The following is a 56265-nucleotide window of genomic DNA, read 5'->3' as shown; positions in this document are numbered from 1 at the left end:
CTTCCGACGCAGATTCCGCCGCCGAGCAGGGTAAAGATTCCCAGGCCGATCAGCAGTCCGGCACCCCACCGGGACGTGCGGGACCGGACAGCCAGCACAATGGCCACCACCAGGTAAAGGCCGATGGGAATGAAAGCGGACGGGCCTGTCAGGAACGGCATAGAAGCGGGACCACTGAAAGCAATCGGTATCCCGACGTAGATGGCATACAGGGCAATAGTCCCGAGCAGGATTCCGTACCCCATGGGGCCGAGTGCTGGTTCAGGCTGCTCTTCTTCTTGGTTCGGTCTGTTGCCCTCGTTCATGCCGCCCGTCCTTCCACCTTCGGGCGGAGAGGTTCCCCGAAGACCCGCAGCATCCGCCAGAACAGCAGGGGGAGAATCGCCAAAAGGAACCACTGGGGACGGCTCATCCCCAGCCACAGCACCTCGTTCCCGCGGACGAATTCGACGCCGAAGCGGAACAGGGCGTAGGACGTGACGTAGCAGATGAAGAGGTCGCCGGGGTGGGGGAGGCGGTCCCGGTACCGCCACATCACCGCGAATGCCACCGCGTGGAAAACAATCTCGTAGGCAAAGGAAGGGTGGAGCCCTACCCCCGGGACTCCACCCAACATCGCAGCCTCCTCCGGCGTGAGCGATATCCCCCAGGCGCCCCCAGTTGGGGTGCCAGGCAGTTCAGTAAGGAGACAGCCGATGCGCCCGATAACGAGCGCCAGGGCGACCGCAGGTGCAAGCAGGTCCCCGGTGGATTTGCGGTAACCGGTCAGGCGTTTACCCAGATGGACGCCCAGCCATGCCCCAACCAGGCCGGCGAGGATGCTGCGGTCACCGTTGCCCCACCACTCCGCGAGGGAGACCTGCCGCGAAAAATCCCATGTGAGGACCCTTGACCCGATGGCTCCGAAGGCAATCGCAAAACCTGCAATGGGCCACAACCGTGGATCCGACAGGCCGCGCCGGCGCTTTTCATAGGCGTAGAACAGGAGGGCTGCAAAGATCCCCAGCCCCAATAAGCCGGCGTGCACCAGCCCGTCTCCCGCGAAGGGAAGCCCGATCATGAGCAGAGTGTAGCAGCGGGGATTGCAGCCGTCCGGACTTATTCCAGACGTTTGCTGGATTACTGCGGCCGTTCGCCGCAGCGGCGAACGCAACCGACCGTCTTCGCAGCACGGACGCCGTCACAGCCCTGTTCAGCTACTGGACGGGCGGCTGGTGTTCAGTGCGCTGCTCACTGTAGATCAGATGCGTCGGCGTCTGCGGGCTCGAGTAGGGCGCAACCGAGGAAGGCTCGGCACTTACCGACGGCGCTATAGGCGCCGCGGGTGCATGGAGGGGCAAGGCGTCAATTTTGACCAAAGCCCGGTACAGGCCGACAACGGTCATGATAGATCCGGCCAAGGCAACCAAAAAACAAATGAACGCCAATATGCCAGTCGCAACAGAAGAGTCGCTACTGTAGTACGACGAGGCCGTAGACGCAGATACGATCGCAAAGATAGTACCCAGACCATAGCCGATTAGTGAAAGGACAAAGCCGGTCGCGAAAATACCGGCTGATTGCTTGAATTCCAAAGAAGCCTCAATGGTAGGACGGATAACTTCCAAAGAATACATGGAAGAGTCCAAGCGTGGGTTCCTAATTTTTCTGTTTCTGGCGGAAACACATTGGTCTTACCTTTAGTGCTGGCCCGGATGAGGAGGCGATGTGTGAAGCCTCTGCCGTGCTGGCCTCGATCTCTCCGTTGCTTGTCGGTCTAGTTTTGGCACCGGTCACACTGAAACTACGGGATGGGGACGGACGGCCACGCACCGGTTGGGCGGGCTCGCCAGGTCATAAAAGGGCGGTAAGGCAACCTGAATCAAGACTTGATCAAGATTGTCTGAGTAATTGCCAAGTTTTGGTTGAAGGTGCTATCGCGAGCTTTGTTGCCGATCGCCCAATGACTAGATTTATCCGGGGGGACAAAGCAGTTATCTGTTTTACGCAGGCTCTATCTGAGTATCAACGCAGGCAGACCAGCCACCCGGAGAAATTGGCCGACCAGGTAGATAGGATCTGCAGTGACAGATAACGCAACATTGCAAGACGCGCAGCGTCATGGAAAAGCCCAAGCGGCAGCCGAGAAGGCTTACCGAAAGGCATCCCGCCCTTGGTTCAAAAAGAAGCGTTTCCTTCTCCCCCTGATCATTGTCGCGATAATGATCATTGCGGGGATTTCGAGCGCAGGCAAGGGAAGTTCTACAGCTACTGTGGCTCCTTCTACGGAGGCGCCGGCAGCGACGCCGGTCGCTGCGGCCCCGGCAGAAGCGGCGCCCCCAGCCGCCCCCGCAGAAGCGGCGGCCCCTGCAGTCCCCACCGAGTACAAATCTGCGCTGAAGAAGGCGGAGTCTTACTCCAAGACGATGCACATGAGCAAGGCCGGCATTTACCAGCAGCTCACATCGGAATATGGCGAGAAGTTCTCGCCTGAAGCAGCTCAGTATGCGGTCGATAACCTCGTGGCAGACTACAACGCCAATGCCCTGGCGAAGGCCAAGAGCTACCAGGAGACTATGTCAATGTCCCCGGAAGGTATCCGACAGCAGCTGACGTCGGAATTCGGCGAGAAGTTCACTCCGGAGGAAGCGGAGTACGCGGTTCAGAATCTGGGTTAACGCTCCAAACGGAAGGGGCTCCCTTTTGGGAGCCCCTTTGCTGTCTGCCCATCGCGGTGGAAGAGGTCTTTCCATCCAGTCGTCAACATCCTCAAACGAGATTTAGCGGTGGCAACCATTCGGCGCGAAGTGCATCCTCCAGGCTGTGAGCTTCTCCGGCGCTAGCGCAGACAATCCATCCCACCTCACATCCGGCTAGCCAATCGTTGACCGCCACGGCTTGCGCCTGAGTCATGACGCTTGGGCGCTGACGCACAACAGATCGGGGGATACGCAGCTGGGCAGCAGCGATGTTTGCCCTGAAAGTACTGCGGCTAAAGTCGGTGCCCTGATCGAAGTGGGACTTTAGCCTGCCTCGTAGTCCATAGCTGCCTGACGCTTTGCCGACATAGACAGGCTGCCCCTCCCGAAACCAGACATACACGCCGGGCTCAGCGGGCACCTCGCGGGGTGGGATCGGCAACTTCCGTGTACCTACCTTTAGTAGGGTATTTTGCCAAATGCTTCCCGGTGCCTTCCTGCCTGGCATGCTGGCTCCTACGATATTTGGGTTCGTCCCGAATGACGCCCTAAATCTAGTGGGGAGACATGGTTTGGGCTACTGCCATGACTGGTGATCAACCGGCAACCGCAGCTTTCGCAGCCTGGGACGCTTTCATCCACTCGGTCAGCCACGGCGCACGGACAGTGGAGGTGATGCGGCAGTCCGCCACGAAGGTCCCCTGGGCACTAGCGTCGGTCCAGCACTGTAGTGCGGAGAGGTCATCCAGGGAACGGATAACAGCAGACTCCGCGTCCGGCCGGACGCCCCTCTCTTGTAAACGACGCGCAGCGTGTCCCGCTCAGCGGGACGGTCCTGACCCACTATCCGGACTCTGCGGAACGCTTTCTCGTAGATGACTCGACTGTCAACGCATCGGTTCAGCCGACCGTTCGTGAGTACTGCTTGTCCCGCCATGCCAACCAACCCCTGCTCGGGTACTCTTGGGACTCCATCCACCTCTTGAGGAGACGCTGACGCCTTAGTGCTCAAGCCGTCGCCCCCTGTTGGCCCGCTGATCCCTGTCAGGAGGGCCACCCCTTGAGCGAAAAGCCCTGGCAGGGGTGGCCGGCAGGGCTTCGCCGGACGGCAGGTGCAGTGGCCCGGTGTTGGTTCCCACCACAATTCCCTCATAGATCGCCACGTCCCAGCTTCGTACCTTGCCACATGTTCGTACCGGACGTCGTTCATGGCTTTCCAGTAGGCGAAGAGGTAGGCGGTGATGGCATCGCGCCCGCGGAGTTCCCCCACGTCTCTGTTATCTCTCAAGACATCGGTGACAGGAGCGCGTTGCCTGTAATGCCTTGAGACATCGCAGGCTACAATTGTCAGGACTTTCTAACCAGAATCGAAGACACAACTTGCACTGAAATCTCGTCTAGGAGAATTGCCCTGTATGAATAAGCTCCCACTAGTTCTGGCGACAATTCTAGTCGTTTCCGGATGTGCCTCTTCATCATCTTCACCATCTTCAGTATCTTCGCCGTCTTCCGTGCCGTCACCTCCTTCAGCATCATCACCTGATCAAACTCCGGTAGAAGGTGATCAAATTTTGGGTGAACCGCAAGCCAAAATTGAAGACAGCACTTGCAACATCGATGAGAACTTCGGCAAATGCTTATATGGGCAAACTGCGATATATGAAGATTCTCGACGTAGTGGGGATAAGATTTTGCTTGAGATCACGGTGCAAGAACCTCAAGAATTCGAGCCTGGGAAAGACGCAGACTTCGCTAGCACGACCCTTGGAGGTACACAGGAGAAAGGTGTTGACAACCTTTACTTCGATGTCACCATCAAGAATTTGTCCGAACGGGTCGTCTTGGGGCGTAGTGACGTCGAGTTAGTCGCCAACAGCGCTATGGATGGCGACTCTGATGTCCGTTCCGTTCAGGATGACATAGTGGAAGCTTACTGGGATGCAAAACTTGAACCAGGACAAAGCTCAACTATGAGAAGTGGCTGGAATTTCAACGACGCTTCTGAACCTACCTTCAAAGTCCGCATTGATGGACTCGGTGGAAATAGCGTCACTTTTTCACACAAGTAACTACCAGAGGCTTCATCGAAGAAAAGTTACAATCCATCCACACGATGCATCAAGCTGCATCTGCTCTGGATGATTCAGTCCTATCTGGTTCAGTGGTCGCGGGCCGTCAGGGAGTGTTTTCGGGGTTCGTTGGGTTTCCAGTCGTGCCCATGACGCTTCGGCGCACGATCAGGCGATAGTCCAAACTTCAGAACACGTATCTGTGTGATGAACGCCGAGGCCGTCAGACGACCCAAGACGAGGGTCAGTGATGAGCTGGTAGCCGCGCGGCATACCGCACTTCTCCGGCTACGAGATGGATCCGCACGTTCCGACGTCAGTGACGGCGTCCGCTCCGGTGCCGAGACATCCGCCGGATCTTAGGCAGCGTTCGTCGACGGCGCCCGCCCGCCGGACCAAGGTGAATAACGCCCCAAGGGTGACGTCGGCGTATACCTTCTAGATGGATTTACTTACCCCGCTACCGCCGCCTTCGCCGCCTGGGATGCCTTCATCCACTCGGTCAGCCGCGGCGCGCGCACGGTAGACGTGATGCGGCAGTCGGCCACGAAGGTTCCCTTCGCGCCGGCATCGATCCACTCCTGCATTGCGGAAAGGTCATCGAGGGACCGGATAACAGCGGACTCAGCACCCAAAGCACGCGCCACACCGCTGAAGTGCACTTCCGGAATCAGCATCGGCTTCTCGGTCAGGCCCTGCGAGCCGTACTGGTGGATCTCGGCCCCGTAGGCGGCGTCGTTGTAGATCACCACGATCGCGCTGCTGGCGGCGCCGGTCAGCGTTTCGAGGTCGGGCAGGCCCATCAGGAAACCGCCGTCGCCAGAGGCCAGCACCAGGTGCGGTCGTAATGCCGCAAGTTCCGATCTCTGAACAGAAGCGTAAGAGGTGTGTCCAAGACAGCGGAGGCACATCCCGGAGCTGTTGGTTGAGTACTTCAGCAGATGCGCCTAGGAGCTTTGGTCTGACGTACCATTGGGGCCAACCGTAGCGGCTGGGGCGTCGACCTACAGGGAGAATAGGCCATGCCAGCCAGAACGTTGAAGATAGAGCGTATAGCCAAGCCGAAGCCGGCTCATGAGGATGTCCAGTCCTTCATTAGCGGGATGAGCCCCGACAACACGTTCTTCCGAACCCGCCGACAGTTCGACAGCGTTCAGTTCGTGACTACGCTCATCCCAGACCCAAGAGACCCCAGCAAGCAGGCCCTGCTGTTTGAGGCATATGTGCTGTTTTACGAAGGTTAGACCACATCGTTCACAAGCAGTTTAAAGCGCTGGCATGGCCAGGTTCGGAACCATATCCCATGAAGTTTCCGGGCGGCCCTTACGCTGGGGGTGTCCTGGCTGGTGCTGGGCATCGTGGTCCTGGCCCTGATCACCCGCGGCTTCAAGGCGGCCCCGTCAAAGATGACGGCCACGGAGAAGGCGACGGTCGAGGCGGCCGCCTGAGTTTTGGTTAGTCTTGTGCCGCCCGTTGGGCCGAGGGAAGGAACACTTGTGAAGATAGCGCTGGGGCAGCTGGAGTCGGGCATCGACATCCCGGCCAACCTCGCCGCGATCGACCGCTTCGCCGCCGAAGCAGCCCGCGACGGCGCCGCGCTGGTCGCCTTCCCAGAGTACGCCACCTACGAGAAGAAGAAGGTGGACGCCACCTTCCCGGCGGTGGCCGAGCCGCTGGACGGGCCATCTGCCGGGAGCTCGCCGCCATCGCCCGCCGCCACCGCATCGCGCTGGTGGCGGGCGTGGAAACATCGGACGAGCCGGGCCGGGAGTCCCGGAGCCGGCCAGGTCACTGGCCGACGCCGGCGCGCAGATCCTGCTGGTCTGCTCGTCCTGGGTGCCGGGGGAGCACAAGACGGAGCAGTGGTTGGCTTTGAACGCGGCACGGGCGATCGAGAACAGCGTTTACGTGGCGGGGGTGTGCCAGGCGCCGCCGGTGTCAGTGGGCCGGAGCGTGCTGGTGGACCGGATGGGGATGATTGAGGCCGACCTTGGGCTGGCTGCTGGGGTGCAGGTGGTGGAGGTTTCGCTGGAGACCGTGGAGCGGGTGCGGGAGTCATTCCCGATGTTCCGACAGCGGCGGTTGTAGAGAGCAACAGCAATAGAATGATGCGCTGCAAAGAGCCTGATCCACGAATGAACGCTTGAGAGCTCTTCCTTTGCTTTGCAAAGTTTAATGCTAAGCGCTGGGGTCCAGCGGAAAAGGAACCGCCGCCCTAGCTGGGGCGGCGGTTTCTCTATCATCAGGCAGGGGGTGCAAATCCTATTTCGGTTCTTCTGGACCAGGTAGCACGCCGGGCCAGCTTGCGCCTCCGGTGTTTGGCATGTACTGCCTTCGCATAGCGGTATCGCCGTCTCCGCCGTCTTCGTAGTACGAAAGAAGGTCCGGGACATTGGGGTTGTACGGGGTGTAGACCCCGGGGATCAGAGCGACGACCTGATCGTTTACCAATTTGCCCTCGAACCAGTTTGCAACACGGTAGTCAATGCTGGAGCCGTGGACGATGAGCGGATAGCCTGGGAACTGCTTGGGAAGGGTTGCGGCCAGACCTGTGACCTTTGGCTTTGCGGCCTCTCTAGCTGCCGCTTCAGCTGCAGCCTTCGCTGCAGCTGCCTTCGCTTCACTGGCAGCTCTGTACTCGGCCGGGGTCATGCTGACCGTTACCGTGACGTCGGTGGCCGTCGTGAGTTCCCCGGCGGCCGGAACTGTAGAGATGGCCTTGACGGTGCCGTCCACCCCGGCGGTCCACTTCGCGCCGTCCTTGCCGATAATGGATACCGAGAAGCCTTTGTCAATGAGGGCTTTCTGGGCTTCGGGGAAGGTCTTCCCGGCCACATCTGGAACGGCTTGGGCAGTGCGGGTTGCAGTCGCTGTTGCTGAAGCGGATGCACTGGACGGGGCAGTTTCCGTAGACCCTTCGCTGCAAGCTGTGAGGCTAGTGATAAGCGTTGCTGCCACGAGGGCAGAGATGAAGTGCTTCATGTCCCCAAATTCATTGGTAGTTGGTGTGGCCATAACGTTCCCGGTTGTCCCCGGAAAGTTCATAACGAAACTATAAGTTGTTTGTGCCAAACTCACGTGTCCGTGAGATGCCACAAAATGCCGCGGTTGACGGTGTTCGGCCGGCTCTGCTTCCGTGCTGTCGTCATTACGTCGCAACTTCAGCAAGTTGATTTCTTGAACCGGAGCGTTAGTAGCTTATCGAAAAGTGCGCCTCAGGTGATCTGCTGAAGTTTGCGTAGTGTTGCCGTGCTCCTCAAGTTCGCGTCAAGAAAAGCTCAACACAGGCCGTGACTTCCGGTTAGTTATGACCCACCAGCGACGATAGGACTATGAAACTCAATGCTGGGCTCTTCGCAGTACCGTTACTACTTGTGTTTGCCTCTGGCTGCGCCTCATCGGAAGCGGCTACCCAAGCCGGATCGTCACCTTCCCCTGACGACAAGCCGGTTGTCGACCAGACTGGAACCTTCAACAAGATCACGGCTGCAGTAAACGATCTCTACGACGGAAAGTGTTCAGCGAGCACTGACAAGAAAATTGCGAAGGACATCTCAGTCCGATTTACTGACTGCAAAGGCATCACGAACTACGCCATCTACGTAGCTGACAACGAGGAAGGATTTGAAGAGGCCGTTGCCGAATACATGGGAACGGCATCCGCGGTTGGGAACAACTGGCTCATAACGTTCACTCCCACGGAATTGGCAAAGTCCAGTTACATTATCAGTGGCGGAAAATACCAGTCCGATATCAATGAGGCTGACCACTGGGCAGAGAAGCTAGATGGTTGGTCAGTGATAAATCCCGACAGGAAAGCTATGTTTAGCGCCCGGTTGTAGAGGTGGCACTGCTGGAAGCCACGCCAATGAGGAAAGTTGCACTTATACGGCGGCCTTCGCGTGCTTTACTTGCAAACTCCACCCGACGTACTGCCGGACTCCACCGCTGCGTTACCTGGAGTGCAGGAATAAGGACCTAAGCGTCGACCCATGAAACGGACGCCCTGGCACGATACAGCGCCGGGGCTTCCGTGGCCAGGGCACCTGTGGCACAACATTCCCCCCAGCGCGGATCCTTGCCGCGTCGTCGTGGTAGGAGCGGATGATGGGAATTTTCGCCAGCGTAACATCCGGTCGCTAGCCAGCGATGGCCGCCTGCGCAGCCTGGGACGCCTTCATCCACTCGGTCAGCCACGGCGCGCGGACGGTGGACGTGATCCGGCAGTCGGCCACGAAAGTGCCCTTGGCGCCGGCGTCGATCCAGTCCTGCAATGTGGAGAGGTCGTCCAGGGATCGGATGATCGCCGACTCGGCACCGAGCGCACGGGCGACGCCACTGAAGTTCACCTCGGGGATCAGCATCGGCTTTTCGGTTAGGCCCTGAGAACCGTACTGGTGAATCTCGGCCCCGTACGCGGCGTCGTTGTAGATGACAACGATCGCACTGCGGGCAGCCGCAATCAGTGATTCGAGGTCGGACAGGCCCATAAGGAATCCGCCGTCGCCGGAGGCCAGCACCAGGGTGCGGTTGTCCTCCACCGCACGGGCCGCCCCGACGGCGCTGGCCAGGCCCAGACCGATGGACTGGAAGGCGGTCCCCACCATCACCAGGTCCTGTGGTCGCGGGATGTTCCAGTACATGGGCGCCCAGCCGATGAAGTGCCCGCCGTCCTGCACCACGGTGCGGCGCTCCGGCAGCACGGCATCCAGCGCGACTGCCAGTGCGCGCGGGTCCAGCCGACCATCAAGAGTCTCTGAAGAACCGGCAGCCTGGCCCGGTCCTTCCGCCAGCCGCCGGGAAGCTTCCGCACGCCAGCCCGCCGCAGGAGCCTCACCGTCCAGCAAGGACAGGAGCCGCGAAGCAGCGGCCTTCGCGTCCGCCTGTACAAACAGATCCACGCGCGGATGAGTCGGCTGCAGGGCGGTGTCGATCTGGATCAGGATGCTGTCCGGGCCGAGCAGGTGCCCGAACCGCATGGTGAACGGGCTCAGGCTCGCCCCGGCCACCAGGACCACGTCGGCCTCGCCCATGAGCCCGGCGGCGGTGTCGGTGCCGAAACCGCCGGCCACGCCCAGGTACCCCTCGCCATTGAGGAGGTTGAGCGCGAGGGCGGTTCCGGCGGTCAGTGCGCCGAGCCGGTCGGCGAGTTCGCGCAGCTCCGGCCCGGCTCCGGCGAGGTGCGCACCCCGGCCGGCCAGGATCAGCGGCCGCTTTGCCACGGCGAGCAGGCGGGCGACCTGCCCAAGGTCGCCGTCGACGTCGTCCGTCACCTGAGGTGCTGTGGGCTCAGGAAGGTCCTCGTCCGCAGCCTCGAGCGCGGCGAGGTCGTAGGGGATGGCAAGCACGACGGCGGTGCGCCGGGTGAGTGCGTACTCCACCGCCTGCCGGGTGACGGCGCCCGCGGCGTCCCGGGTGACGGTGTAGGTGGCCGCGCCGAGGCCTGCGGCGATGGCCGCTTGGTCCACGTCCCACGGCCGGGCACCGCTGGTGGGCGCGTCGCCGGTGACGAGCACCACCGGGATCTGCGCCTGGACCGCCTCGGCGAGGGCGGTGAGCGCGTTGGTGTAGCCCGGGCCGTAGGTGGTGGTGCCCGCGGCGAGCCGTCCCGACGCCCGGTAGTAGGCGTCGGCCGCGGCGATCGCGGCGCCCTCATGCCGGACGGCGGTGAAGCGCAGGCCCTGCTTCTCCGCGGCGTCCAGGAAGTGGACGTTGCCGTTGCCCATCACGCCGAAGACGTCGCTGACGTAGCTGCTGAGAACCTCCGCCACACGGCCGGAGACGGTAAGTGAAGCCATGCAGGAATCGTGTGGCGCAGCTCTCACACAAGCAAGAGCGAGAATTGCAGCTGGGATTTTTGGCAGCAGAAGCAAGAAGGAGTGACAAAATGCCCACCTGTGCCGTGTGTCGTGTGCAATTGAAATACATGGCCTCGTGACTGCAGCACCAGCTTCACCTCCTGTCACGAGTACGACAGCGTTCCTGGTGCCCAGTGCATACGAAGAGCAAATCGAACGCTGGCACCTGTTAGGGCACAGGCTCCTCCTGGGAGGTTTCTTCGTTGTTTTGCGGGACCATCATGCCTTTGACGATTGTGCTTACGATTTCTTGGCGTTGCTCTGGTGGCAATGTCTGCAGCAACCGCTCCGCTCCGAGCAGCCTTGCGAACTCTACCGGTTGCAGAAAGAACTTGCTGAGCTGATTCGAGGCCTGAGCTTGCGTCTTCATAAACGTGGCACCAACGTAGGCGCTCATCGCTGCACCAGCCACTCCTACGATGCTGGCAGCAATGGCAGCAGTTCCTTCCTGCCAAGACGCCACAACACCGAGAATAACGACAGCAACAAACCCGCCGATTGCAGCCCACATCCCCACACGGAAGCTCTGTTCCGCTTGAGTCGTGGCTATGTCGTGGTAGTAGTTGATCCGCGTCTGGTTAGCGGCCCATAGGCTGGGAAGGTCAAGCTTTCCATCTGTAGCACTATCGGCGACTTCCTTTTCTTCTGTTTCAAGTTCATTAGCAGCTTCAACTACATAGCGATCTCTGAACGTCCTCTTCTTGGCCGTTTGGTACCCGTACACCAACATGGCGACGATCAGGACAGCATAAACCGCTCCAATAAGTGGAAGATAAGCAGCGCTATCAAGGAAAAGTCGTGTCAGGGGTGTATAGGTGTAACAGGCCACGTAGGCGATAAGAATGATAGGCCCAGCGATAAACAATGCCAGTCCGCGCGCCCTTGCGTATTGCTTGTATTCCTTCGATGCCAGCCAGCTGAGGCGGAAGTGAGCTCCTCCTATGCTCGGCAAGGGATTTTTCGAGATTGCGAACTCAATCTTCGGATTGGAAGGAGACCCAACTTGTCCCCCGTTGTCTGTCTCTTTCATTCCACTACCTGCCTAAGTTGTTTAGTCCACTATTGCAAAAGTTGTGCGGATTATTTGTCCGGGCGCGGGTTGCTTCGACGAAGTCACCATGATGCGAAGACTTTGGCGACTCGAATGACCCTATTAGGTAAGTTGGTCGCTTCAGTCACAGCTCAAGGCCCGCAAAGGACAGCGGGGGGATAAAACGCCCACCGGTGGCGTGCGCCACCCGCAGTTAATCGGCCGAAGCGCGGCCTTCCTGCTCGGACAGCCGGCTGATGAGGCCGTCGTACCGGGGCGGCATGAGTTCCATGACCGAGATGGCGGTGCTGGTCCGCTGGATCCCGTCGATCTCCAGGATCTGGTTGGTGATGCGGTAGAGGTCGGCGGTGCCGCGGGCCACCACCTTGGCCATGAGGTCCGCGTCGCCGGTGGTGGCGTGCACCTCGATGACCTCCGGGATCGCGGCGAGCCCGCTTTCCACCGAGCTGAACCGCGTCTGACTGATTTCCAGGGAGAGGAAGGCCATCAGTTCGTAGCCCAGTGCGGCGGGGTCCAGCCGCCGGCTGAAGGAGCGGAGGGCGCCGCTGCGCTCCAGCCGCGCCAGCCGGGCGTGGACGGTGTTGCGGGCGACGCCGAGTGTCCGGGAGAGTGCCAGGGCGCTGGCTTCGGGGTCCTTGTCGAGGGCAAGGATGATCCTGCCGTCGAGCGAATCGAGGGTGCGAGAGTTCGCGATGGTCATATTTTCACCACAGGTAGTAGAAGTTGAGCAGAAGTCCCAAGCACCAGAGCATATCTTGCAGTGTGGCTCCGGTCACTTTGCCCAAGCGGGCATAGGCGCCCTCGACAGCGATGAAAGCGAGATTGACCAGTTCACCTCACCATGATGCTTCGCGGTCTTTGGCAGCCCCGACAGAGGGCTCGCGAGGGGGAGGGGTTTTAGATCACCTGGTTGTCGAAGGATGCGAATATTTTTTCGAAATCCGATGGTTTTGAGCTCGCGGCTAATTGGGCTCACAAATATGGTGGGTACATGGACGCAATACTGGAGCGACGAGCCGTCGGAGACATCGCAGGATCTTTCTTCGTTCCCGCGTACCAGCGCGGCTATCGGTGGGGGCCCGAGGAGGTCGGACGCCTCCTCGACGACATTTGGGCGAGTAATGGCGACCCCTACTATTTGCAACCGCTCGTCGTTAAACAGATGGCGGATGGCAGGTGGGAGTTAATCGACGGTCAACAGAGACTGACTACGTTGTTTCTCATCTTCCAATACATGTGGAGCGAAGGCCTACAGAACGCCGGCGCAGGATTCACAATCGAATACGAGACGCGGCCCGGAAGCGCGGGCTTCCTGAGTAATCCGACCGAAGACCGTCGACGTGAGAACATTGACTTCCATCACATCTTCGCTGCGTACGCGCATATCAGTAAATGGTTCGCCCACTACGAGCATCGCAAGCAATGGGCCGCAAACCGCTTTTACGATCGACTTTTCGAGTCCGTCCAATTGATCTGGTACGAAGCCGCGAACGACCTTGACTCGATAGCGCTCTTCACGCGTCTGAACGTTGGACGTATCCCACTCTCGGATGCAGAACTCGTTAAAGCGCAGTTACTCGCCAAGCTTAAGAACAATGCGGGTTCATCTGACCGCAGCGAGCAGACTGCCGCTCAGTGGGACCAATTCGAGCGCGAACTCCGGGTACCCGAGGTGTGGGCGTTTGTGACAACGCGCAGCGAAGATGAACCGACGCGAATTAGCTTGATCTTGGACACCCTCGCGGATCAGCACGGAGGAACGCCCCCCGACGGGAATCGACCACGGTATTACACGTTCGAGACGCTCCGGCCAGTAATAGAGGCAGACCCACAGGCATTTTGGGACGATGTGGTTAAGCTGCATTCTCTCGTCGTTGGGTGGTACGAGGATCGCGACATTTTCCACAAAGTGGGGTACCTAGTGGCGACCCGTAAACACACGTTTGGGGGACTTCTCGAGGCGGTGAACGGGCTGACTAGGTCCGCGCTCCAGACCGTGCTCGATGAACTCATTGCCAAGCACCTAAATCTCACTGCTGGCCAAGTCGCTGATCTCGATTACCAGAAGTCGGGATCGAGATGCTCGGACGTTCTGCTCCTGATGAATGTGGAGACAGTCCGCCTCCGATCCGACTCAACAGAGCATTACTCGTTTCATGCGCACGCTCGTGGCGTATGGTCGCTCGAACATATTCACGCGCAAAACGCCCTTGACCTAAAGCGCGATGAGAAGGTGTGGACTGAATGGCTCCGGCTTCATCGCGGCGCCATCAGTGACATCCCGAGTATCGACGAGGATCAACGCAGGGACCTCTTGTCGGAAATCGATCGCGTCCTCGCGGCGATAGCTGACCCCCGGATCGTCGGGTTGGGCACCCAGTTTGATCAGACCAAAGCCCTCGTCGAAGCCGTGTTAACCGAAGGAAGAACTGATGGTGACGAGGGTGTGCATATGATCTCCAACCTTGCGTTGCTCGCGAGCGGTGATAACAGCGCCCTTTCGAACTCGGCATTCGAAGTGAAGCGGAGGGAGATTATCGGTCGTGACAAAACGGGTTCTTACATCCCTCCTTGCACACGTAACGTCTTCCTGAAGTACTACACGGATGCTGACGACCAGCAGATCCATTTCTGGGGAGTCCAGGATCGAGAGGCGTATCTGGACGCGATTCTTGCTGCAATTTGGCCGTACCTGACACCCGATCCCGAGTTGAGCCAAGAGGAGCTGGTCGCGTGAAAGGACTCAAGACGACATTCGCCGAAATGTTCGGCGACACGACGGGCGAGATGCCAGCTGTACGGCGGATTGAAATTCCCCTCATCCAGCGTGATTATGCGCAGGGGAGACGAGGGGCACTCGTCCAGGCGATTCGACATGACTTCCTCGATGCGCTCATCGAGGCGGTTGGCGGCGGGGAACCATTGGATCTTGATTTCGTTTACGGGGAGATACAAAATTCCGTGCTCAAACCGTTGGACGGACAGCAACGCCTTACGACGCTCTTCCTCCTGCACTGGTATCTCGCTGCGCGAACTGATCGGCTGGCTGACGCAGAAGGAATGCTGCGCCTGACTTACGCCACTCGCCCGACAGCCGAACTCTTCTGTCGGCAGCTCGTGAATCCCAATCATTCGCTAACCGACGACTTCGTTCTGCCATCGCAATGGATCACAAATCAGTCGTGGTACCTATATGCCTGGCGTCACGATCCTACGGTTCAAGCAATGCTCGTCATGTTGGACGCCATCCACGCGCGCCTTGGCCAAGCGCACATTGATCTCGAGGAGGCGTGGACGCGCCTGATCGCGGGGGAGCAGCCTGCGGTCTCGTTTTATTTCCTCCCCATCGATGACATGCCCTCAGGGGATGAGCTGTACATCAAGATGAACTCCCGCGGAAAGCCGCTAACTGCCTTTGAAAACTTCAAAGCAAGATTCGAGAAGCTACTCGCTGATGGGACCGACACGGAGAGGTTTGACCGCATCATTCACAAGATCGATGGTGCATGGACCGACGTCCTGTGGCAGTTCGATGGCGGTGATGACCTCGTTGACGACGAGTTTCTTCGCTACTTCGAGTTCGTGGTCGAAGTGTGTGAGTGGCGAGACGGTGAGACGCTGCAAGGGGCAACCCTCCTTGAGCGCACGGAGCGGGCTTTCGGGCTCGACAATTCACAACGCGAAGCCAACCTGGACTTCATGGAACACTCGTTCGATACGTGGGTAGGTGTTGACGACGTCCGTGAGGTATTCGCGAGCGTGTTTACCGACTCGGATGGTGCTCAGGAGGCGGCCGACCAGGGAAAGGTCCCACTCTTCGACGCCGCCGACATCAACCTTTTCGCGTCTTGTTTGCGCAGTTACGGCATCAAACGTGGGCGCAACCGTCAATTTTCCTTGGCAGAGACGCTGTTTCTGCTTGCCGTGCTCGTCCACCGGCAGTACCGGACCGATGATTTCGCGGCGCGCGTTCGTGTCTTGCGGAACCTTATCGACCTAGCGGATGACGAGGTCCGTGAAGCTCGCATGACCGACCTCGTTTCGGGCGTCGAACTGTTGATCAGAGGTGCATCGCTGGAGGAGCTTCGTGGTTTCAATCCCGATAGAATCCGTGACGAGCAGGCGAAGCAAGAGTTCCGGGGAACTGAACTCGAAAGGGTAATTCACCGCCTTGAAGATCATCCGCTTCTCCGCGGCCGAATCTTCGCATTTGACCTCGAGCCAGCGACACTTCCCGCGCGCGCCGATGCGTTCAAACGCGTCACCGAGCCAGAAGCCTGGGGGCAGTTCGCTGCCGCATTACTCGCAAAAGGTGATTACGGCTTTGATCTCGGCAACGGGCGTGTCAGACAATTCGGAACACGCGCGCCTAAGCAAGCGTCGCGCTGGAGGGAAGTTTTATCCCACTCTGGCCGTGGAAGAAACGCGGAACTGCGGTCGGCGCTTGCAGCCCTACTGGATGAAGTAGCTGCGTCTGACGAATCCACGCTGACCAGCCTAGAGCGCGCAGCCGATGACTTCGTCGCATCCTGTCGCGAATTAGGCACGCTCGACTGGCGATACTACCTGGTGGCTTACTCCGCGATGCGTGAAGGGGAAACGGGCATCTACTACGGAGAGCACCGCCCCAGTCTGGGGATTTGGGGTTACTCGATGTGCATGCTTCGCACCGCTTCATTGACGGGAAGCGCCTACTATCGGGACCCCTACTTACTCGCAATTTATCGCGCCAGCGCGGTTGAGCATCGAATTAAAGACCCTTGGTTTCGAGGTTACGAGACGGCTCCGCGATGGCTTCAGCTCTCGCGGAGCGGCGCCGGCATTCGGTGTGTCGAAAAAGGTTTCGAGTTGGCAGCGCCCCAGAATGCCGACCTTGCGGGCCGTTTTCACTCCGTTTGTCTGGCACACGGCGCAATAAACGAGGGGTTCCTACCAATCCGCCAAGTAGAGGTCGATGGAGAACTGATCGACACGGAGGATCGGGTCGTCGCTGGCGCGGCACTCGTGCGGGCGCTGGTCGAAGCGGGAATTTAGTTTCAACGGCGGGCCGTGCCCTTCAATTTATGATGCGTTGACATCTCATGGGCAAGCAAAAGGTTCAGGCCTACTGAGGCCTCGACCTTCAGACCTGCCACACTCGGGACTTTTCCGCGCTGCGCTGCCGACGCCAGTGCCTCGTCTGGATGGTAACAGGGTTGCCGTCAGGCTGGTCTCTAAGCGGTTACTTAACACAGCCGCGTGCGCTCTTCGGGAAGCCCGCCGTGCCTGACGTGGCCCGCTCCATAAAACCCACCTTCACTAGCCTATGAAGGGCCCCTCCTGGGTGCGAGAGTTCGCGATGGTCATATTTTCACCAGAGGTACTAGAAGTTGAGCAGAAGTCCCAAGCATGGAAGCGTACCTTGCAATGTGGCCCGGGTCACTTCCATGATCGGAACTCATGAGCCCTGATCAACTCCTGGCCCCGCCGGCAACAGCGCTGCCCACCCTCCGCAGCGCCGTCACCGGACTTCCCGCTTACGTCCCGGGCCGGCGCAGCGCCGGCGCGGACATCGCCGCCCTCGCCAGCAACGAAAGCCACTACGACCCCGCAGCCACCGCTGCGGTGGCCGAAGCGGCCGGCAGGATGAACCGCTACCCGGACATGGCCGCCGTCGAACTCCGCGAACGGCTCGCCCGCCACCTGGGTGTGACCGCCGCGGAGGTGGCGGTGGGGCCCGGCAGCGTGGGCGTCCTGCAGCAGATCATCACCGGGCTGTGCGACGCCGGGGACGAGGTGGTCTTCGCATGGCGCTCCTTCGAGGCCTACCCCATCCTGGTGGAGCTGGCAGGCGCCCGGCCGGTCCGCGTCCCGCTGGACGACGCCGAGGGCCACGACCTCGACGCCATGGCCGCCGCCGTCAACGACCGCACCAAGGTCATCCTGCTCTGCACGCCCAACAATCCCACCGGCGTGCCGATCAGCCACCACCGCCTCGAGGCCTTCCTGCAGTCCGTCCGCTCCGACGTCCTGGTGGTGATCGACGAGGCCTACGTGGAGTACGCCGACGCCGGCAGCGGCCCCGATTCCCTGGCGCTCTACCGCCGGTACCCGAACGTCTGCATCCTGCGCACCTTCTCCAAGGCCTACGGGCTCGCCGGCCTGCGCGTCGGGTATGCCATTACGACGGCGGCAATCGCCGAAGGTCTGCGCCGCACCGCCCTGCCGTTTGCCGTGAGCGCGCTGGCGCAGAAGGCGGCCATCGCGTCGCTGGACGCGGGGGAGGAGATGGCGGCGCGGGTTGCCACGGTGAAGCAGGAGCGCGCCCGGATGGCCGCGGAGCTGGAGACTCAGGGCTGGAAACTGCAGCCGAGCCAGGGCAACTTCCTGTGGATCCGAGCTGATGATCATCTCCTGGCGACCCTGCTGGACGCGTTCGACGCCGCGGGCATCCTGGTCCGCGCGTATCCGGGCGACGGCGTGCGGATCACCGTGGCCGACCCCGGCTCCAACAACCGCGTGCTCCGGCTCCTCGCAGCCCACGCGGCCTGACCACTTTCCGACCCTTTTCCCAGCTCCGTTCCACCTACAACCAGAGGACTCCCCATGGAACACCAGACAACGACGTCTGACCGCGCCCTCGGCGCGGCCCTGAAACCACGGCAGCTCACCATGATGGGGCTGGGCAGCGCCATCGGCGCGGGCCTGTTCATCGGCTCCGGCGCCGGCATCCAGGCTGCCGGCCCCGCGGTGCTGATCTCCTACCTCGTAGCCGGCACCCTCATCATCCTGGTGATGTGGGCCCTCGGCGAGATGGCCGCCGCCAACCCGGACAGCGGCGCCTTCTCCGTCTACACCGCCAAGGCCTACGGGCCGGTGGCCGGCGCCACTGTGGGCTGGCTCTGGTGGATCCAGCTGGTGGTTGTCATCGCCGCCGAGGCGCTCGGTGCGGCAGGGCTGTTGGCCACCATCTTCCCGGCCCTGCCGGTGTGGTTGATGGCCTTGGTGTTCATCGTGGTGCTGACCGCCGTGAACCTGACGAGCGTGAAGAACTTCGGTGAGTTCGAGTTCTGGTTCGCGCTGCTCAAGGTGGCGGCGATCGTCGGGTTCCTGCTGGTGGGCTTCGCGCTGCTCTTCGGCTTGGTACCGGGGGTGCAGTCGCCGGGCCTGGCAAACTTTATGAGGGCGGGCTTCGCACCGAGCGGCTTCGGCGGGATTGCGACCGCGCTGTTCGTGGTGGCGTTCGCGTTCGGCGGCACCGAGATCGTCTCCGTGGCGGCAGCCGAGACGGCTGAACCTGCCCGCAGCGTGAAGAAGGCGGTCCGGACGGTGCTGTGGCGGATCCTGGTCTTCTACATCGGCGCCATTTTTGTGATCGCGGCGGTGGTTCCGGTGGGTTCTGAGGGGCTGAAGAGCCCGTTCGCCGCGGTCCTGGATGCCGCAGGAATGCCCGGCGCAGCTACGGCAATCACGCTGGTGGCCGTCGCCGCCCTGCTCTCCGCGCTCAACGCCAACCTCTACGGTGCCTCCCGGATGGCATTCTCCTTGGCCGAGCGGGGCGAGGCGCCGCGGCTGCTTGCTTCGGTGTCCACGGCCCGGGTCCCGGTGGTCGCGGTCCTGGCCAGCGTTGCCTTCGGTGTTGTCACAGTTGTCCTGGAGCTGATGTTCCCCGAGATGGTCCTTGGCGTCCTGCTGAACATCGTGGGGTCCACATGCCTGCTGGTGTGGACGTCAGCGCTCCTGGCTCAACTCGCGCTGCGCCTTCGCGCCGACCGCGAGGGGACGGAACTGCTCCTGCGGATGCCCGGTTTCCCGTGGCTCACAGTGGTTGGCCTGCTGATCCTCACGGCGATCTTCACGGTGGGCTTCATCGGCGAGGATTCCCGCCCGCAGCTCCTGAGCACTTTCGGACTCGTGGCGCTCCTGGCGGTGGTCAACTGGCTGAACCGCCGGAAGCGGGACGCTGCGCAGAGTGCGAAGTCTTCGGACGGTGAGAAGCAGCCGGTCCTGGTCGACTAACCTGGCACTGACACGCCCTCCGCAAGCATACGGAGGGCGTGAGGGTCAACCTTGTTTGGGAAGGGCGATGGATGCTGCGGGCCCACTCGGACTTGTACTCTGACTGATGCATCAGCCGTCATGGGTGACGAACCGTTGCTGCTAGTTGCTGTGGTCAGTGAGACATGGCGCTTGTCGGCGAGCATCAATCTGCCGGGCACAGCACTGGCTCGCACGCGTGGCGCAGCGCCGCCACGTTGCTGTCAAGCCGCAAAAGCAGGACGAGCTTGCAGCCTTCAACGACTCCGAGGGAAAGTGCCTGCGTCCGCAAGCTCGAAAGTTGTGAGTTGCTCGTCATTCGTCGGACCGACACCTCGTCGTCTCCCCCCTCTAGTGCGAAGTAGCGAGTGGAGGGGGCGGTACGGAGGCCGAGATACCAGGTTAGCCAGCGATTTACGGCGATTCCGCTACCGCGTAGCACGTCATGAGTTACTGGGATCTCGATGCCAACCACGTTTCCGCTGGCTTGGATGTACTCGGGACGTTGAGGTTCGGTGTCTTCGATCGGTTCAGCGCCACGCTCCGCCAGATCGTACAATCCGGAAGCATCTCGTCCGATCAGGTTGCTCGAAAGACACTGCGTGACGCGCCACGGGCTGACAGGATAGCGCTTTTGGACCTCGGTACGGAGTTCGGTGTAGTCGAGCGGGCCCAGATCTCTAAGAACCTCGACCACGACTTCGACCGCGTTGGAGTACCGCCGATCCGCTCCCTGGACCCTCCAGTCGGTCAGCGCCCACGTTCCCTCGGGTCTAACCTGCGCGAACGCCTCATCGCGGCGCATTGTCTCCCTTGTCGCGTGCTCCGACGCCCCTGCGACGTTTGCAATTTCCAGCACCGTACGCGGTTCACCCTGTTGACGCAGCCAAAGGTATGAGCGATCCCGAGGGATCCGAGCGGCACGAACCCAACCTAATTCAGTGAGCTCCGCACGATAGTCCTTTTGCAGGATCGGGCGCCACGGGACGGAAGACGGTATATCCAAGGTCTGCGCCACCTGGCCAAGCTCTTCATCGGAAAGCGGAAGGTGCTCAAGGAGTGCCTTGAGCTGTGCGTGGAGCGCTCTAGGTTTGGTACTCCAATATCCGATTAGCGGCCCTGAACGGAGAACCGGTGGCTGAACGCCGAGATGCTTGAGCAGGACCGTCGCGGCGGCCGAGGCATGAGTGCCCAACAGGGCGGCGATTACGTCGTCAGGAACTGCGGATTGATCGCCGAGATACTCGAGGATTTGATTAGGGAGATTCGGCTCGTTGATCTCCTGCGCGCTGACAAGCAGTTTGGCGCCTCGAGATTCGAGTTGCCGGACGCGCTCACGTGTCAAACCAACTTCGGCGCCGATTGCCTCGAGCGTCTCTCGACGTGACCTCCGAGTAAGAATCTCGCGACTCCTCTCGGACAAGCACCCCCATGCAGTGTCCAGCCAGTTCCCCTCAGTTTCTTGGGTATTGGCATCCAGATTGACAAGCTCGGGATCGCTCTCAGGGGTTTCGTACATGGCGGGTCAGATGGCGACGTGGATGAGTCGCAGGCCGCACCGCTCGGCGAGCCGAAGGTGGGCGTTGCGCTCGTTTGCAGGCGTTGGCTTGGTGAAAGTCTCAACCACACAGACGACCCAGGGACGAGCGTCCCCTTCGGTATCAGCCACGAGCGCTGCCCAAATGAGGTGCTTCAGATCTTTGGCGGCAGCCCAGGTCACAATGGTCTCTTCTTCCCCTTTGCGCGCGAGGATACGAAGCGGCTTGGTGCGGATGGTAGAGCGGTCACATTCCCAATCGGTGCCCAGCGCCTTGCGCACCAGCTTTGAGGGAACGTCTTCGGCCGCGCCGACCAAGTCGGCATACTTGCCGACGCCGCTGAGGGAACGACTCCACTCCTTCATCGGTCCGTCTTTAATCCACACACGAGCTTCGGAGTCCGACAAGTACTCGCGAAGGCGTCCGCCAACCTCGGCGTCGGCAACCCACTTCCCGTACTGAGAGGAGTGTTGCTGTGGCGTCAGCGTTGCCCAGTCAAGATCCTTCGCGTCGGTGTACAGCTTGCTCACGACCTTCCATTCAATCTCCTTCGGAATGCGCATCAGTCGAGCCCCACGGCGTTCGGGAACTGGAGGCGCACCTCGTCAGCGGCTGTTTCCAGGTCTGCCGCGTCCTTGATCCAGTAGTCGAGTAGGGAACCTGCGGTCTCGTCGTTGAAGCTGATGCGGGAGTCGGACCCGAGGGGTAGGTCCAGTTCTTCAATGTCCCCGCCACGAATCGCTGCCAGTGAGCGCTTGAGATCGAGGCCCGCCGCCACGCGCCGGACATCAGTGACGAAGTCCAGCACTTTGAGGTGTTCCTTGCCTTCACGGAGGCGCAGGCCCCGCCCCAACTGCTGTACGAAGATCCGCCGGCTGTGCGTCACGCGCAGGAAGGCGATGAGATTCACGTCAGGGACGTCGACACCTTCATTGAACACATCGACGCACGTGATAATCGGGACACGACCCAGTCGGAAGGAGTTGAGTAACACTTGGCGTTGTTGAGGCGGCAATCCGCTGTGTAGAAACGCGGCCCGGCGCCAGCTCTGGTCGGCACCAGCCAGGAGTGTGGCCATACGCTCGGCGTGTTCGATCGTCTGGCAGAACACGATGGCGCGTGGGTCAGCGATCTCACGCCACGCTTCGCGGAACTGATCTACGATCTCATCGTCCCGTTGTGGCAGAAACAGGGCTCGGTTGAGTTCCTTGATCGAGTAGCCGTGCTCGCTGATGTGTCGCACGAAATCCCAGTCCAAGTTGTCGACGTACATGCGGTAATCGACCTTGGCGAGGTATCCGGCCGCCATGCCCTCGGCGATCCCCATGCTGAAGGACGGCTGACCAAACCGCGCGGTGATGTCGAATTTGTCTCCACGCCAGGGCGTCGCCGTAACACCGAACTGCTTGGCGTCGGCGCAGGTGTCTAGCAACTTCGCGAACATTCCTGTCTCACCGACATGGTGCGTCTCATCGATCATGATCAGGCTGGGCCGCCAATCCGTTCGCAGCAGCCCTAGTGCCGAGTCGACCGTGGCAACGGTGACGCCTTCATACGAAGTCGGCTTAAGGTCACCCGTGAGCACCTGGGTCGGCACTGACTTGTCGAGGTGCCGCCAGAGCGCCCTCTCCAGCTGTTCTACGAGTTCCTTCATATGGGCGACAACGAGGACCCGTGCTCCCGGATTCTTATCAAGGTGACTCCGGATGACTTCGCCTCCGACGACGGTCTTGCCGAGCCCTGTCGCGAGCACCAGAAGTGAACGGGCATTGGCGTCGAGATCGGCCTCGATACGATCGGCTGCGGTCTCCTGGTAGGACCGAAGAGTGTAGGTCGTCGGCACCCGATCGGGCATCTGGGCGAAGATCGCCTCAAGCGTCGACCCCGCCCAGGTGTCGATTCGGATGCCAATCCCGCCGAGTGCCTTCCGGCGGGCCTCCGCCGTAGCGTTGAGCCGGCTGTTGGTTACAACCACAGCATGGTCGGCAGCGTACCGCGAGCGAGCGCGTTCGGCGTCGTCGACGCCAGCACGGTCGATTGCCCCGCGGCTCGAGTACTTGCACTGCAACACCCACTGTTGGCGGTTACGAACCGCGAGGATGTCAGCTCCCTCGTCGTTGGCTCCGTCGATGAGACGGACATCGCTGAAGCCGAGGTGCCAAAGCGCCCTTTCCGTGGCGTGGGTCAGGCCCCGCGGCCCCCCTGCAAGGAGTGCCTCAGGCGACAGGAACCCGCTCATGACTGATCCGATGCCAGCTCGCGCTGCAACAGTTCCACGCTCAATCTCGTACGCCGAAGCTGCGCCACGTTCGGCGATTGGAAGGTCAGGAGTGTTGCGATGTCGTTAAAATATCCGACAACTCGCGCGAGACTCAGGCGACGCGAAGAGGCTGACGTAAGAGATGTGTATGCGCCGGAGAAGACCTTGCCTTCCATGAACGCCTCGGGCCAGCTCTCCAGCAGTTTCACTAGGTAGAGCGGTGGCGTGTAGAGGATGAACTGGCCGCTGCCGCCAAGGGTTGCCGTGAGCTTATCGGCGCCATCGGCAATGAGCGCATTCTCTGTCGCCGTCTGCTCGTCAGGGTCAAGGAAGCCCAGCGCCCGCTGTGGATCCGAAGCCACGTTGTCTGCCATACGCTGACTGATCTCTGCAAGCAGCTCACTGGCCTGCGCGCGGATGACCTGGGGATCGACTGCCGTGTCTGGCATGCAGGCGGCACGAAGGCGCGATGCGATCTGCGAATGGCTGAGGTGGCTGTCTGCCTTAACTTTCAACGCAGCCGTGACCTCGGCGAGCAGCAGCTCCGCCGGTTCAATTCCGAGCTTCGTGAAGGCATCGTGGGTCACGTCGATAAGCGCGGTGGCGGTCCCGCCGGGGCCTTGAGCGAGCCATACGGGTGTCGGATGGCCGTCAGCGTCCCTGATGGCTTCGCTCACGGCTCGCGACTCAACCTTCACCTGGCCAAGTTCAGGGAGACCGAAGTCGCGCGTCAGCTCCGGGACGAGGATGCCAGCTGAGGTGTAGCGCGTGAGCCGTTCTTGGACGGTTTCAACTTTTGGAGGTGCTGGAGTGGGATCAGGGCTTGGCGCTGATGTCACAGTGTCTTCGTCTGGTCCCGGCACGACGCCAAGCGCGGCAAGAACCGCAGCTTCATCGGCATCGTCTTTAACACCACCGGTCGCCTTGGCGACTTTGGCCTCGGTGAGTCGCTGCTCGTGAGCTTGAACTTGATCCCACCACTTCTGATCCGTCTGGTAATCAGGGTCACCGGCCCAAAACTTTTGTGCCCACTGCCGGGTCTCTTCGTGAAGGGGGCGCGACCCGTCACCAGGTATGAGGCATCGAATACCCGCAGCATTCCGGCGGTAGCCCTTGTGTAGGCGAGCGAGCGGTGATGTGTTCGGGGCGTATCCGGCATTCTTGGCTTTCTCCGGCTGCAGTGGAGCCTCCCCGCGCAGATAGTCCACAGCGGCGCGCCATGCTCGGTCGCTGTACTCAAACGCCGTTTTGTCATAGTGAACCGGGACGTAGTCAAGGTGGATCTCGCCGATTAGTCGGCCACCTTGGTTCGCAAGTTCAATGGGGTACTCGACTTCGACAGCCCCTGTGGGGTCGTTCGGGTTTCGCCAATTGAACAGGCTCTTGTCGTATTGGAGGATCTTTCGACCGTTGCGGAGGAAATCGATACCGAAGTCGCGGCGGGCGAGATGCCGTTGCACGCCAAGCCAGCCGTGGAGTCGACGCTCGCGTTCGCGCAGCTGATCACTGCCACACTGGTCGCAAGTTTCCTTGCCCAGGTTCTGCCAGTTGCCGCAGAGCTCGCACGCGTCGGCGGGCTGGAATGTTTGATCGATCGAGATGTAAGCCGGAATCTTCTCTGAACTGGCGCCAGCGCCGTAAATAACGAACCGGTCTTCGCCCCACCTGCATGCTCGACGCGGCTTCACTTTATTGCCCTGCACCCAGAGTTCGAACGGACGATTGTCGAGCATCCAGCCGTAGACTCTACCGAGCGTCGTACGCAGGTTCTCCGCGTTCCGCTGCAGCCATTCCGCGCGATCACGATTCAAGTTGCTGACGATGATCTTCGTTCCGTGATCGCTTGGATCGTCCTTGGGCTCGGTGATGTCCGGAGCCTCGAAATCGGCGCCGAGCTCGTCGAGATCGATTTCAACCCCGATCCACTCCGGGTCGCCTTGTCGCGTCGTCAAAACGCGCGTTCGGCGGCCCAAGCGGGCCGTACTGACGTTGAAGCCCATCCCAAACAGGCCCAGCTTGTCGAAGCGGTCGTTGCTCGACCAACCAGCTTTAACTGCCTTCTCAAGGGTTTCGCGCGTCATGCCGCGCCCGGTGTCTCGCACGACCACTTCGGCGCCCGCAAGACCGGCTCCTGGTCCGGGAAGCGTCACACTCACCTTGAAGCCTCCCGGCCAACTCTGGCCGGAATCGAGGATTTCTGTGAAGTCATCGAACGCGTTGTCAGCAAGCTCAGCGATGCACTGCCACTCGTCGAACTCGATCTGGCCGAGCATGCGCAAGATCCGAGGGGAGGGAGTTATGTCCATCTAGCTGTCCATCACTTTCACGTTCGTTGTCGGGTCAGAATAGTCCGAGGGGTGAGGGAGAGGATCCTGTGATGAGCGGTGAAGTGCTTGAAGGACCCGGCGCCCCGTGCCCTCAGGATCAGCAAGGATATCGCTGGCCCAAAGTCGCACTACGAGCCATCCACTCTCGGTCAGCGCGCGGTCCACTTCGCGGTCTCTCCGGACGTTGTTTTCGATCTTGCGCACCCACCAGTCAGTGCGATTCGGAAACATGTCCGCCAAGCTGTTCCGGCCGCGGCGCTCCCACTCTGCAGGATTGCCATGCCACATATCACCATCGACAAACACAGCAACTTTGCGTGTCCGAACAACGATGTCGGGGCAACCGATTACGTCTTGCGCGTGGACACGAAATCGACCGCCTTGGGCGTGCACCGCCCGGCGCAGCAGCAGTTCGGGCTTGGTGTTCTTGGAGTGGACGGCACCCATGATTCGACTAGTCACAGCAGCATCCCGCCTTGTCCGCGCTGCCGATCCGGCGGCTTCGGCTCGTCTTGGCGTCATCGCCTTGCCAGCGCTTCCGCGATCGCCCCGCCTAGCACAGAGCCCAGCTGCACCGGTACGGCGTTCCCGAGCTGGCGCATCTGTTCACCCCTAGGACCCTCCAGCCTCCAATTATCAGGGAAGGTCATAATTCGAGCTACCTCACGCACCGTTAGGTAGCGGATGCTGCCATCATCCCTGCGAAGAACGGATTCGCCGCCAGGAACACCGTGGACGCCTGCCTTAACGGTTTTGGCTGGCTTATCCAACTGGTTTGGTGTGTGTCCCGGGTATTCGCGAGCACCTGGCCAGCCGACGTGATGAATATACCCAGGGGTTTCCTGACGCTCGACCGGCTCCGGCAGATCGCTGATCGCGTCGCGTAGTGTGCGCCATGGCTTCAATCCGTCCTCCGGAGGGATGACGCCAGGATGTTCCTTGACCGGAGCGTTCGGATGCCTCTCAGCGTACTCACCGTTTAGCTGGGACCGCAGAAGCGCTCCGGCACTATGCGTTGGATCCGGAAACTTCCAGGAGACGTTCAAATCTTTCCGGAAGCCCACCAGAAACACGCGAAGTCTATTCTGCGGTACGCCATAGTCCGCCGCGTTGACGAGTTGAAAGGCAACGTCATATCGCTCGCTGTCATGGCCATCCGACCTCAATGCCTTGACTAATCGGCGGTCGTGGTCGACCCAGGCCTCTCCTTCGATCCGCTGCTCGAACGGCGCCGCCAGTTCGCGGCGAATATAGTCCCAATAGGGCTCGAATGAAGGCCGCAGCAAACCGCGGACGTTCTCTGCGACGATTACTAGTGGCCGCGTTTCACGAACACAACGGTTGAACTCCGGCCACAGATTCCGCTCATCAAGGTGACCCTTGTGGGCTCCGCCGAGACTGAATGGCTGGCAGGGCACACCACCAGCGACGACGTCGACATCACCAGCAAAAGGAGTGAAGTCGACGTTCTCGATCTTCCCTTCGACCAAAGGCCAAGCGTCCGCCAGCGTGGCCGGTGGAGCCTCATCTGCGACAAAATCGACTGCCCGGTTTGCTCGGAGGGTCGCGCACGCCCTCTTGTTCGACTCATTGACAAGGAGGTGGCGGAAGCCTGCGGTGTGCAACGCCATGGCCAGACCACCGCCACCTGAAAACAGCTCGATAGACGTACCGACGCCTCCGGGAGTAGATACTGGGGTGAAGGCAGACATGATCCGACTTTACTTCAGGAGGCGCGAAAAACCTGAGCGGCTCGCTCTGCACCGGCACTGATGATCCTTGCAGGTCCTCATAGTCGCAAATGCTGTGATAGTGGCCGCTGGGCTGAAAACGTATCGCCTCCCGTCTGATGGACTCGACGCCCTTATGCTGAAGGAGTGTCGCCGTGCTGCTCCGTTACATCGTGGAGTATCGTCCCATCCTCACGGCAGATCCGACTTCCAAGCTGTAATGTGATCCGCAGGTCCCGCGGCCGGTACCTTCCGCAACGGCGCGCCTGAACTCTCAGCAGTTCGCCGGCACGTTCACCTTAGGCTGCGGTTGGCATGAATGCCTCAAAGCTTGGAGTGCGTCCTCCGAGGGTTTCAAGTCTGGGGTTCAGTTGCGCTGTGAACCTCCCTTATGAAGCTATTGCTAATTTCCAAGAAGATGCGCGGCTTATCCTTGAGCCAAAATTGATTAATGCCACCTTGAACGAAGGCCGGCTGTCGGCTTGAGATGAAAAATTGGCGATGTGCAGTCCACGTCGCTCGTGCGGCTTGCACTGCCCGTTCAACCTGGGGGGTTGACCCCCATTGGTCTTCATCTCGAGCAGAGGCACTTGCGTTCGGGCAGCTTGCGATTTCCCCCTGAAGCTGATCGGTGGGGCTTAGGCAGACAGGCCGTCAACTCGCATTCATCAAAGGAATGATGAAATTTAAAGTTCTCGCAGCTATGGTAGGTGTCGTCATGGCCACTCCGGGTTGCCTAGCCGGTAGACATAAGGGGTCTTCCATAGTTCAGCGCCTGTCTATAGTCCCATTGCGAATATTTTACAATCAAGGACAGCCCGGAATGTAATGCACAAGTACTATCTGGTTTCGAATCCAACGTGAGTTGGACCTGGCGTGGGCTTGTAGCTCCATAGATCCTTGGCCGGGCCAGCCTCAGCGTAGCCCCGTCTAAAGATTTGGGAATAGTGCAAGAAATAGAACTGGTTAAAGTAAAAAGCAGGGTCTCTAAAGGGGCAGCGACGATCGCGAGAAGGACCTGGCTCGACTTGGAACGCGACAGCGTTGTTCGAGCAATAGACATGTGGCACAGCTTGGGCGGCGCAACATTCATTGAGCGCACTAAGTTCAAGGAGTCCAACCGCTACGTTGTGTTTGATAAAGGTCAACGCATTGATAGCAAGCCGCTCTTGGCTATGGCCTACCAACTGCAGTTTGCCTGTTCCAAGGAGGCCGTGCCTCGTTTGTCGGGCGGAGACGAAACACGCGCAATACTGCAGCGGCTCGGTTATACGCTGGTGGACCTCAGGAGTGAGACTTCGCCCCCGTTTAATGAGGTAATGCAAGTGGATTCTTCGACCAATTTCTGGTGGGCTAATCAATCGCAGAATTTCGATCCGGTCTTCGAGGATCGGACTCTCTGGGCTCCGTTGGTTGGAAAAAACGGACAACGGGTTGATCACTGGCTTAGCCTGGAAAAAGCCAACGTGGACGACATCGTATTTCACTACAACAGCCCCGAACTTCGTGCTGTTAGCCGTGTGGCCACGGTGCCGCAGCTGGCCTATCCTCCGCGCGGATATCTCGAGAGCTCGACGAAGACCGTTGGAAACCTGGTCTTGGTTGACCCCGTACGGGAAGTTCAGGTGGGACGAAGCGAAGTCCTTGAAGAGCTCGAAAGCGGCTTTGGCCCTGTAACTGCGGATGGCACGCTTCGCCGCGGGTATTTTTTCCCTGTAAGCAAAGCCGCTGGTTTAGCAGTGCTGCGCCTCGCAGGTTTGAAGCCCGTTGAGAAGGTGCAGGATACGAGCGCTGAAGCGAGTCCTCAGCTCATCCAACGAAGTAGCAGTCGTCTGGCTCTCACTGCTGTGCGGGCGGAACAGGGCTTCTTACGGCGCCAGCAGATTCGACGATGGGGCAGTGTCTGCTGCCTTTGCGGCTCTTCGTTGCCGGAGGAATTGCTAGTGGCGGCCCACATCAAGCCGCGGTGGGCATGCACGGAAGAAGAACGCATGGACACTTTCAATATCGCCATGCTTGCATGCCTGTTCGGCTGCGACGCGTTATATGAGTTGGGTTACGTGCTCGTCGGCAGAGATGGAACTGTCGAACGGGGGATCCGCCACTCGAGCAACCTGGAGGAGAGGCTGGAGGGGCTCCTCAATCGGCGTTGCTTATCTTTTACAGATGACTCCAGAAATTATTTTGAATGGCACCGGAGTTACCATATGAGTCGTACGCAACCCGTCTAAATTTCCTATTGCAGAAGATTTGAAAGAGCTCGGAAGTTTATTGGGGGGAATTTCTTTATGACTAGGAAATTGTCGGAACTTCGCGCAACAGCGCCTGAAGTGGTAGCGAGTTACACGTGTCCGACTTCACTTTTCAGTTTCACAACATACGATGTGCAGTCAGATATAAGTAGTCCTCTGACGCCAGCCGACGTATTGATGGCCAATCTGTTGAGTTTGAAACTGGGATGGCAGGAAGTCGTGCCGCTCTTCGCGGAAGGAGAAGGTCCAGCCCAGAAACTACGCCAACAGCTGGATGCGGCTCTTTCCCACTTAGCCGAAGCTCCGTCATTTGAAGAATTCGACTCCATCGATGATCTGGAGAAGTGCGTAGTTAGCTTGGCTGCCGCAAATGCAGCAACGGAACATGTGCCGGGTTGGACTCCCACCACCGTCTCAAAGGTTTTGCATCGCCGTCGTCCCCACGTTGTACCGCTCAATGACTCATACGTCCGTGGCTTCTATTGTGTGAAGGACACCGAATCTCGACTACTCCGTGCGGCGCTTTGGAAGGATATACGCGAAAATAGGTGTTGGATGTCCGAGCTGGCTTCTGAAGTCGAGACAAGTGATGGCCGCGCTCTCTCGCTGCTACGCCTGGCCGACATCTTGATATGGATGGAAATGAGGAAAAAGAATCTCAACTAGAAAGGCCACGGCCTTTACCTCACCCCACGGAAGCCACCGCAACCTGTACCCCCACCTCTTGGAACTTTTGCACCTGCCCAGGTCGACGCGGCCGTCCATCGCCAGGGTCTAGGGCAACGACGAACGGACTTCCGTAGAACACCCGTACCCTGTCAATTTCCTGTCCTGGGCCGGCTGTCCGCGATAAGCTGCTGGCGTTCCGATCCTGCCATGGCGGCAAGCGAGGACCAGGCACCTTGCCTAACCCAATGGCGCCGCTGTCGAAGTCACTGAAGTGGAAGTCTCTTCGGGGATGGGTTCGAATCGCTGAGGATTGGCTAGAAATTCTTCTAGTAGCTCGACCCGGAAACGGAGCGCGCTCTCGTCGTTGGGGCTTTGCGCAAGCCGGTCGAATTCAAGCAATTTCCTTTGGTGGGCTGTTAGAGATTCTTCGTCCTTTGGCCTGTTCACACGACGAATGGCCTCAAATGCCTCAAGAACTGACCTAAGTGGAAGGGTGCGTCCGTCCCTCACGAGGTTTTGGTAGAGCAGGAAGTACACGGACACCATTCCAACGCTGGAGAGCAGCCGATCTTTTGAAAGGAAAGTAGTCGTGAGCGCGTCCAACGTACCACGAGCTGACACTAGGGCCTTTTCGGCCCTAGCTTGCCCGTCATTCGACTCACGGATTTCGTTCCAGAAGTCATCTAGCTGGCGTTTTTTTGACCCCGCAGGCTTTCCGCTTTCGGCCCAGAGAAAAAACTTTGTAGCTAAGTCCAAATGACGATAACGCGCGTTGGTAAACGGCAGGCGGTCGGAGAAAAAATCCGTGGCAATGATTGCTCTAGACGCTTCACGTAGTGGCCCGCCCCAGCCGTTTCGCTTTTCAGCAGCATTCAACGGCGCTGCTTCGTTAAGCCGGCTAAACATCTCTTCGATCAGTTCTATGTCTGAAGTCCTGATTAACATAACATCAAGGCTGGTGGCTGAAAAAAGCGCAGCCATTTCGGGGTGATCGCGCTTAAGCTCTACAAAGTTCTTTCCTGCCGCAGACCGTGAACCATCGACCACCAGCTGAAAATCTTCCGATAAAGCAAATTTACCGTCCATGAAATCCCAGATAGCTTCGAGACGTTGACGTCCATCAACTATAGAATACTTATATCGCTGTCCGTTTTCCTCCACCCAGTCCTGATGCTCGTGGAAATAGATCTTAGGTATATCGAACTTGTTGATAATGCTATCAACTAGAAGCTGCTGATTCTGTCTAGACCAGATACCCCCTTGTCTTTGGTAGGGAGGTTCAAGCCGAATAGAAGCACGAAGTCCGTGCAAATAAGCAACAGAGGATGTCCTCAAATTGCTGACATCAAGTTCGCTCATCGGAAATGCCTTTCCCCAACGTAGGCAGCTAAGTGGTCGAGATCGGGATAAACGGTGCTTGCCCTAATGTTCAAGTCCGCAAGCTCCTCCCGAATCATTGGCTTAGCATATGAAGGAATTATCATCTTCTGAAAGGCTGGAGCCTCATTTTCCCTAGTTCGCAGAACATGGTTCTTATGGGTAATAGTGAACGTCCCAGATTGTGAGATGATCCGATCAAACGAGCGGCTGGCAATGGCTGCTACAGGTTCCATGCGTCCGCTTAAACTTCCAGGGAGGTACGCCTCTAACTGTTCATCATGATCAAACATGATCACCCCGGGATTTTGAACACCGAGGCTATGCTGATTCAGTTGCGTCGGATTTAGCTCATAGAGTGCACCCGCCGTCGGTTTCGGCATATCTGCGTTATCGGATTCGACGGCAAAGAACAAACCAATGAGAGGATTTTCGGACCAATCCAGCAGACGAGTTGGAAGACCGTAATGCTGCGCTAAAAAGATCCATTCCCACTGAGACGTAGGTCTGTCGCGAAGGCGAGGTCCAGCATCCTGACGGAAGTGCTTCAACATCTCGACCTCGTTTTCGAGATGACCATCATTGCGGGCAATTTTGGGCTGCAAATCCCACTCAAAGTTTGCATGTCCCCGGTACCAGAGGGATTGGTTGGAGGCTCGGTTGGCTCTCATACGCAACATGAGGTCAGCGACTGATTCGAGCCTGACTCCTTCTACGTCCAGGGACCCGGGTGTCACCGGGCTTGGAGGCGGAGCTTCGGACACTTAGATTCCGTTCCTGTCTTGCTGGGTGACGACAACATTCTGATGTTACTCGATGAGCAGCTTTCAGCGACGGTACTAGCCGTATGGCCAGGTGCCCGAGTCCTCAAACGCCAGGTATAGGAGAGAGCAGCTGGAGACTGACGTGTAGAAAGCTTAGTGGGGCCTCATAACTGCCAACACTTCACCCTATGCGTTCAGCTTGTCAAAGCTAGAACGTGGCTGTAGAAGGAAGGCAGATCAAGGCTGTCAGTACGCGGTCCATTTCTAACGAAAAATTCGAACTGTTGATTCTTTTCCTTGCGAACAAAACTGCGTGCTCCCCTTGGCATCACTTCGACGTGAAAGACTGGGAAAGAATCTATCTGCACCATGGTTGTTCGCAGATAAGATTGAATTTGTGTACCTTCGTGAAAACGTCCACTGATCAAAGAACCGAAGTGGAGTTGCCACTTGTCCAAGTTCCAGTTCCTCAGTTGGAGGTCCAGTTGCACGCCATTGCACGCACGCCCGGCATCGTTCACTCCCACCAGGAGATCGCCACCATCGCCGTTTAGAAACGCGCAGATTGTCTTAAGAAGCTCGCCCGGCAGGGCGAGTAGCTCGACACATCGGCCTTCTCTTTCCCATTCACGCATAGAACAGAGCATTGAGCTCTTAAACTCTACAGAAGGACCTTCTCCACGTTCTAGTAGCTGGCGGACGTGGCTGGCAGGATCCGTTGTCAGATTCGCGGGTCGAAGCACCCTCAAAGTTGAGAACTCGCCTTCTAAGTGATTCGGTGCCAGTTCTAGCCTCAGTTGCTCCACAAATTGGGCTACGCTAAGGGCTGCAACTAGTTTACTCTCTTCGTCGAATTGCAAGAGTCGCGAAAGCTCCTGTATGGAAGTCTCCACGCCAGAAGAATAGGCCTTAGCAATAATGGAAGCTAGGGCCGGCGAGAAGTCTATAGCCAGCGAATCAGAGGGAGACACTGCATCTCGAAACTAAGTCTGTTGCGATCAAAGTGGCCCGATCCTCCCAAAATGCCTTCGGATTTGGCTCTTCGTCGGTAAGAATCCGAAACCCATTCTCAGAAACAAAGTGACTGTCAAGTCGCTTTTTCGCCACCGCGTATTCAACTTCGACGTTCGCCAACGCCTGACCGGGAACCATGGCGCGCCAGGAGTTGTTGCTCTCGCGAGTCAAGGGTGTCATGTTGGCAACAGAACGTACGTAATCGAATTCAGCGCGATTGGGATCTAGGACCTCTCCAAGAGCTCCGTGTTGGTTGTTGGCACACCATGCTCGAGGATAGATGTGATGTAGCTCCACGGGTTTAGCGCTGGGATAGGAGATCTGGGTGCCAGGTTCCAAGAGGTCTGTTGTAGGCATAGTCCTGACTGGAAGACTGAGTGCCCTCCCCAATGCGCCTGCGGGCTTGGCTTGGAGCGCCCGCTGGTAGATATCTTCAAAAGTCGGCGCCGGCCCGACACTTCTTGAAAGTTGATCGTTCGCTTCAGATGCCCAGGCGTTCGCCGTTGGCGCCTTAGCACGTCGAAATAGTATTTCTTTTAGAGTTTTAAGGTCTGCTGCGCTCTGGCTAAGGAATCCTTGATCATATCGGCCGTTGAGTGAATTTCGCCAAAAAAATGCACGGTAGAGAGCGTTGAGCTCATCTTCAGACCACTGTTGACTATAGCGGCTGTCGTGATCCATGTACCATCTTAGTGCACAATACATTGCCATCGTAACTGGGTACGGGCACTCGGATAGTGGAAAGTAGGCACCGCTTACACACTTCTGAAAATCACCAATGTAGCTTGCTAGAGTCGAGCTTTCAGCGACTATGTTTTTCCAAAACTCGGTAGGGGTGGCTAATAAATCACTGGCTTTCAACGCAGCGATTCGCATTTGAGTCTTCGCACCTCCCACTTGCCTTGGGGCAGGTTTTCCTGCGTCATCCATGACGAGATAACATGCAGTGGCTGTTTGCGCTATAATTTCTGGTCTATTCGTTCTCGAAGCCCAGCCGAAGGCTCCCTCGAGCTGCCCCAGGTCATCTATCCAATCACGCAAAAGGATAGGGTCCTCTTCTTTGCTGGTATCGCTATTCAGCCAGCTGTGAAGAAGATCGACGGTGGAGACTTTAGTGCCAGTGGTGTTCAAAGTTTCGAATATCTCGCAAATTTCGCCGAGATTATAATCTGGTGGAACGATATATACGGCTAGAACCGTTTCGTTGATGCCTTCAAAGGCCTGCTTGAGTATTGAGTTTCGTTGCTCAAGTTCGTCATCATTTGGCAGTAACCCATCTGCGTAATTCGATGGATTTTTTATCTCTTGAAGATAACTCATCCATTGCCCCATGAGCCCATCGTGCTGATCACTAGCCAACGGGAAGAGGCCAGCGCCCACACAAACACTCAGCTGGTCGTATTTGTTTGCCTTAACTTGCGGTTCCCGGATGTAACGTACTCTTTCTGACACATCGGACTGCGTCACATCCAAGAAGTAGCGTCCTGAGAATTTGCGCCGGGAATCGCTGGCTCGGAGACCTCCAAAAGCCATGGCAAGCGCTGTAGAGCGCTGTCTACCGTCGAGCACCGCATAATACTTGTTTGGTCTAGCTTTTTCGTCGTTTGCGAGACTAACCATTTTGGAGGAACCGTTTTGACTGTCGCTCAAGGAAGCGGGTACGAGCGTGAGACCGCCATCCTGAGGCTGCTCCCAAAGCGTGGCCATGCCAATAGGGCGAGCTTCAATGACTGAGAGTACCAAGCTCGTGACATCTGCCTCTGACCACACAAAATCGCGTTGGAAGGACGGGATCAGCCAGGTATTGGAGCGAAGACGGTCCAGGAGGTCCGCAATACCAATAGATTCGACTACAAGTTTCCCCATCATGTCCTCCACGTGATTCCGATTACACGTGGAACAATACTCAGTTTCGTGAGGCAAGTGTCATCTAGACACGACTTTAGGGTTGAGTAATATCATGAGCCCACGACCGCCCTGCCTGGGAAGCATCACGATCTATCCCGCTCTTTTTTGGAAGGTTGAACACGTCAAGATTACGCACTACAGGCGGAGTGTCTTGACTCACAGTTACGAATACGTCTTCCCGATGGCCTGCTGAAAAACTACCGTCCAGCGACCCTGAGCGCTACATGTGGACTAGTAGGCCAACCCGTCACGCAGTTGTACTGCCGCCGCCTGGCCATACCCTCTTACTGTCCAGGCGATCTACTAAGTCGTGTAGCTGAGTTTGATACGTGCCTAGGAAGTTCTCCAAGCGGCCAATACCGGTAAGGACAGGGTTTCCCTCAGAGTCCTTGGCGAACGGCACACGGACGAGTACGCCATCGTGTGCGATTAGTAGTGCGCCGCCGAGGTAACGGTTGGAGAACTCAACAACAACATATGTAAGTCCCCACTTTTTCATAAGTCTCTGGTCTATGTCCCAAACGGAGCCGGTGACGCGTGCCATTGCCCATTCGTCGTCGCGGGGATAAGCCTCACGAAACAATGCGGTTACATCACGTTGCTTGCCGTCCCAGCTTAGAAACCCGAGCAGCTCCCGGTGATGGGGCATGGGGGCGTCGACGACTGCTTCCAGCCGGGGGAAGATTCGCGCAATCAGGTCAGGTCTTTGTCTTGCGTGGACTAGGCATGAAATGAAATCGGCGGGGTTATAGAGATGGAAGACGATGTCGAATTCAGATGCGTCGACCGCTCGTTCAGCAAGCCACTCCGGAAGAATCTCCTGCCAACCGGGAGCGCCGATCAATCCCTTGCTAGTCTGGGAAAGGAATTTCGTCCAGTGCGGCTTATTCAGGGGACGAGATCGGAGTTGCAACCGAACTTGCCCGTCACCTGCATCGCCTGAAATCATACGCAACAATTGTTCGTCGCTATAAAGGTCTTCCTGTGCCGTAAAAGCACCTTCACGCAGGAGGATCGACGCCCTCCAGCCATATTGTTCAGTTAGGGCCACAAATTTTTCAGGGTGCGAGCCGCTCCAGCCCTCATATTGTGCTAGCGACAACTCACACAGCGCGGCATACTCAACGTGGCAACCCTCGGGTGCTTCTACGCTGTCTTCAGGGATTTCCCAGTGGTCGAGGTGATGTGTTCGTGGGTCATTCCGAGACATGCGGCCGAGAGCGATGTACAAGATGATCGCGGCTCTTGACGAGTCACGCAGTACTACGCCGAGCACGTCGTCGCAGCCGACTTGTCTGAGGCGTGATACGACATCCATCCAGATATCTTCGAGCCCGCGAGGGTCAGATATGGAGATGAGACCCTGCACCGGTGTCAGACCGCGCTCCGTGACAGGTACAAGCGGCTCAATAATTTTGATGTCTTCTGGCGTAAGCCTGTCTGACTTTAATCCAAGTTGAATTCCTGTTAGCTGGTAATCACATCGGGCATGCCAATGTGAAAACGGCACTAGGAGTTCATTCCAGTCTGTTGATATGATCATGGCTCTGATCTCCCGCAGGGGAACACCTCTGGACCGGCTTAGAAGCTCTACGTACTTCGATATTTCGTGAAGCGCCTGTCGTGATGCCTGTCGGCTTCTCTTGAGCTCTATCACTACGAAGGTTCCGGCACTATCGCGCGCTAAGAGGTCGATATATCCATAGGAGCCATCTTGATTCTCCAATCTGTAATTTTTAGCGATAAGTACAAGTCCGCGCTCGATGAAGGCAATGTCTGCAGCTAGCAAATCTCTAATTTGGTCTTCGTGAACCACTTGATATGCCTTCCGCTTTGTGATGTTAGAACCTCTATCAGAACGCAGTAATAGGGGCAAGCCGCAACGAGCTTGATCGTCAGGACCCTCACCCTTGGATGGGTTCGCGCGGGCTCGACCTGAGGGTGTTCAGGTGGTTCTCAGCCCTACAGCTCCAGCATGAACACCCACAGCAGCACGTCCTCGCCCGGCACGTACCAGTCACGCTCCGGCGCCCGCCGGAAGCCGAGTGACTCATAAAGCCCGTGGGCTCGCTCCATGAACGTGGCGCTGGTGATGCTGATCGACCCGATGCCGGGCAACTGCCGCGCGTGCTCCACGATCTCGCGCACCACCGCCCGCCCCACGCCGCCGCCCTGGTGCGCCGGGTCCACCGCCAGCATCCGGAATTCCAGTTCCCCGTCCCGGGCGATCTCACTGTACGGCTGGCCGGCGAGGGTCAGGGTCACCGCCGCCACCACCTTCCCGGCAGCCTCCGCCACCCACACCTGCGCATGCTTGGCGCGGTGCTCGACATCCTCCAGAACGTCCATGTACGGATGGTCGGCGGCAAAATGGCCTGCCCGCAGGTAGGCATCGCGGGTGATGCGTCGGACCTCCGGGAAGTCCTCCGTCACCGCCCGCCGGAACAGAAAAGTCACGAGGAAGCGCCCGAAGTAGCAGCGGTCCGCTCCACATAGTGGCTCAGCTGTGCCAAATCCGGCTGGGACGAAGGATCACCCACGGCATCTCCACCAACGGCATTCGCCACGGCCAGCGCCCGCGAATAGTCCAGCCCGCTCCGCAGTGCCAGGACCAGGGCAGCGCAGAACGCGTCGCCCGCACCCACGGTGTTCGCCACCGCCACCGCAGCAGAGGGAGCCCCGGCCACCTTCCGGCCGCGCTCGAACATCGCCGAGCCGTCCTTGCCGTACGTCACCGCCACCAGCTTCGCCTCCGCCAGGGCCGGGATCAGCGCGTACTCGCTCTCGTTCACGATCACCAGGTCGCACCGGTCCAGCAGTTCCGCTGGCAGGTCCATGGCCGGCGCCGCGTTCAGCACAAAGACGCCGGTCGCCTTCCGGGCCGCCTCCAGCACTACGTCCAGGCCCACCTCCAGTTGGCACAGCACCGTGTCCTCGGGGCCGAACTCCACCCCGTCCAGCGACAGGTGCGCGTTGGCGCCCGGGCACACGACGATCTGGTTCTCGCCGTCGCGGTCCACCACGATCAGCGCCGTCCCGGTCGGCTGGGGGAGGACAGCGACGTCGGAGGTGTCTACGCCGGCGGCGGCCAGGGCGTCCAGCATCCGCTGCCCGGCCGCGTCATGACCGACGGCCCCGACCATCCGGGCGCTGCCGCCCAGCCGTGCCGCGGCCGCGGCCTGGTTGGGGCCCTTGCCGCCGGGCTGCTCGGACAGGGCGGCACCGCCGACGGTTTCGCCCGCCGTCGGAAGCCGTTCGGCGGTGGCGATCAGGTCCAGGTTGATGCTGCCGACAACGGTGACGGCAGGACGTGTTGTGTTCATGGGAAAACTCTCTCAGGGGAGGGCCGGAAGCGGCCGGGCTTTCGAAAAAGTCTAGCGCATGGTTGTACTTGTGAGTCATACATGGTTGTATAACAACTCGAACCGCCCCGATAGGCGATCCCTTCTGCTCGAACAAAGGAGTTTGATGTGAACACCCCGACCCCCGCCGCAGCCGCGCCTCCCGCGGAAGGAGGCGCCGCCGTCGTACTTCCCGACGACGACGCGGCCAAGCTCTCCGGCCGCCGCGCCGCCCTGCTGATCTCCACACTGCTGCTGGGCGTGTTGTCCTTCCAGCTGAATGCCAGCATGGTCACCCCCGCGCTGCCGCAGATCGCCGCGAGCTTCGGCGAAAGCGCGGACAGCGCCGCCCCCGTCCAGTCCATGTTCTTCCTGGCCGGCGCCATCGCCGGGCCCGTGATCGGCCGGTGGAGCGACTTCATCGGCCGCCGCGCCGCGCTGCTGCTGGTCCTGGGCATCATGGGCGCCGGCACCATCCTCTGCATCGCCGCGCCCACCCTGCCGCTGCTCGTCACCGGCCGGTTCCTGCAGGGCGTCTCCAGCGCCGTGTTCGCGCTCGCCTACATCGTGCTCAGCGAGAACCTGCAGGCCAAGGTCTTCGGCACCTCCGTGGGCATCATCGCCGCCATCAATGGGGGAGTGGGCGGCGTGGACGGCTACGTGGGCGGGCTCATGGCCGAGACCCTCGGCTTCCGGTCCATCTTCGTCGTCGTGCTCGTCCTCACCGCCGTCGCCGCTCTCTGCATTTTCCGCCTGGTGCCCGCCGGACGCCCTTCCGGGGTGCGCGGTGCCATGGACTGGTGGGGCGCCGGCTCCCTCTCGCTGTTCCTGGTGTTCCTGACATACTTCGTGTCCGACGGTTCAGCCGCCGGCTGGACCTCGCCCACCGCCCTGGCCCTGCTGGGCGGAACCGTTTTGTCCTTCGCGGGATTCTGGGTCATCGAGAAGCGCCGCAGCCACCCGCTCATCGCCGTGCACCACCTGCGCTCCCGCCAGGTGTGGCCGGTCATCGCCACCACCGTCCTCACCCTGGCCGGCATCTTCGCGGTCATCAACTTCACCGTGGTGCTGCTCAGTCAGGATTCCGACGGCGGCTTCGGGCTTTCCGCCTCCATCTCGGCTTTGCTGTTCCTCACCCCCGCCGCGCTGATTGGTGTCTTTGCCGCACCGTTGGCCGGGTGGCTGGCCGACCGGCGCGGGTGGGTTAAGACCTTGCGTTTAGGGACGTCGCTGAGCCTGGCGTGCGCCGTGGTTGCCGCTGTGTTTTCTTCCAGCCCTGTGGCGGTGTTTGTTGCCGTTGCCTGCCTGGGGATCTTCTACAACGGCTTCTTCCTGACCGCCATCAACGGGCTCTCGGTGCTTCTGTCCCCCAAGGAGGCCCCGGCGACGCTGCCCGGCATCAACGGAGCCTCGTTCGGGATCGGGGCGAGCCTCGGCGTCGTGCTGGTGGCGCCGTTCGCCGCGCAGTCCACCGCCGCCGGATACGCCACCGCCCTCTGGATCTCGGTGGGCATCACCGCCGCCGCGTTCATCGTCAGCCTCTTCGTCGCCGCCCCCAAGGGCGAGACCGTCTAACCCCTCTATCTGTTGCGAAGGAACCTATTGTGACTGCCCCCGTTTACCTCGACTGCGACACCGGCATCGACGACGCCCTCGCCCTGGCCTACCTCCTCGCCTCTCCGCTTGCTTCCGTGGTGGGGATTGGGACGGTGAGCGGGAATGTGAGTGCCGCGGTTGGGGCCCGGAATACCCTTGATCTGCTTTCGTTGGCCGGGGCAGCTTCTGTGCCGGTGGCCGTTGGCGCACACGATCCTTTGGTTGGATCCTTTGGCGGCGGGTCGCCGTGGGTGCACGGGGAGAACGGTGTTGGGGAGGTTGCGCTGGCGCCTTCTGCCGCTTCTGTTGTTGCGGAGTCAGCAGCGGAGATGCTGGTGCGGCTGGCTCACTCTTATCCCGGTGCGTTGCGGGTGGTGGCGATCGGGCCGCTGACGAACCTTGCCGAGGCGTTGCGGCTGGAGCCTGCGCTGCCGTCGTTGGTGGGGTCGGTGACCGTGATGGGCGGGGCGGCCCTGGCGCCGGGGAACATCACGCCCGTAGCCGAGGCGAACATCTGGCACGACCCCGAGGCCGCCGCCCTGGTGCTGGGTGCCGACTGGGACGTGACCCTGGTGCCGCTGGATGTGACCATGACGTCGGTCTTGGAGGAGTCGCACCGGCAGGTTCTGCTTTCTGCTGCGGGGGCAGTGCCGCGGGCGCTGGGGGAGATGCTGGGCTACTACTTCCGGTTCTACGAGGGCATCTACGGCCGGCCCTGCTCCGCCATGCACGATCCGCTGGCGGCGGCGCTCGCCGTGGGCGCTGTTTCACCGGCTCTGGCACCCGTGGTGCGCGCCGCAGTCGACACCTCTGACGGGCCCGGCCGCGGACAAACCGTGTGCGACATGCGCGGGCTGTACGCGGGGTACCCGGAGGTGAAGGGTGCGCGGTGCCGGGTAGTGCTCTCGCTGGAGGAGGACTTCGCCCCGCACCTGGTGGGGACGCTCCTGTCCCCGGTGGTTGAGCCTGTCGAAACCCTGGTTGGCTAAGGCTGGATAACAGCACTACTGGGTGAAGCGAGACAGGGGATTCTGGTCTTTCGCACTCGCGCTCAATTCGTCAAAAAATCGCTTGATGTAGCCGGCAGCGATCAGAAGCAAGCCCAACGCTATGCCACTAAAGAATGCAAACCCGTCCGCTAAGCCGATGGCCCCTGTTGGCACAAACAGCATGACGGTAAGGAAGCATAAGATGCTGCCGGTACCGATGAGAACGTCATCGACCGGTCTTACGGATGCTTCTGCCTCTGTTTTCATTTCTGTACCTAAGCACAGGCCACATGAAGACTAGACGGCTTAGGGGGACGTGACATGGGGCGACGAGGCGGGAGGAGCCATCAGTAAGCGGTAATCCATCCTCCGCTTAAGAACGGAGACCTTCGGACTGGGGAAACCCCCGTCACGTAACTCCCGTGCCTTCCATTGGGCACGTGTAGCCCTTTTAAAGGACTCGATATAGCGCCGCCTCGCTTGGTACAGCACGCGCTCAGCTTCCTGCATCGCCTTGTATCCATCCAGCACATCTGACGCGAGCTTTAGCTCCATTTCGGTGCGCTGCTGGCTCTTCTGCCGAAGGAATTCCATGGGGTCATGGCTAGTCATGCCTCATCGTACCGATCCGGAAGTCGGAGCGGACAGTGGCAGCGCAGCTGAATTTAACCCGACATCCCGCTGGCGGCGGCGCTCGCTGTTCGTGCTGCTAAGCCGGCCTTGGCACCCGTGGTGCGCGCCGCCGTCGACACCTCATCCGGGCCCAGCCGCGGGCAGACCGTGTGCGACATGCGCGGCCTGTACGCGGGGTACCCGGCGGTTAAGGGCGCCCGGTGCCGGGTGGTCCTCTCCCTCGAGGAGGACTTCGCCCCGCACCTCGTGGAGACCCTGTTGGCGCATTTTGAAGGCACGACGGCGGCGCTCGCCTCAGCCGCATCCATTTAGGCCGGAGGTCGGAATCGATTAGGCGTGCATCCGCACCCGGTGTAAAGCTGGACGGGTGGAAGCCGACATCAACTTCTATTTCGACCCGGTCTGCCCTTTTGCCTGGATGACGAGCAAGTGGGTGCGTATGGTGCAGGCACAGCGCGCCTACAGCGTGGACTGGCGGTTCATCTCGTTGCGGCAGATCAACGCCAGTGTGGACTATGACGCCCATTTCCCGCCTGAGTACGAGGCCGGACACACGGCCGGGCTCCGCCTTCTGCGCGTGGCGGCCAAAGCCCGCGCAGAGCATGGGCGCGAATCGATTGCGCGGCTGTATGAGGCATTCGGGACACACATCTTCGAAGCCGCCCCGGACACGCTCAACCGGCCTACCGAGCGCGCGGTGCGAGAGCAGCGCGGGACGCGCGGGTTCGTGGAGCCGATCCTCGCCGAGGCCGGCCTGCCCCTCTCCCTGGCGGAAGCCCTGGACGACGAGTGCTGGGACCGGGAAATCCGGCAGGAGACGGATGAGGCGCTGGCGCTGACGGGCAAGGATGTGGGCACGCCGATCATCCATTTCGAGCCGCCCGCCGGCGTGGCCTTCTTCGGGCCCGTGATCAGCCGGCTGCCGGACGAAGAGTCGGCCGCCGAGCTGTGGGACCATGTGGTGGGGCTGTCACGCTTCCCGGGGTTCGCCGAGCTCAAGCGAAGCCTGCGTGAGCAGCCGCAGCTGCCGGCCTTCGGAGTCACCGCCGGTACCGTCGGCCGGCAGGAGGACTGGCACGGCGGTAGCCGGCGGCAGAAGAAGTGACCCTCGGTAAAAAGGTGGCCAGTAAGGATGGAACCATGAACCAGAACAGCACCCGCCAGTACCAGGAGTCCGTTACGGTCCAGGCATCCGCCGAGACGATTTACGACCTAGTCTCCGACATCACCCGGACCGGCGAGTGGAGCCCGGTGTGCACATCGTGCTGGTGGGATGACGAGAACACCGCCGGCCAAGTCGGTGCCTGGTTCACCGGGCGCAACGAACTGCCCACCCGGACCTGGGAGACGCGCTCGCAGGTGGTGGCCGCCGAACGCGGCCGCGAGTTCGCCTGGGTGGTGGGCGGCAAGTTCGTCCGCTGGGGCTTCACCATGGCTCCGGCTCACGCCGGGACATTGCTGACCGAGTCTTGGGAATTCCTCCCGGACGGCCTAGCCATGTTCGGGGAGAAGTTCGGTGACGACGCCCCCGCCCAGATCGCGGACCGCACCCAGCAGGCGCTCCACGGCATCCCGGTAACGCTCGCCGCGATCAAGCAGATCGCCGAGTCCATCGCCGCGCAGCAGGAAGTCCGGTCCTAGGACTGGAACTGCTGCCTCACCGAAAGGGACATAGCCGCGTGCAACAATGGCGCGATGACCCACGAGCAGCATCGATCCGCCGTGCCGGAACCAGACAGCACTGACCTCCCCGCCTTCGAAGCCGCCTACCAGGCCGCCCGAAGAGGCTTGGCCGAGGGCGGCATCCCCATTGGAGCGGCGATCGCCCGTGAAGGCGTGGTGATTGCGAGCGGGCACAACGAACGCGTCCAACGGGCCGATCCGATCGCACACGGAGAAATGTCCGCGCTCCGCGCCGCCGGCCGGCAGAGGAGCTACCGGGACACCACGCTGTACACCACGCTCGCCCCGTGCGCCATGTGTGCAGGAACCATCATCCAGTTCAAAATCCCCCGCGTTGTCGTAGGGGAAGCACGCACGTTCGACGGCGAACTGGAGCTTCTTCGGTCACGGGGGGTTGAGGTGGTGGTTCTGGATGATCAGCGCTGCGTGGACATGATGCGCACCTTCCAGGCTGACAACCCGGACTTGTGGGCGGAGGACATTGCCGAGTAGGCATGCTGGACGCCTCCTCAGGTGACGATCAACGCGGCGAAGGCAAAAGGGGCGACTTCAGCGCCTGGATCACGCCCTCATGCGCGTGACGTTGTCGCCCCGCCGGTCCCGAGCAGCTCCGCCAATTCCGTGATGCTGGACGCCACGAGGTCCCAATCACCTTCGAGGGCCAGGTCCGCCACCTGGCTGAGGCCGTGTTCGGTGGGGCGGGCCACGAACGCCGTGGCGAGCCCGGAGCCACGGGCAGCCTGCAGGTCGTTGTTGTGGGCCGCCGCGAGCATCACCTCACCGGGCTCCAGGTCCAGGAACTCCGCCGTCCGGAGGTACGCCTCGGGCAACGGTTTGTAGGTGCGCGTCATGTCCGAACCGATGATCACATCCCACGGCAGGCCGACGTGCCTGGCCATGTCCAGCAACAGTGAGGTGTTGCCATTGGAAAGCGGCCCCACAATGTAGTGGCGGCGGATGTTTGCCAGGCCCTCCACGCTGTCCGGCCACGGCGGCAGCCGGTGCCAGGACTTGTTCAGCTCCGCCAGGATCCCGCTGGGTAACCGTTCCGGGTCGATATCGAAATGGCGCAGCGCCTGGTCGAGGTTTTCGCGGTGCAACGTGTCCAGCTTGGTGAAGCCGCGCTTTCCGGAGCGGATGGCTTCCATCGCCGGCTGGTAGAGGGCCCGCCACTGGTCGGCGAACGCCTCGGCGTCGAGCCTATGCCCGTGTGCCGCGGCGAAAGCTGCTGCCTCGCGTGCCACGCCGGTGCGCCAGTCCACCACGGTTCCGAAGGTGTCAAACAGGACGGCCCGAACAGGCCGCCCGGTGGATGGTGAACGGTACGGCTGGAATCCCATGCTTTGTGTCCTTTCCTGGCTGCCGCGCCGGTTAGTCTGGCAGCATGCGAACTGATTTCAGTCCCACGGCGACGTCCGCCCGCGATTTCTATCGGCTGCTCACCGCGGTGGTGGTGCCCCGGCCCATCGCGTGGATTTCAAGCGTCTCTCCGGAGGGCACTGACAACCTGGCCCCCCACTCCTTCTTCACCGTAGCCTCAACCAACCCGCCCATCGTGCAGTTCACGTCGGTGGGCGAAAAGGATTCGCTCCGCAACATCACCGCGTCCGGGGAATTCGTGGTCAACCTGGCCCCGGCTGCACTCCTGGAAGAGGTCAACGCCACCGGCACCAACTTCCCGCCGGAGACCAGCGAGTTCGACGCCGCCGGCCTGACCCGGGAGCCTAGCCTGACCGTAGCAGCGCCGCGCGTCAAGGAATCACCGGTGGCGCTTGAATGCCGCCTCCATTCCGTGCTGCCCATGGGGGACTCCACCTTGGTCTTCGGCGAAGTGACGCATGCCGCCGTGAGCGATGCCGTGCTCGACGGCAGCCACCCCCGCATCGACCTGCTGGAGCCGCTGGCCCGGCTGGGGCTGGACGAGTGGGGCACCCTCGGGGACATCCAGGACCTGACCCGGATCCGGCTGAAGGACTGGCCGGGCCATTTCCAGCCCAAGGTCTAAGTCCAGCCGGCCCGCGTTACCCGGCTAAGGGAGCTGCCGGGGAACCGGAAAAGGGACGTCCGGTGGACGTCCCTTTTCCTTCATGCCTGGTGCTCTTAGCCGAGGCCGAGCTGGACGAAGAGGAACCAGACGAGGAGCGGCACCACACCGATCATCGCGATGGCCCACAGCAGCAGGGCACGGAAGAACATCCGCTCGTCCTTCGGCTGAGCGCTTGCCATCAGCAGCGCCCCGCTGGTGGACATGGGCTGACATCAACCACCGAGGAGCTGATGGCGATGGCCGTGACCACTCCCACCGGGGTGAGCAGCGGGTCCATGGCGATCGGCTCAATCACCGGGCTGATGACACCCAGGGTTCCGGTGGTGGAGGCGAAGGCTGAAACAATGGCGACCACGTAGCTTGCAATCAGCGCGGCGAGCGAACTGTTGCCCAGGCCCGCGATGCCTTCCTGGAGTTCCTTCAGGGCACCCATTTTCTCCAGCATGCCCACATAGGTGACGATGCCGGTCACCAGGATGATGGCCGACCACGGCATGCTTTCCACCGCCGGCTTCTGCACGCTGGAGTCCAGGCAGATCAGGACCGCGGCGATGACCAGGGAGGCAACTCCCACATCAAGCCCCAGGACGGTGGTGAGCACCAGGAGGGAGGCGATGCCCACCAGCGTGAGGATGCGCATCGGGGTTGCGGCCACCTTCTCCGGGCGGGTCCGGGTTCCGGCGGACACAGTAGTCTGTGCCGGTGCGGTGAGCACGGCCGTGCCGGCGCCGCCGGGACCTGAAACGCTGCTCCCTGAGGGTGCGTCAGCGCCGCCGTCGTTCTTAAGGGCGTCACCGCCGGCGACGCCTGCCTTGGCTGCGCGGCGCTTCATGATGGCCTGCACCAGGACGTAGGCGATGACGGCCAGGATGGCGTTGAAGATGAAGCAGTACGCGTAGAGCCTGAACGAACCGTCCGATGCGCCGGCGCCGTCCAGCATCTTGTTGCCGAGGACACCGAAGGGGTTGACCGGGGAGAAGGCGCCGGCGTTGGCGCCCTGGACGATCACAAGGCCCATGGCCAGGGTGCTGATGCCGAACCGCGTGCCCAGCGCCAGGCCCACCGGGGCGACGATGGCGATGGCGGCGGGCGTGAAGGCGCCGGCGGAAGCCAGGGCTGCCGTCAGCAGGAACATCAGGATGGGGACCAGGATTTTCCGGTCGCCGGCGAGCCGTTCAGCCCAGTAGGCCAGCAGGTCTATGGTGCCGTTGATCCGGACGATGGCGAACAGCAGGGTAGCGCCCACCAGGATGAAGAAGAGCCCTGCGGGGAATTGTCCGATGACGTCCTTGACGGACATGCCGGCGACGAGCGTGCCCACGCCGAACGCGGCGACGGTGGCCAGCAGTCCGGCGTTGATCTTGGTGAAGGAACCGACGGCGAAGGCCGCCACCAGCACCAGGAACGCGATGAGTGACAGCGACATAATGCCAACCGCCTACGCGTTCGCCGGGGTGAGGACGCCGGCGCCGGACAGCAGGCTGCCCGCGCCGGTGATGGCGGGCTGGTGGCCGAGGGCCTTGAGGATTTCGTAGGTGGTGGCCGTGGCCGCGGTGATGACGGGGAGTCCCAGCTCGTCCTCCACCGCCTGGACGGCGGCGAGTGACGGCATCTGGACACAGGCGGACAGGACGACGGCGTCTGCGCCTTCGCGCTTCAGGCTGCGGGCGAGTGCGGGCAGGTTCTGCGGGTCAAGGCAGCCGACTTCGAGGTTGTCCGCAACTTCCAGGCTGATGGCGTCCAGCACCGTGATGCCGGAACCTTCGATGTATTCCACCACCATCTGGGTCAGCGGCTTCATGTAGGGGGTGATCATGGCGACCTTCCGGGCGCCGATCTCGTGGAGGGTGCGGACGAGGGCGCCGGCGCTGCTGGTGACCGGGGCGGGGTGTCCGTTGCCGGCGGCGGCATCGGCGATGACCTTCTCGGAGCCCTCGTGGGCTTCAGGGCCCTGGGCCATAACGGCCACCAGGCAGGCGTAGGCAATGACGTCCACGTCGGCGTCGGAGACAGCTTCGGCGCACTGGGCTGCCTTGCCCACCATGGCCAGCAGTTCTTCCTTGGTGACCTTCTTCATGCCGGCGCGGGCGGAGTGGAAGGTGTACTTGTGGCCGGTTGCCTCGGCCTGCCGGCGGAACAGTTCCGGCAGCTCGGTCTCCATGGTGGTGTTGGAGCTGGGGACGATCAGTCCGACGCGGCTCGCGCCGGGGCGCTTGGGCTCGGGGGCGGTTTCACAGGTGATTGCGGGGGTGCTCATGGATTCTCCACGTCGTTGTGATAGGGATACATTGGGGATAAACCCGTACAGTGGGTTCTGATCCCATGATGTGGGTCACTGCTGCGGGATGTCAAATGGATCACACGGTGGCCCGGTGTCCGGCTCACTATGCTGGAGGCTGCTTGCGGAAATGATGGAAAGGGTTTGAGCGGTGGTTAAGGAAGCCGGGGCCGGGGCTTCGCCCCTGTTGGTCCTGCACAAGGTGGCGGAGATCCTGGACTGTTTCTCGGTGGCGGAGCCCGAGCCGACGCTGCAGCAGATCATCCGCAAGACCGGCCTGCCGTCCAGCACCTGCCAGCGCCTGGTCCAGAACATGCTCCGTGAGGGGTTCCTTGACCGCGACGGCGACCGGTACCGGATCGGCATCGGGCTGGTCCGCTGGGCCACCCCGGGAACGTTCGGACTGGACGTGGTCCGGCTGGTGAAGCCGGTCCTGCAGCAGCTACGGGACGAGACCGGCGAAACAGCCTGCCTGTATGTCCGGGACGGGGCCTTCCGCACGATCGTTGCGGTGGCCGAGACGCGGCACGTAGTGATGCGGCCGTTCATGGTGGGCATGGTCATGCCGCTCCACGCAGGCGCGCCCGGCAAGATCTTCCTGGCGTTCGACCCCGGCGCCTGGGATGCCTTGGACGAGCACGGGCTTGAAGGTTTTACGCCGGATACACCGGTATCCGTTGAGACCCTCCGGGAGCAGGCGGCTGTTGCCCGCGAGCAGGGCTGGTTCGCAGCTTTCGGGGAACGCAACCAGGATGTGGGTTCCATCAGCGCGCCGGTGTTCGACCATGCCGGGCGGTTAGCGTGCGCCGTGGGCCTGGGGTTCCCAACCCAGCGGATCGGTCCTGCCGATGTTGAGCGGCTGGGGCCGGTGGTGGCCCGTGCGGGACTGGAAGCCAGCCGCGCACTGGGATACGACAGCAGCCAGGCGGCCGGAATGAACACGGCAGAGTAGGCAAGCCGGACCAAAACTCCGGGGCCGCGACGGCTGCAAACTGCCTCTTGCGGGCGTCGTGCAAGCGCAGAATGGCCTCACTGGCGGGGTTCTATGTCCTCTCCGCCGTGGAAATAGGGCCTCGTCGAAGCCCTATTTTCCAGGAGATATCCATGAACGGTAAGCGTGTGGCCGCCTCATCTGCGGCTGCAACATTGGTGGCGCTTTTTGCGGGCGCCGTTCCGGCATCGGCCGATATTGCCAATGAGAATGCTGCCTGCACGGGGCTTGGCATTTCGGACCACGCCGTCTCGGACGGGCCCGGCGCCGTCCGGGAAATCGTTGTTGAGATCAAGGCTGCTGCCGAAGCCGCTGGCCTCGACAATTCGGGCCAGGTTGTGAGCCGGTTCGCGAAAGTCCACGCCGGTACGCACGTCCCGGGGTGCGAGGACGCTATTGGGGAGATCCTAAAAGCCGGGCAATGATCCCTGGCTGATCTGATTCGCTGTTCCCCGGGAAATTGCTGATTACGCCGGTGCGTTGCCCGGCCCGTCATTAGTGACGGGCCGGGCAACCGCCTTTAGTTCGCGTGTTCCGGGGTCCGGGTGGCGGCGATGGCGTGCGGTACCGCCACCAGGGCCAGCACCGCGAGGGCGCCGGCAGCCGCGAAGACGTAGAAGCCCCACGGGTAGGCAATGCCGGCCGCCACCAGGCCGCCGGTCACGGCAGGTCCGGCGATGGCGCCCACGCGGCCCACGCCGGCAGCGAATCCGAGGGCTGTTGCGCGCAGCCGGGCCGGGAAGAGCTGGCTGACCCAGGCGTACACGAGCACCTGGGAGCTGAACACGAAGACGCCGGTGACGAAGACGAGGGCGTTGAGCAGGAACGCGTTGTCAACCTTGATGCTGAGGAGCGCCAGGCAGGCCGCGGAGAGGCCGAACCAGACCAGGACGATGGGCTTCGTGCCATGCTTATCGGCGAGGATGCCGGCGATGATGAGGCCCGCGACGGCGCCGAGGTTCAGCACCAGGAGCAGCGAAAGGCCCGCGCTGACCGGGTAGCCGGCGGATGCCATGAGCTGGGGGAGCCACGTGTTCAGGCCGTAGACCAGGAGCAGCCCCATGAAGGAGGCGGCCGCGATTGCCACGGCGACCAGTGGATAGGGCTTCTTCGCCAGGTCCCGGAAGCCGGTCTGCTCCTGCTTCCGGGCCGTCTCCGCAGCGGGCAGGGTTTCCGGCAGCTTGAACCACAGGAACGGCAGCAGGACGAGGCCTGCAAGACCGCCGACGACGAACATGGTGCGCCAGTCCGGAATGACCATCAAAGCCAGGAACGCAGTTGCCACAGCGCCGACGTGATAGCCGGTCATGGTCCGGGTGGTGGACTTGCCGGCGGATCCCGCCGGCGCATAGTCGTTCATGTAGGCGAGGGCGACCGGAAGGCAGGCCCCCAGTCCCACCCCGGCCAGGAAGCGGAAGACGCCGAACACGGCCACGTTGGGCGCCCACGCCACGGCGAGGGTGAAAACCGAGAACCAGAACACGCAGGCAACCATCAGTTTCCGCCGCCCAAAGCGGTCCGACAGCGGAGCGATGAACAGCGCCCCGGCGCCGACGCCGACGAGGGAAATGGTCGCGACCAAGGTCGCGCCAACGGCGTCGAAGCCAAGCTCGCCGGTCTTGATGAGCGTGGGAATGACGGTGCCGAGCACCACCAGGTCAAAGCCGTCCAGAACCATGGCCAGCCAGCAAAGCCAAACAGGCCAGCGCGATGCGCGGGAAGCGGGAGAAGTCGTCATGTAATCCTCATTGATCAGGAAAGAAGCAGGAACGGCGCCGACTGGGAGTTGCATCACCCGGCGGAGTGATGCACGACATTCGTTCGGCTTATGAGGATACTCCTCATGTTCACTAAACGCACTTCGGTTCGGCATGCGAACTGCACTGTTGTCAGTTGCGCCTACAGGTGAGTACGACGACGGCACTCGCCAACGCTTTTCCGGTCATCAGAACATGAGGGGGATTTGCCCCTACCCATCCCCGGACACGGGAGCGCAAGATGGCTCCCATGAGAAAACTCTTCCTCGCCGGCCTAACCGCAGCCGTCATGAGCCTTGGCGCCATCACGGTCTCGGTCCCGGGCAACGCTGCCCCCGAGCCGTCCTTCGTCGCCGGACAAATCATGGTCAAGTTCCGCGACAGCAGGGCCGCGGCCGGAGTGCTGCGTGCGCATGGGTTGAGCGATGGGCCTGACATCGGCAACACCGGTGCCCATCTCATCTCCGTGCCCGCGGGCAGGGAGCTCCAGCTCATCGAGGCGCTCGGCCGCAACCCTGCCGTTGAGTACGCCGAACCGGACAATGTCGTCACTGCGGCTGGCACTGACACCTACTTCGACCGCCAGTACGCGCTGCAGAACACCGGGCAGCCGTTCACTAACACCAGGGGCGACATCACGGTTGCCGCGGGCACGGCGGATGCCGACGTGGACGCCGTCGAAGCGTGGAAAGTGACCACAGGCAGCGGCACAATCGTTGCAGTGCTGGACTCCGGGGTGGCCACGGACAACCCCGACATCAACCCAAAGGTCGACCTGCGCCAGAACTTCACCACATCGAGGAACAACGAGGACAATTACGGCCACGGCACACATGTTGCGGGCATCATTGCCGCCACCAAGGACAACTCGGCCGGTGTTGCCGGCGTCTGCCCCGGGTGCCGGATCTTGGCAGGCAAAGTCCTCTCCGACAGCGGCTTCGGATCAAGCTCCGGCCTGGCCAACGGCATCAACTGGGCTGTCAACAACGGAGCAAAGGTCATCAACATGAGCCTCGTGGTGGGCGCAACGGCCACACTCCAAACGGCAGTCAACAATGCCTGGAACGCCCCCAATGGCGGGGTAGTGCTCGTTGCGGCGGCTGGCAACAGCGGAGGTACGGGGATGATGTACCCGGCCGCGTATTCGAACGTGATCGCAGTGGGCGCAACCGACAACAAGGACGCCAAGGCCTCGTTCTCCACCTTCGGCAAAGATTGGGTGGACGTGGCAGCGCCTGGAGTGGCCGTCTACTCGACCTTCCCGAACCACCGGTTCACCCTGGCACGGGAATACAACCGCTCCCAGGGGTACGACATCGGCAACGGAACCTCGATGGCTTCGCCGATCGTCGCGGCGGTTGCGGCCTTGGTCTGGAGTACTAGCCCTGGCGCCACACCAAGCTCAGTGCGTGCCAAGGTCGAATTAAACAGCGAGAAGAAGGTGGGACAACAGGACGATTGGGCCTATGGCCGCGTCAACGCCTGCAGGGCCGTTGGCGGAGGTTGCTGAGGGCCGGCCCAACTTCGGCAAGGCCCCGCACCCAAAGGAAGCGCCGCCGTCGTCCTCTTCTTTGAAGGACGACGGCGGCGCTCCTGCGCGTGCGCAACTAGCCTTAGAGCGTCTCGGGGATCGGCCGGCCAGGGAACAGCGTGGCGTACTGCTTCCGGTACATCCGGCGCCCGACGAGCTTGTAGGCAAGCCGGACCGGCGGCGGGATCTCCTTGAACAGTTCCTTCCGGTCCGCGGGCGGGTTCGTGGCCAGGACCATGCCGAGGTAGGCGACCATGAACTTCTTGTCGAACTGGTCGATCCCGTGCTTGCCCACCCCTTCCATCTCCTTCTGGTCCATGATCCGGTCCACCACGGGCATCACCTCGGTAACCTCGCGGCGCAGGTGCAGGTTGAGGACAGCCTTCAGGTCCTCGTAGCGCCCGGCAAGATCCGCGCCCGTCTCCGGGTCCGCCGACTCCATCCAGCGCAGCCGGACCGGTTCAATGGCCTCCAGGCGCTGGGTGACCTGCCGGTGCTGCTCAAGCATCTGCCCCACATGAAGGGCACACGCCGGCGCCCGCTGCTCCAGCTGCGGGTACATCAGCAGGTCCTCGCCCTCGTGGTGGACGTGGAGCACCTTGTCGAAGTTCCCCAGCACCTCGCCCACATAGGCAGCGCGGGCGGTGTCTCCCGGCGCCACAGAACGCACCAAGCCGGGTGCCTCCTCATACGCCCAGAGGAAGAAGCGGTGGATGCGGCGCATGGCGGCCGTCCCGGTGCACAGGACGGGCCCGGGCGGCAGCGGTGCCGCGGTCTCGCCGGGCTGCATGGTGAAGAAGTCGGTCATCTGAAGGCCCCTTTGCTCGTCATGCGAGACCAGGCCCTCTCCCCGCGAGCATCGTACGCCCGGGGTTCTTCCGGGCACAATGGCGCCGTTGGACAAGGAACGATGTCGACCGCTGCTATCAAATGTTGGCGCGACTAAGAGTGACCACGTAGCGGTCGTCCCCCTCAATGCCGTCTCCTGCCACCGATCCAAGGTTGAGGTATTGGATCTCGACTCGGTAGGTGCCAGGGGGCACCTGCACGGAGCCGCCGCTAAGCCCGTTGTCCGTTGGTCCTGAGACCTGCACGACGCCGCTCGGAACATCCAGGATTCCTTGGGCCCTTTTGTCCACACTTCCCGGAAGGGATCGTTCAGAGTCCATGCGGACAAGGACGGGTGCATAGAAATTGCGCATGGTGCCTACAGCGATATACCGCTCACCCTGAACGAACATGGATCTGACCGTCTCATCCGTCCATCTCTCGCCAAGGTCTTCGAAACTGGCGGTCGCGTCGAAGACGAGGAATTGGTTGAAGTCGGTGAAGATGTTGAACTCCGCTTCCATCCCATCTCCGTTCTCCTCCGGCAGTTCACGTACGCATCAGGACTGGAACTGCTGCATCACCGACAGGTGCCCGGCGCGCGCCGACACCAGGCACTTGGCCAGGTAGAACGGCCTGTTGCCGTGCCGGACGTACTGGGTAAGCACCAGCACCGGGTCCGAGGGGCGCAGGTCCAGCAGCTTCGCCCGGCTGGGCCCCACCTGGCTGAGGCTGATCTGGCACTCGCCCGGCCCGGCCAGCCTGCCCAGCTGCTTGTTGAGCGCGGCAAGCAAGGTGGCGCCGCCGTCGTCGTCCATTTCCAGCGGCGCGGCGGCGCCCTTGCCGGCGCTGACCGGCTGGGCGGTGACGTTTTCCTGCAGGTGGGCGATGGCCTCGCCGTCGCGGATCAGGACCGATTCCCAGAGCCAGCAGTCCGTGCCGGGCTCGACGCCGATGCCCGGCGCGACGAACTCCGACGCCGCCTGCCGGACCACCTGGGTGCGCTTGACCTCCACCCGCTGCCCGGGGGAGCCGAGGACGTCCTCGAACGGCTGGATGCGTTCGATGCCGATGCGGGGGAGCGTGTCCGAGACGAAACGTCCGACGCCGCGCCTCGCCCTGATCAGCCCGTCCTCCTCAAGCAGCATGAGGGCTTCGCGGACCACGGTGCGGCTGACTTTCATGTCCGTGCCGAGTTCGGTTTCGGTGGGGATCATGGAGCCGGGCGTGAGGAGGCCGTTGCGGATGGCTTCGGCGATCCGCGAGTACACCGCGACGCGCAGGGGAGCGCCCGGCTGGGCGGCCACCGGCTGGGACAGGAACCGGGCGGCGTCCTGGTGCACGTTCTTGCCTCGCTCTTAGATTGGTTTCTCCGGAATTACAGCCTAGAACACATAGCACTTGTTTGTTGGACAACCAGCCTTGACGTGGTGGTGCTGATACTGCATGGGAAGAGCCCCGGCCGGTGGCCGGGGCTCTCCGTGGGATCGGACAAAGGAGAGGCAGCTACGTGTGCTGCGGCTCGTTCCTCACCGCCCGCGCCAACTAGTTGTTGAGAATGCGGACCGGACCGGTCGCGGTATCGCAGACGGTGACTGCTTCACCGGTGGCGTCTACTGCTTCGCCGAGAACCGCGATGGAGCCGATGTCCGCGACATCGCAGAGAGTTGCTGCGACACTGGCGGCTACATTCACGTCAACGGCATCCTCGACGGTGATGTCGCCGACGGTGACACTCACAAGGCCATCATTAAGTGTGTTGTTGTCTGCGGCCGGGGAAGGCCCTGCAACGGCGCCCATCAGGAACAGGCTTCCAGCGGCTGCGGCGGTGGCTTTCTTCAGAACTGACATAGTTTCGCTCCCTTGATATCGGCCCTCGTACCCCTTTCCGGCAGTCCATGATTAGCTCGTGGGCTGCTGGATGCCGTATTGGTGCATGGCGCAGGGGACCGGACGTCTCTGTGGTTGCTTCTTCTGACATCCGCCGGTTCGGCGGGGGAAGGCGGTTCAACCGGCTCGGCGCCCAAATGTCGCTTTAGTCGAGGCGGGCAATAGGCCTTGGAATAGGCCCGGCGTTGAACATCTGTATTGCACTTCCATCAACAACACTAAAGGTAAGTATGCTTAGCAGTCAACGGCAGCGGCAGCATTTTTTCCAAACGAAACGCGACCAGCGACGCCGCCGCCCCGCCCGCCGCGGCAACCGCGATCAGCCTACCGCCACCACGGTGGTCAGCGCAGCGATGGCCGTAGCCCGCTGACCCGGCCGGCGCGCAGGATTCCGGACAGGTTCGACGGCGGCCCGCCTCATCGTGCGGAACTCGGCGTCGCGCCCGCCGCGTCGTCCTGGACGACGGCGCCCGCTGCTCCAGCTGCGGATACCCGCGAGCATCGTGCGCCCGGGGTCCACCCGGCACAATGACATCTTCGGTCAACGCACGACGGCGGCACTTGCCAGTCGCCGGGCGTCCCCTTTATGCGTCGGCATCGTGGGCGAGGATTGCCGCCCATGCTGACGGGGCCCCACCCTGCGTCAGCTGATGGCGGTCATGACGTTCCAACCCGGGCCGACTTCGATGCGCCAGCCGAACAGTCCGTTGCCGGTTCCGGGGTAGGTCCAGAGGGTGCCGTTGGAGTCGCGGGCGGTGAGGTCGGGTTTGCCGTCGCTGGTGAGGTCGCCGGCGGCGCTGATGGCGGTCATGACGTTCCAGCCGTCGCCGACTTTGATGCGCCAGCCGAAGAGGCCGTTGCCGGTTCCGGGGTAGGTCCAGAGGGTGCCGTTGGTGTCCCGGGCGGTGAGGTCGGGTTTGCCGTCGCTGGTGAGGTCGCCTGCGGCGCTGATGGCGGTCATGACGTTCCAGCCCGGGCCGACTTCGATGCGCCAGCCGAAGAGGCCGTTGCCTTGGCCGGGGTAGGTCCAGAGGGTGCCGTTGGTGTCCCTGGCGATGAGGTCCGGTTTGCCGTCACCGGTAAGGTCGCCGGCGGCGCTGATGGCGGTCATGACGTTCCAGCCCGGGCCGACTTCGATGCGCCAGCCGAAGAGGCCGTTGCCTTGGCCGGGGTAGGTCCAGAGGGTGCCG

53 protein-coding genes and 1 pseudogene (1 of these 54 only partly in view) are annotated in these 56265 nt (G+C 61.1%); 21 read left to right on the top strand and 33 right to left on the bottom strand.

The features are described 5' to 3' along the window. The 3 genes from ACYQ1Z_RS17855 to ACYQ1Z_RS17845 form a co-directional block, all read right to left on the bottom strand. Positions 1-305: the 5' portion of a hypothetical protein gene (locus ACYQ1Z_RS17855; protein ID WP_459793885.1), read on the bottom strand. The gene continues 31 nt to the left of window position 1, outside the view; the window shows 305 of its 336 coding nt (coding positions 1-305); the start codon lies at positions 303-305; its stop codon lies off the left edge, out of view. Beyond that, entirely contained in the window at positions 302-1060 is a 759-nt protein-coding gene (locus tag ACYQ1Z_RS17850; protein WP_459793884.1) for a prolipoprotein diacylglyceryl transferase, read from the bottom strand. The genes ACYQ1Z_RS17855 and ACYQ1Z_RS17850 overlap by 4 nt, the downstream gene beginning before the upstream one ends. 136 nt (positions 1061-1196) lie before the next feature. Beyond that, a complete protein-coding gene (locus tag ACYQ1Z_RS17845) occupies positions 1197-1628 on the bottom strand; it encodes a hypothetical protein (protein WP_459793883.1) in 432 nt (143 codons plus the stop codon). Between the two features lie 435 nt (positions 1629-2063). Between ACYQ1Z_RS17845 and ACYQ1Z_RS17840 the strand changes: the two genes are divergently transcribed. Beyond that, the gene (locus ACYQ1Z_RS17840) at positions 2064-2657 is read left to right on the top strand and encodes an Ltp family lipoprotein (RefSeq protein WP_459793882.1); all 594 of its coding nucleotides are present in this window, start codon (positions 2064-2066) and stop codon (positions 2655-2657) included. 91 nt (positions 2658-2748) lie between these two features. Here the strand turns inward: ACYQ1Z_RS17840 and ACYQ1Z_RS17835 are convergent, their stop codons facing one another. Beyond that, positions 2749-3186, bottom strand: a complete 438-nt coding sequence (locus ACYQ1Z_RS17835; RefSeq protein WP_459793881.1) for a GIY-YIG nuclease family protein — start codon at positions 3184-3186, stop codon at positions 2749-2751. 907 nt (positions 3187-4093) lie between these two features. Between ACYQ1Z_RS17835 and ACYQ1Z_RS17830 the strand changes: the two genes are divergently transcribed. Continuing rightward, positions 4094-4747 carry a hypothetical protein gene (locus ACYQ1Z_RS17830; RefSeq protein WP_459793880.1) on the top strand — a complete coding sequence of 218 codons (654 nt, stop codon included), beginning with the start codon at positions 4094-4096 and terminating at the stop codon, positions 4745-4747. A 452-nt stretch (positions 4748-5199) separates the two neighbouring features. On the opposite strand, the gene ACYQ1Z_RS17825 is transcribed toward ACYQ1Z_RS17830, so the two are convergent. Next, complete coding sequence (locus ACYQ1Z_RS17825; protein ID WP_459793879.1) at positions 5200-5580, bottom strand: thiamine pyrophosphate-dependent enzyme; 381 nt, start codon at positions 5578-5580, stop codon at positions 5200-5202. Between the two features lie 630 nt (positions 5581-6210). On the opposite strand from ACYQ1Z_RS17825, the pseudogene ACYQ1Z_RS17820 reads away from it, so the two are divergent. Beyond that, positions 6211-6375, top strand: a pseudogene (locus ACYQ1Z_RS17820) (nitrilase-related carbon-nitrogen hydrolase); the annotation flags it as partial. A gap of 58 nt (positions 6376-6433) precedes the next feature. Beyond that, the gene (locus tag ACYQ1Z_RS17815) at positions 6434-6835 is read left to right on the top strand and encodes a nitrilase-related carbon-nitrogen hydrolase (RefSeq protein WP_459793931.1); all 402 of its coding nucleotides are present in this window, start codon (positions 6434-6436) and stop codon (positions 6833-6835) included. A 174-nt stretch (positions 6836-7009) separates the two neighbouring features. On the opposite strand, the gene ACYQ1Z_RS17810 is transcribed toward ACYQ1Z_RS17815, so the two are convergent. Next, positions 7010-7729, bottom strand: a complete 720-nt coding sequence (locus ACYQ1Z_RS17810; protein ID WP_459793878.1) for a PASTA domain-containing protein — start codon at positions 7727-7729, stop codon at positions 7010-7012. A 350-nt stretch (positions 7730-8079) separates the two neighbouring features. Between ACYQ1Z_RS17810 and ACYQ1Z_RS17805 the strand changes: the two genes are divergently transcribed. Further along, complete coding sequence (locus ACYQ1Z_RS17805; RefSeq protein WP_459793877.1) at positions 8080-8589, top strand: hypothetical protein; 510 nt, start codon at positions 8080-8082, stop codon at positions 8587-8589. Positions 8590-8886: 297 nt separating this feature from the next. Here ACYQ1Z_RS17805 and ACYQ1Z_RS17800 read toward each other — a convergent pair whose 3' ends face one another. From ACYQ1Z_RS17800 to ACYQ1Z_RS17790, 3 genes are all read right to left on the bottom strand, one after another. Continuing rightward, positions 8887-10545, bottom strand: a complete 1659-nt coding sequence (locus ACYQ1Z_RS17800; RefSeq protein WP_459793876.1) for a thiamine pyrophosphate-binding protein — start codon at positions 10543-10545, stop codon at positions 8887-8889. A 229-nt stretch (positions 10546-10774) separates the two neighbouring features. Then, entirely contained in the window at positions 10775-11635 is an 861-nt protein-coding gene (locus ACYQ1Z_RS17795) for a hypothetical protein (protein WP_459793875.1), read from the bottom strand. Positions 11636-11849: 214 nt separating this feature from the next. Next, a complete protein-coding gene (locus tag ACYQ1Z_RS17790) occupies positions 11850-12356 on the bottom strand; it encodes an Lrp/AsnC family transcriptional regulator (protein WP_459793874.1) in 507 nt (168 codons plus the stop codon). Positions 12357-12647: 291 nt separating this feature from the next. On the opposite strand from ACYQ1Z_RS17790, the gene ACYQ1Z_RS17785 reads away from it, so the two are divergent. From ACYQ1Z_RS17785 to ACYQ1Z_RS17770, 4 genes are all read left to right on the top strand, one after another. Beyond that, positions 12648-14393 (top strand): DUF262 domain-containing protein, encoded by a 1746-nt coding sequence (locus ACYQ1Z_RS17785; RefSeq protein WP_459793873.1) that lies wholly within the window; start codon positions 12648-12650, stop codon positions 14391-14393. Next, a complete protein-coding gene (locus ACYQ1Z_RS17780) occupies positions 14390-16690 on the top strand; it encodes a DUF262 domain-containing protein (protein WP_459793872.1) in 2301 nt (766 codons plus the stop codon). Before ACYQ1Z_RS17785 ends, ACYQ1Z_RS17780 begins: the two co-directional genes overlap by 4 nt. Positions 16691-17095: 405 nt before the next feature. After that, complete coding sequence (hisC, locus tag ACYQ1Z_RS17775; protein WP_459793871.1) at positions 17096-18187, top strand: histidinol-phosphate transaminase; 1092 nt, start codon at positions 17096-17098, stop codon at positions 18185-18187. 54 nt (positions 18188-18241) lie between these two features. Further along, positions 18242-19654: an amino acid permease gene (locus ACYQ1Z_RS17770; protein WP_459793870.1), complete on the top strand. Its 1413-nt coding sequence runs from the start codon at positions 18242-18244 to the stop codon at positions 19652-19654. 184 nt (positions 19655-19838) lie between these two features. On the opposite strand, the gene ACYQ1Z_RS17765 is transcribed toward ACYQ1Z_RS17770, so the two are convergent. From ACYQ1Z_RS17765 to ACYQ1Z_RS17740, 6 genes are read right to left on the bottom strand one after another with little or no spacing between them, the layout of a single operon-like run. Then, on the bottom strand, positions 19839-21191 hold the full coding sequence (locus ACYQ1Z_RS17765; RefSeq protein ID WP_459793869.1) for a sigma factor-like helix-turn-helix DNA-binding protein: 1353 nt from the start codon (positions 21189-21191) through the stop codon (positions 19839-19841). Positions 21192-21197: 6 nt separating this feature from the next. Beyond that, positions 21198-21773 (bottom strand): hypothetical protein, encoded by a 576-nt coding sequence (locus ACYQ1Z_RS17760; protein ID WP_459793868.1) that lies wholly within the window; start codon positions 21771-21773, stop codon positions 21198-21200. Next, positions 21773-23449 (bottom strand): DEAD/DEAH box helicase family protein, encoded by a 1677-nt coding sequence (locus ACYQ1Z_RS17755; protein WP_459793867.1) that lies wholly within the window; start codon positions 23447-23449, stop codon positions 21773-21775. Before ACYQ1Z_RS17755 ends, ACYQ1Z_RS17760 begins: the two co-directional genes overlap by 1 nt. Further along, complete coding sequence (locus ACYQ1Z_RS17750; protein WP_459793866.1) at positions 23446-25743, bottom strand: ATP-binding protein; 2298 nt, start codon at positions 25741-25743, stop codon at positions 23446-23448. Before ACYQ1Z_RS17750 ends, ACYQ1Z_RS17755 begins: the two co-directional genes overlap by 4 nt. A 33-nt stretch (positions 25744-25776) precedes the next feature. After that, positions 25777-26319, bottom strand: a complete 543-nt coding sequence (locus ACYQ1Z_RS17745; RefSeq protein ID WP_459793865.1) for a very short patch repair endonuclease — start codon at positions 26317-26319, stop codon at positions 25777-25779. After that, on the bottom strand, positions 26316-27509 hold the full coding sequence (locus ACYQ1Z_RS17740) for a DNA cytosine methyltransferase (protein WP_459793864.1): 1194 nt from the start codon (positions 27507-27509) through the stop codon (positions 26316-26318). The genes ACYQ1Z_RS17745 and ACYQ1Z_RS17740 overlap by 4 nt, the downstream gene beginning before the upstream one ends. A gap of 1046 nt (positions 27510-28555) precedes the next feature. On the opposite strand from ACYQ1Z_RS17740, the gene ACYQ1Z_RS17735 reads away from it, so the two are divergent. Both ACYQ1Z_RS17735 and ACYQ1Z_RS17730 read left to right on the top strand, forming a co-directional pair. Further along, positions 28556-29758 carry an HNH endonuclease gene (locus ACYQ1Z_RS17735; RefSeq protein WP_459793863.1) on the top strand — a complete coding sequence of 401 codons (1203 nt, stop codon included), beginning with the start codon at positions 28556-28558 and terminating at the stop codon, positions 29756-29758. Positions 29759-29815: 57 nt separating this feature from the next. Beyond that, positions 29816-30445, top strand: a complete 630-nt coding sequence (locus ACYQ1Z_RS17730) for a DUF6308 family protein (protein ID WP_459793862.1) — start codon at positions 29816-29818, stop codon at positions 30443-30445. A gap of 240 nt (positions 30446-30685) precedes the next feature. On the opposite strand, the gene ACYQ1Z_RS17725 is transcribed toward ACYQ1Z_RS17730, so the two are convergent. The 7 genes from ACYQ1Z_RS17725 to ACYQ1Z_RS17695 all read right to left on the bottom strand — a co-directional run bounded on the left by ACYQ1Z_RS17725 (position 30686) and on the right by ACYQ1Z_RS17695 (position 38834). Continuing rightward, positions 30686-31807, bottom strand: coding sequence for a DUF262 domain-containing protein (locus ACYQ1Z_RS17725; protein ID WP_459793861.1), 1122 nt, complete (start codon positions 31805-31807; stop codon positions 30686-30688). After that, the gene (locus ACYQ1Z_RS17720; RefSeq protein WP_459793860.1) at positions 31804-32496 is read right to left on the bottom strand and encodes an FRG domain-containing protein; all 693 of its coding nucleotides are present in this window, start codon (positions 32494-32496) and stop codon (positions 31804-31806) included. The genes ACYQ1Z_RS17725 and ACYQ1Z_RS17720 overlap by 4 nt, the downstream gene beginning before the upstream one ends. Positions 32497-32783: 287 nt before the next feature. Continuing rightward, the gene (locus ACYQ1Z_RS17715) at positions 32784-33482 is read right to left on the bottom strand and encodes an AlbA family DNA-binding domain-containing protein (protein WP_459793859.1); all 699 of its coding nucleotides are present in this window, start codon (positions 33480-33482) and stop codon (positions 32784-32786) included. Positions 33483-33546: 64 nt separating this feature from the next. Continuing rightward, entirely contained in the window at positions 33547-35472 is a 1926-nt protein-coding gene (locus tag ACYQ1Z_RS17710; protein WP_459793930.1) for a GmrSD restriction endonuclease domain-containing protein, read from the bottom strand. Between the two features lie 286 nt (positions 35473-35758). Then, on the bottom strand, positions 35759-37327 hold the full coding sequence (locus ACYQ1Z_RS17705) for an endonuclease NucS domain-containing protein (RefSeq protein WP_459793858.1): 1569 nt from the start codon (positions 37325-37327) through the stop codon (positions 35759-35761). Positions 37328-37473: 146 nt separating this feature from the next. Beyond that, positions 37474-37959, bottom strand: coding sequence for a GNAT family N-acetyltransferase (locus ACYQ1Z_RS17700; RefSeq protein ID WP_459793929.1), 486 nt, complete (start codon positions 37957-37959; stop codon positions 37474-37476). A gap of 5 nt (positions 37960-37964) precedes the next feature. Further along, positions 37965-38834, bottom strand: a complete 870-nt coding sequence (locus ACYQ1Z_RS17695) for a ribokinase (protein WP_459793857.1) — start codon at positions 38832-38834, stop codon at positions 37965-37967. Positions 38835-38981: 147 nt separating this feature from the next. Here ACYQ1Z_RS17695 and ACYQ1Z_RS17690 point away from each other — a divergent pair, with 147 nt between their 5' ends. Together ACYQ1Z_RS17690 and ACYQ1Z_RS17685 are read left to right on the top strand one after the other, a co-directional pair. Beyond that, positions 38982-40427, top strand: coding sequence for an MFS transporter (locus ACYQ1Z_RS17690; protein WP_459793856.1), 1446 nt, complete (start codon positions 38982-38984; stop codon positions 40425-40427). Positions 40428-40456: 29 nt separating this feature from the next. Continuing rightward, a complete protein-coding gene (locus ACYQ1Z_RS17685) occupies positions 40457-41437 on the top strand; it encodes a nucleoside hydrolase (protein WP_459793855.1) in 981 nt (326 codons plus the stop codon). Positions 41438-41452: 15 nt separating this feature from the next. Here ACYQ1Z_RS17685 and ACYQ1Z_RS17680 read toward each other — a convergent pair whose 3' ends face one another. Next, positions 41453-41704 carry a hypothetical protein gene (locus ACYQ1Z_RS17680; RefSeq protein WP_459793854.1) on the bottom strand — a complete coding sequence of 84 codons (252 nt, stop codon included), beginning with the start codon at positions 41702-41704 and terminating at the stop codon, positions 41453-41455. 453 nt (positions 41705-42157) lie between these two features. Here ACYQ1Z_RS17680 and ACYQ1Z_RS17675 point away from each other — a divergent pair, with 453 nt between their 5' ends. From ACYQ1Z_RS17675 to ACYQ1Z_RS17660, 4 genes are read left to right on the top strand one after another with little or no spacing between them, the layout of a single operon-like run. Further along, entirely contained in the window at positions 42158-42382 is a 225-nt protein-coding gene (locus ACYQ1Z_RS17675; protein WP_459793853.1) for a hypothetical protein, read from the top strand. 55 nt (positions 42383-42437) lie between these two features. Further along, positions 42438-43175 carry a mycothiol-dependent nitroreductase Rv2466c family protein gene (locus ACYQ1Z_RS17670; protein ID WP_459793852.1) on the top strand — a complete coding sequence of 246 codons (738 nt, stop codon included), beginning with the start codon at positions 42438-42440 and terminating at the stop codon, positions 43173-43175. Positions 43176-43210: 35 nt separating this feature from the next. Beyond that, a complete protein-coding gene (locus tag ACYQ1Z_RS17665; RefSeq protein WP_459793851.1) occupies positions 43211-43711 on the top strand; it encodes an SRPBCC family protein in 501 nt (166 codons plus the stop codon). Between the two features lie 54 nt (positions 43712-43765). Continuing rightward, positions 43766-44245: a nucleoside deaminase gene (locus ACYQ1Z_RS17660; protein WP_459793850.1), complete on the top strand. Its 480-nt coding sequence runs from the start codon at positions 43766-43768 to the stop codon at positions 44243-44245. Between the two features lie 77 nt (positions 44246-44322). Here ACYQ1Z_RS17660 and ACYQ1Z_RS17655 read toward each other — a convergent pair whose 3' ends face one another. Further along, on the bottom strand, positions 44323-45093 hold the full coding sequence (locus ACYQ1Z_RS17655) for a haloacid dehalogenase type II (RefSeq protein WP_459793849.1): 771 nt from the start codon (positions 45091-45093) through the stop codon (positions 44323-44325). 44 nt (positions 45094-45137) lie between these two features. Between ACYQ1Z_RS17655 and ACYQ1Z_RS17650 the strand changes: the two genes are divergently transcribed. Beyond that, complete coding sequence (locus ACYQ1Z_RS17650; protein WP_459793848.1) at positions 45138-45758, top strand: flavin reductase family protein; 621 nt, start codon at positions 45138-45140, stop codon at positions 45756-45758. Positions 45759-45853: 95 nt separating this feature from the next. On the opposite strand, the gene ACYQ1Z_RS17645 is transcribed toward ACYQ1Z_RS17650, so the two are convergent. Genes ACYQ1Z_RS17645 through ACYQ1Z_RS17635 form a run of 3 tightly spaced genes read right to left on the bottom strand, consistent with a single transcriptional unit; the run spans position 45854 to position 48057 of the window. After that, complete coding sequence (locus ACYQ1Z_RS17645; protein ID WP_459793847.1) at positions 45854-45979, bottom strand: hypothetical protein; 126 nt, start codon at positions 45977-45979, stop codon at positions 45854-45856. Continuing rightward, positions 45979-47226: an SLC13 family permease gene (locus ACYQ1Z_RS17640; protein ID WP_459793846.1), complete on the bottom strand. Its 1248-nt coding sequence runs from the start codon at positions 47224-47226 to the stop codon at positions 45979-45981. The genes ACYQ1Z_RS17645 and ACYQ1Z_RS17640 overlap by 1 nt, the downstream gene beginning before the upstream one ends. 12 nt (positions 47227-47238) lie before the next feature. Beyond that, positions 47239-48057 (bottom strand): maleate cis-trans isomerase family protein, encoded by an 819-nt coding sequence (locus ACYQ1Z_RS17635; RefSeq protein ID WP_459793845.1) that lies wholly within the window; start codon positions 48055-48057, stop codon positions 47239-47241. Positions 48058-48229: 172 nt separating this feature from the next. Here ACYQ1Z_RS17635 and ACYQ1Z_RS17630 point away from each other — a divergent pair, with 172 nt between their 5' ends. Together ACYQ1Z_RS17630 and ACYQ1Z_RS17625 are read left to right on the top strand one after the other, a co-directional pair. After that, on the top strand, positions 48230-49030 hold the full coding sequence (locus ACYQ1Z_RS17630; protein WP_459793844.1) for an IclR family transcriptional regulator: 801 nt from the start codon (positions 48230-48232) through the stop codon (positions 49028-49030). Between the two features lie 152 nt (positions 49031-49182). Continuing rightward, on the top strand, positions 49183-49494 hold the full coding sequence (locus ACYQ1Z_RS17625; RefSeq protein ID WP_459793843.1) for a hypothetical protein: 312 nt from the start codon (positions 49183-49185) through the stop codon (positions 49492-49494). Between the two features lie 95 nt (positions 49495-49589). Here the strand turns inward: ACYQ1Z_RS17625 and ACYQ1Z_RS17620 are convergent, their stop codons facing one another. After that, positions 49590-50807 (bottom strand): MFS transporter, encoded by a 1218-nt coding sequence (locus ACYQ1Z_RS17620; RefSeq protein WP_459793842.1) that lies wholly within the window; start codon positions 50805-50807, stop codon positions 49590-49592. Positions 50808-51076: 269 nt separating this feature from the next. Here ACYQ1Z_RS17620 and ACYQ1Z_RS17615 point away from each other — a divergent pair, with 269 nt between their 5' ends. Then, a complete protein-coding gene (locus ACYQ1Z_RS17615; RefSeq protein ID WP_459793841.1) occupies positions 51077-52336 on the top strand; it encodes a S8 family serine peptidase in 1260 nt (419 codons plus the stop codon). 103 nt (positions 52337-52439) lie between these two features. Here ACYQ1Z_RS17615 and ACYQ1Z_RS17610 read toward each other — a convergent pair whose 3' ends face one another. The 5 genes from ACYQ1Z_RS17610 to ACYQ1Z_RS17590 form a co-directional block, all read right to left on the bottom strand. Further along, a complete protein-coding gene (locus ACYQ1Z_RS17610) occupies positions 52440-53165 on the bottom strand; it encodes a hemerythrin domain-containing protein (protein WP_459793840.1) in 726 nt (241 codons plus the stop codon). Between the two features lie 118 nt (positions 53166-53283). After that, positions 53284-53709 carry a hypothetical protein gene (locus ACYQ1Z_RS17605; RefSeq protein WP_459793839.1) on the bottom strand — a complete coding sequence of 142 codons (426 nt, stop codon included), beginning with the start codon at positions 53707-53709 and terminating at the stop codon, positions 53284-53286. Positions 53710-53745: 36 nt separating this feature from the next. Further along, positions 53746-54528, bottom strand: a complete 783-nt coding sequence (locus ACYQ1Z_RS17600) for a GntR family transcriptional regulator (RefSeq protein ID WP_459793838.1) — start codon at positions 54526-54528, stop codon at positions 53746-53748. A gap of 202 nt (positions 54529-54730) precedes the next feature. Continuing rightward, positions 54731-55036 carry a hypothetical protein gene (locus ACYQ1Z_RS17595; protein WP_459793837.1) on the bottom strand — a complete coding sequence of 102 codons (306 nt, stop codon included), beginning with the start codon at positions 55034-55036 and terminating at the stop codon, positions 54731-54733. A 682-nt stretch (positions 55037-55718) separates the two neighbouring features. After that, the coding region (locus tag ACYQ1Z_RS17590) for an FG-GAP repeat domain-containing protein (protein WP_459793836.1) at positions 55719-56265 on the bottom strand (547 nt) is incomplete at its 5' end.

This window comes from Arthrobacter sp. AD-310 (assembly GCF_054656615.1).
Note: the sequence above shows the minus strand (reverse complement) of the source record. Positions and strands in the feature narration are given on the sequence as shown.

Bases quoted from the DNA above. Each gene is read 5' to 3' on its own strand.
- ACYQ1Z_RS17850 (WP_459793884.1), bottom strand. From the start codon at position 1,060: ATGATCGGGCTTCCCTTCGCGGGAGACGGGCTGGTGCACGCCGGCTTA.
- ACYQ1Z_RS17835 (WP_459793881.1), bottom strand. From the start codon at position 3,186: ATGCCAGGCAGGAAGGCACCGGGAAGCATTTGGCAAAATACCCTACTA.
- ACYQ1Z_RS17830 (WP_459793880.1), top strand. From the start codon at position 4,094: ATGAATAAGCTCCCACTAGTTCTGGCGACAATTCTAGTCGTTTCCGGA.
- ACYQ1Z_RS17810 (WP_459793878.1), bottom strand. From the start codon at position 7,729: ATGAAGCACTTCATCTCTGCCCTCGTGGCAGCAACGCTTATCACTAGC.
- ACYQ1Z_RS17805 (WP_459793877.1), top strand. From the start codon at position 8,080: ATGAAACTCAATGCTGGGCTCTTCGCAGTACCGTTACTACTTGTGTTT.
- ACYQ1Z_RS17800 (WP_459793876.1), bottom strand. From the start codon at position 10,545: ATGGCTTCACTTACCGTCTCCGGCCGTGTGGCGGAGGTTCTCAGCAGC.
- ACYQ1Z_RS17795 (WP_459793875.1), bottom strand. From the start codon at position 11,635: ATGAAAGAGACAGACAACGGGGGACAAGTTGGGTCTCCTTCCAATCCG.
- ACYQ1Z_RS17790 (WP_459793874.1), bottom strand. From the start codon at position 12,356: ATGACCATCGCGAACTCTCGCACCCTCGATTCGCTCGACGGCAGGATC.
- ACYQ1Z_RS17785 (WP_459793873.1), top strand. From the start codon at position 12,648: ATGGACGCAATACTGGAGCGACGAGCCGTCGGAGACATCGCAGGATCT.
- hisC (WP_459793871.1), top strand. From the start codon at position 17,096: ATGAGCCCTGATCAACTCCTGGCCCCGCCGGCAACAGCGCTGCCCACC.
- ACYQ1Z_RS17770 (WP_459793870.1), top strand. From the start codon at position 18,242: ATGGAACACCAGACAACGACGTCTGACCGCGCCCTCGGCGCGGCCCTG.
- ACYQ1Z_RS17765 (WP_459793869.1), bottom strand. From the start codon at position 21,191: ATGTACGAAACCCCTGAGAGCGATCCCGAGCTTGTCAATCTGGATGCC.
- ACYQ1Z_RS17760 (WP_459793868.1), bottom strand. From the start codon at position 21,773: ATGCGCATTCCGAAGGAGATTGAATGGAAGGTCGTGAGCAAGCTGTAC.
- ACYQ1Z_RS17755 (WP_459793867.1), bottom strand. From the start codon at position 23,449: ATGAGCGGGTTCCTGTCGCCTGAGGCACTCCTTGCAGGGGGGCCGCGG.
- ACYQ1Z_RS17750 (WP_459793866.1), bottom strand. From the start codon at position 25,743: ATGCTCGGCCAGATCGAGTTCGACGAGTGGCAGTGCATCGCTGAGCTT.
- ACYQ1Z_RS17745 (WP_459793865.1), bottom strand. From the start codon at position 26,319: ATGACGCCAAGACGAGCCGAAGCCGCCGGATCGGCAGCGCGGACAAGG.
- ACYQ1Z_RS17740 (WP_459793864.1), bottom strand. From the start codon at position 27,509: ATGTCTGCCTTCACCCCAGTATCTACTCCCGGAGGCGTCGGTACGTCT.
- ACYQ1Z_RS17730 (WP_459793862.1), top strand. From the start codon at position 29,816: ATGACTAGGAAATTGTCGGAACTTCGCGCAACAGCGCCTGAAGTGGTA.
- ACYQ1Z_RS17725 (WP_459793861.1), bottom strand. From the start codon at position 31,807: ATGAGCGAACTTGATGTCAGCAATTTGAGGACATCCTCTGTTGCTTAT.
- ACYQ1Z_RS17720 (WP_459793860.1), bottom strand. From the start codon at position 32,496: ATGAGAGCCAACCGAGCCTCCAACCAATCCCTCTGGTACCGGGGACAT.
- ACYQ1Z_RS17710 (WP_459793930.1), bottom strand. From the start codon at position 35,472: ATGATGGGGAAACTTGTAGTCGAATCTATTGGTATTGCGGACCTCCTG.
- ACYQ1Z_RS17695 (WP_459793857.1), bottom strand. From the start codon at position 38,834: ATGAACACAACACGTCCTGCCGTCACCGTTGTCGGCAGCATCAACCTG.
- ACYQ1Z_RS17680 (WP_459793854.1), bottom strand. From the start codon at position 41,704: ATGAAAACAGAGGCAGAAGCATCCGTAAGACCGGTCGATGACGTTCTC.
- ACYQ1Z_RS17665 (WP_459793851.1), top strand. From the start codon at position 43,211: ATGAACCAGAACAGCACCCGCCAGTACCAGGAGTCCGTTACGGTCCAG.
- ACYQ1Z_RS17660 (WP_459793850.1), top strand. From the start codon at position 43,766: ATGACCCACGAGCAGCATCGATCCGCCGTGCCGGAACCAGACAGCACT.
- ACYQ1Z_RS17655 (WP_459793849.1), bottom strand. From the start codon at position 45,093: ATGGGATTCCAGCCGTACCGTTCACCATCCACCGGGCGGCCTGTTCGG.
- ACYQ1Z_RS17650 (WP_459793848.1), top strand. From the start codon at position 45,138: ATGCGAACTGATTTCAGTCCCACGGCGACGTCCGCCCGCGATTTCTAT.
- ACYQ1Z_RS17645 (WP_459793847.1), bottom strand. From the start codon at position 45,979: ATGGCAAGCGCTCAGCCGAAGGACGAGCGGATGTTCTTCCGTGCCCTG.
- ACYQ1Z_RS17640 (WP_459793846.1), bottom strand. From the start codon at position 47,226: ATGTCGCTGTCACTCATCGCGTTCCTGGTGCTGGTGGCGGCCTTCGCC.
- ACYQ1Z_RS17635 (WP_459793845.1), bottom strand. From the start codon at position 48,057: ATGAGCACCCCCGCAATCACCTGTGAAACCGCCCCCGAGCCCAAGCGC.
- ACYQ1Z_RS17625 (WP_459793843.1), top strand. From the start codon at position 49,183: ATGAACGGTAAGCGTGTGGCCGCCTCATCTGCGGCTGCAACATTGGTG.
- ACYQ1Z_RS17620 (WP_459793842.1), bottom strand. From the start codon at position 50,807: ATGACGACTTCTCCCGCTTCCCGCGCATCGCGCTGGCCTGTTTGGCTT.
- ACYQ1Z_RS17615 (WP_459793841.1), top strand. From the start codon at position 51,077: ATGAGAAAACTCTTCCTCGCCGGCCTAACCGCAGCCGTCATGAGCCTT.
- ACYQ1Z_RS17610 (WP_459793840.1), bottom strand. From the start codon at position 53,165: ATGACCGACTTCTTCACCATGCAGCCCGGCGAGACCGCGGCACCGCTG.
- ACYQ1Z_RS17605 (WP_459793839.1), bottom strand. From the start codon at position 53,709: ATGGAAGCGGAGTTCAACATCTTCACCGACTTCAACCAATTCCTCGTC.
- ACYQ1Z_RS17595 (WP_459793837.1), bottom strand. From the start codon at position 55,036: ATGTCAGTTCTGAAGAAAGCCACCGCCGCAGCCGCTGGAAGCCTGTTC.